This is a genomic window from Trichococcus sp. (genome assembly GCF_055118575.1).
Genome location: NZ_JBSQPW010000003.1, coordinates 1 through 57,671, shown reverse-complemented (window position 1 = coordinate 57,671; position 57,671 = coordinate 1). Strand labels below are relative to the sequence as shown.

At 47.0% G+C, this 57,671-nt stretch carries 42 protein-coding genes, 1 pseudogene and 1 CRISPR repeat array (1 of these 44 running past the window's edge); of the genes and pseudogenes, 29 read left to right on the top strand and 14 right to left on the bottom strand.

Annotation, left to right across the window (positions count from 1 at the left end; translation table 11 throughout):
* The 3 genes in view from cas9 to cas2 are tightly spaced (at most 7 nt apart) and all read left to right on the top strand, a layout consistent with a single transcriptional unit that may run on beyond the window.
* Nucleotides 1–1,097 carry the final stretch of a type II CRISPR RNA-guided endonuclease Cas9 gene (gene cas9 / locus ACTCCX_RS01410; protein ID WP_463274378.1) on the top strand. 2,230 nt of this gene lie to the left of the window's left edge, so only the last 1,097 of its 3,327 coding nucleotides appear in the window; the start codon falls outside the window, past its left edge; its stop codon occupies nt 1,095–1,097.
* Nucleotides 1,098–1,102: 5 nt separating this feature from the next.
* On the top strand, nt 1,103–2,005 hold the full coding sequence (gene cas1, locus ACTCCX_RS01405; RefSeq protein ID WP_463274377.1) for a type II CRISPR-associated endonuclease Cas1: 903 nt from the start codon (nt 1,103–1,105) through the stop codon (nt 2,003–2,005).
* 7 nt (nt 2,006–2,012) lie between these two features.
* Entirely contained in the window at nt 2,013–2,321 is a 309-nt protein-coding gene (gene cas2, locus ACTCCX_RS01400) for a CRISPR-associated endonuclease Cas2 (RefSeq protein WP_463274376.1), read from the top strand.
* A 52-nt stretch (nt 2,322–2,373) separates the two neighbouring features.
* Nucleotides 2,374–6,040: a CRISPR direct-repeat array (repeat unit 36 nt; unit sequence GTTTTAGTTTAGCCGATTTTGTAAGGAAACTATAGC).
* A gap of 65 nt (nt 6,041–6,105) precedes the next feature.
* Here cas2 and ACTCCX_RS01395 read toward each other — a convergent pair.
* Nucleotides 6,106–7,134 (bottom strand): Abi family protein, encoded by a 1,029-nt coding sequence (locus tag ACTCCX_RS01395; RefSeq protein ID WP_463274375.1) that lies wholly within the window; start codon nt 7,132–7,134, stop codon nt 6,106–6,108.
* A gap of 257 nt (nt 7,135–7,391) precedes the next feature.
* A complete protein-coding gene (locus tag ACTCCX_RS01390; protein WP_463274374.1) occupies nt 7,392–7,832 on the bottom strand; it encodes a hypothetical protein in 441 nt (146 codons plus the stop codon).
* A gap of 344 nt (nt 7,833–8,176) precedes the next feature.
* On the opposite strand from ACTCCX_RS01390, the gene ACTCCX_RS01385 reads away from it, so the two are divergent.
* From ACTCCX_RS01385 to ACTCCX_RS01375, 3 genes are read left to right on the top strand one after another with little or no spacing between them, the layout of a single operon-like run.
* The gene (locus ACTCCX_RS01385; protein ID WP_463274373.1) at nt 8,177–10,006 is read left to right on the top strand and encodes a tellurite resistance TerB C-terminal domain-containing protein; all 1,830 of its coding nucleotides are present in this window, start codon (nt 8,177–8,179) and stop codon (nt 10,004–10,006) included.
* Nucleotides 9,999–11,327 (top strand): BREX system ATP-binding domain-containing protein, encoded by a 1,329-nt coding sequence (locus ACTCCX_RS01380; protein WP_463274372.1) that lies wholly within the window; start codon nt 9,999–10,001, stop codon nt 11,325–11,327. The genes ACTCCX_RS01385 and ACTCCX_RS01380 overlap by 8 nt, the downstream gene beginning before the upstream one ends.
* Nucleotides 11,327–13,402, top strand: coding sequence for a DEAD/DEAH box helicase (locus tag ACTCCX_RS01375; RefSeq protein ID WP_463274371.1), 2,076 nt, complete (start codon nt 11,327–11,329; stop codon nt 13,400–13,402). Before ACTCCX_RS01380 ends, ACTCCX_RS01375 begins: the two co-directional genes overlap by 1 nt.
* Nucleotides 13,403–13,859: 457 nt before the next feature.
* On the opposite strand, the gene ACTCCX_RS01370 is transcribed toward ACTCCX_RS01375, so the two are convergent.
* Nucleotides 13,860–14,795, bottom strand: a complete 936-nt coding sequence (locus ACTCCX_RS01370; protein ID WP_463274370.1) for an acetylxylan esterase — start codon at nt 14,793–14,795, stop codon at nt 13,860–13,862.
* Between the two features lie 280 nt (nt 14,796–15,075).
* Between ACTCCX_RS01370 and ACTCCX_RS01365 the strand changes: the two genes are divergently transcribed.
* The 9 genes from ACTCCX_RS01365 to ACTCCX_RS01325 all read left to right on the top strand — a co-directional run bounded on the left by ACTCCX_RS01365 (nt 15,076) and on the right by ACTCCX_RS01325 (nt 27,763).
* Nucleotides 15,076–18,087, top strand: a complete 3,012-nt coding sequence (locus ACTCCX_RS01365; protein WP_463274369.1) for a glycosyl hydrolase — start codon at nt 15,076–15,078, stop codon at nt 18,085–18,087.
* Between the two features lie 513 nt (nt 18,088–18,600).
* Complete coding sequence (locus tag ACTCCX_RS01360) at nt 18,601–19,320, top strand: carbohydrate ABC transporter permease (RefSeq protein ID WP_463274368.1); 720 nt, start codon at nt 18,601–18,603, stop codon at nt 19,318–19,320.
* A gap of 24 nt (nt 19,321–19,344) precedes the next feature.
* Nucleotides 19,345–20,223, top strand: a complete 879-nt coding sequence (locus ACTCCX_RS01355) for a carbohydrate ABC transporter permease (protein ID WP_463274367.1) — start codon at nt 19,345–19,347, stop codon at nt 20,221–20,223.
* Between the two features lie 20 nt (nt 20,224–20,243).
* Entirely contained in the window at nt 20,244–21,527 is a 1,284-nt protein-coding gene (locus tag ACTCCX_RS01350) for an ABC transporter substrate-binding protein (protein ID WP_463274366.1), read from the top strand.
* A gap of 88 nt (nt 21,528–21,615) precedes the next feature.
* Nucleotides 21,616–22,254, top strand: a complete 639-nt coding sequence (locus ACTCCX_RS01345) for a YesL family protein (RefSeq protein WP_463274365.1) — start codon at nt 21,616–21,618, stop codon at nt 22,252–22,254.
* Between the two features lie 42 nt (nt 22,255–22,296).
* Nucleotides 22,297–24,537 (top strand): alpha-galactosidase, encoded by a 2,241-nt coding sequence (locus tag ACTCCX_RS01340; protein WP_463274364.1) that lies wholly within the window; start codon nt 22,297–22,299, stop codon nt 24,535–24,537.
* A gap of 10 nt (nt 24,538–24,547) precedes the next feature.
* The gene (locus tag ACTCCX_RS01335; RefSeq protein WP_463274363.1) at nt 24,548–26,011 is read left to right on the top strand and encodes a glycoside hydrolase family 1 protein; all 1,464 of its coding nucleotides are present in this window, start codon (nt 24,548–24,550) and stop codon (nt 26,009–26,011) included.
* Nucleotides 26,012–26,138: 127 nt separating this feature from the next.
* Complete coding sequence (locus ACTCCX_RS01330) at nt 26,139–26,852, top strand: GntR family transcriptional regulator (RefSeq protein WP_463274362.1); 714 nt, start codon at nt 26,139–26,141, stop codon at nt 26,850–26,852.
* A gap of 35 nt (nt 26,853–26,887) precedes the next feature.
* The gene (locus ACTCCX_RS01325; protein ID WP_463274361.1) at nt 26,888–27,763 is read left to right on the top strand and encodes an ROK family protein; all 876 of its coding nucleotides are present in this window, start codon (nt 26,888–26,890) and stop codon (nt 27,761–27,763) included.
* 134 nt (nt 27,764–27,897) lie between these two features.
* Here ACTCCX_RS01325 and ACTCCX_RS01320 read toward each other — a convergent pair whose 3' ends face one another.
* Entirely contained in the window at nt 27,898–28,314 is a 417-nt protein-coding gene (locus ACTCCX_RS01320) for a bis(5'-nucleosyl)-tetraphosphatase (protein WP_463274360.1), read from the bottom strand.
* 28 nt (nt 28,315–28,342) lie between these two features.
* Nucleotides 28,343–29,233 (bottom strand): annotated as a pseudogene (locus ACTCCX_RS01315) (DegV family protein).
* Nucleotides 29,234–29,615: 382 nt separating this feature from the next.
* Here ACTCCX_RS01315 and ACTCCX_RS01310 point away from each other — a divergent pair.
* Entirely contained in the window at nt 29,616–30,929 is a 1,314-nt protein-coding gene (locus tag ACTCCX_RS01310; protein ID WP_463274359.1) for a uracil-xanthine permease family protein, read from the top strand.
* 135 nt (nt 30,930–31,064) lie between these two features.
* Here ACTCCX_RS01310 and gloA read toward each other — a convergent pair whose 3' ends face one another.
* Together gloA and guaD are read right to left on the bottom strand one after the other, a co-directional pair.
* Nucleotides 31,065–31,445, bottom strand: coding sequence for a lactoylglutathione lyase (gloA, locus tag ACTCCX_RS01305; RefSeq protein WP_463274358.1), 381 nt, complete (start codon nt 31,443–31,445; stop codon nt 31,065–31,067).
* A gap of 608 nt (nt 31,446–32,053) precedes the next feature.
* A complete protein-coding gene (guaD, locus tag ACTCCX_RS01300) occupies nt 32,054–33,424 on the bottom strand; it encodes a guanine deaminase (protein WP_463274357.1) in 1,371 nt (456 codons plus the stop codon).
* Between the two features lie 130 nt (nt 33,425–33,554).
* Here guaD and ACTCCX_RS01295 point away from each other — a divergent pair, with 130 nt between their 5' ends.
* From ACTCCX_RS01295 to ACTCCX_RS01260, 8 genes are all read left to right on the top strand, one after another.
* Nucleotides 33,555–34,205: a pentapeptide repeat-containing protein gene (locus ACTCCX_RS01295; RefSeq protein WP_463274356.1), complete on the top strand. Its 651-nt coding sequence runs from the start codon at nt 33,555–33,557 to the stop codon at nt 34,203–34,205.
* Between the two features lie 30 nt (nt 34,206–34,235).
* Nucleotides 34,236–34,892, top strand: coding sequence for a DUF6198 family protein (locus ACTCCX_RS01290; protein WP_463274355.1), 657 nt, complete (start codon nt 34,236–34,238; stop codon nt 34,890–34,892).
* Between the two features lie 66 nt (nt 34,893–34,958).
* Entirely contained in the window at nt 34,959–35,210 is a 252-nt protein-coding gene (locus ACTCCX_RS01285; RefSeq protein WP_463274354.1) for a hypothetical protein, read from the top strand.
* A 40-nt stretch (nt 35,211–35,250) separates the two neighbouring features.
* Nucleotides 35,251–36,090 carry a BglG family transcription antiterminator LicT gene (licT, locus tag ACTCCX_RS01280; RefSeq protein ID WP_463274353.1) on the top strand — a complete coding sequence of 280 codons (840 nt, stop codon included), beginning with the start codon at nt 35,251–35,253 and terminating at the stop codon, nt 36,088–36,090.
* A 132-nt stretch (nt 36,091–36,222) separates the two neighbouring features.
* Entirely contained in the window at nt 36,223–38,181 is a 1,959-nt protein-coding gene (locus tag ACTCCX_RS01275) for a beta-glucoside-specific PTS transporter subunit IIABC (RefSeq protein WP_463274352.1), read from the top strand.
* Nucleotides 38,182–38,475: 294 nt separating this feature from the next.
* Nucleotides 38,476–39,894, top strand: coding sequence for a glycoside hydrolase family 1 protein (locus tag ACTCCX_RS01270; RefSeq protein WP_463274351.1), 1,419 nt, complete (start codon nt 38,476–38,478; stop codon nt 39,892–39,894).
* Nucleotides 39,895–39,905: 11 nt separating this feature from the next.
* Nucleotides 39,906–41,315, top strand: coding sequence for a 6-phospho-beta-glucosidase (locus ACTCCX_RS01265; RefSeq protein ID WP_463274350.1), 1,410 nt, complete (start codon nt 39,906–39,908; stop codon nt 41,313–41,315).
* A gap of 218 nt (nt 41,316–41,533) precedes the next feature.
* The gene (locus ACTCCX_RS01260; RefSeq protein WP_463274349.1) at nt 41,534–43,141 is read left to right on the top strand and encodes a DUF1593 domain-containing protein; all 1,608 of its coding nucleotides are present in this window, start codon (nt 41,534–41,536) and stop codon (nt 43,139–43,141) included.
* Between the two features lie 186 nt (nt 43,142–43,327).
* On the opposite strand, the gene pdxT is transcribed toward ACTCCX_RS01260, so the two are convergent.
* Together pdxT and pdxS are read right to left on the bottom strand one after the other, a co-directional pair.
* On the bottom strand, nt 43,328–43,900 hold the full coding sequence (gene pdxT / locus ACTCCX_RS01255; protein ID WP_463274348.1) for a pyridoxal 5'-phosphate synthase glutaminase subunit PdxT: 573 nt from the start codon (nt 43,898–43,900) through the stop codon (nt 43,328–43,330).
* A gap of 2 nt (nt 43,901–43,902) precedes the next feature.
* On the bottom strand, nt 43,903–44,793 hold the full coding sequence (gene pdxS / locus ACTCCX_RS01250) for a pyridoxal 5'-phosphate synthase lyase subunit PdxS (protein ID WP_463274347.1): 891 nt from the start codon (nt 44,791–44,793) through the stop codon (nt 43,903–43,905).
* A gap of 147 nt (nt 44,794–44,940) precedes the next feature.
* Between pdxS and ACTCCX_RS01245 the strand changes: the two genes are divergently transcribed.
* From ACTCCX_RS01245 to ACTCCX_RS01235, 3 genes are all read left to right on the top strand, one after another.
* Complete coding sequence (locus tag ACTCCX_RS01245) at nt 44,941–46,356, top strand: aminotransferase-like domain-containing protein (RefSeq protein WP_463274346.1); 1,416 nt, start codon at nt 44,941–44,943, stop codon at nt 46,354–46,356.
* Nucleotides 46,357–46,694: 338 nt separating this feature from the next.
* A complete protein-coding gene (locus tag ACTCCX_RS01240; RefSeq protein WP_463274345.1) occupies nt 46,695–48,089 on the top strand; it encodes an aspartate aminotransferase family protein in 1,395 nt (464 codons plus the stop codon).
* Between the two features lie 26 nt (nt 48,090–48,115).
* On the top strand, nt 48,116–49,303 hold the full coding sequence (locus ACTCCX_RS01235) for an iron-containing alcohol dehydrogenase (protein ID WP_463274344.1): 1,188 nt from the start codon (nt 48,116–48,118) through the stop codon (nt 49,301–49,303).
* A 278-nt stretch (nt 49,304–49,581) separates the two neighbouring features.
* Here ACTCCX_RS01235 and ACTCCX_RS01230 read toward each other — a convergent pair whose 3' ends face one another.
* The 4 genes from ACTCCX_RS01230 to ACTCCX_RS01215 all read right to left on the bottom strand — a co-directional run bounded on the left by ACTCCX_RS01230 (nt 49,582) and on the right by ACTCCX_RS01215 (nt 53,804).
* On the bottom strand, nt 49,582–50,202 hold the full coding sequence (locus tag ACTCCX_RS01230; protein WP_463274343.1) for an HD domain-containing protein: 621 nt from the start codon (nt 50,200–50,202) through the stop codon (nt 49,582–49,584).
* A 47-nt stretch (nt 50,203–50,249) separates the two neighbouring features.
* Nucleotides 50,250–50,693: a YaiI/YqxD family protein gene (locus ACTCCX_RS01225; protein ID WP_463274342.1), complete on the bottom strand. Its 444-nt coding sequence runs from the start codon at nt 50,691–50,693 to the stop codon at nt 50,250–50,252.
* 331 nt (nt 50,694–51,024) lie between these two features.
* The gene (gene thrC, locus ACTCCX_RS01220) at nt 51,025–52,512 is read right to left on the bottom strand and encodes a threonine synthase (protein WP_463274341.1); all 1,488 of its coding nucleotides are present in this window, start codon (nt 52,510–52,512) and stop codon (nt 51,025–51,027) included.
* 80 nt (nt 52,513–52,592) lie between these two features.
* Nucleotides 52,593–53,804, bottom strand: coding sequence for an acetyl-CoA C-acetyltransferase (locus ACTCCX_RS01215; RefSeq protein WP_463274340.1), 1,212 nt, complete (start codon nt 53,802–53,804; stop codon nt 52,593–52,595).
* Nucleotides 53,805–54,060: 256 nt separating this feature from the next.
* Here ACTCCX_RS01215 and ACTCCX_RS01210 point away from each other — a divergent pair, with 256 nt between their 5' ends.
* The gene (locus ACTCCX_RS01210) at nt 54,061–55,233 is read left to right on the top strand and encodes a hydroxymethylglutaryl-CoA synthase (RefSeq protein ID WP_463274339.1); all 1,173 of its coding nucleotides are present in this window, start codon (nt 54,061–54,063) and stop codon (nt 55,231–55,233) included.
* A gap of 235 nt (nt 55,234–55,468) precedes the next feature.
* On the opposite strand, the gene ACTCCX_RS01205 is transcribed toward ACTCCX_RS01210, so the two are convergent.
* Complete coding sequence (locus ACTCCX_RS01205) at nt 55,469–56,809, bottom strand: hydroxymethylglutaryl-CoA reductase, degradative (protein ID WP_463274421.1); 1,341 nt, start codon at nt 56,807–56,809, stop codon at nt 55,469–55,471.
* A 120-nt stretch (nt 56,810–56,929) separates the two neighbouring features.
* Here ACTCCX_RS01205 and ACTCCX_RS01200 point away from each other — a divergent pair, with 120 nt between their 5' ends.
* The gene (locus ACTCCX_RS01200) at nt 56,930–57,466 is read left to right on the top strand and encodes an AI-2E family transporter (protein WP_463274338.1); all 537 of its coding nucleotides are present in this window, start codon (nt 56,930–56,932) and stop codon (nt 57,464–57,466) included.
* The last annotated feature ends 205 nt before the right edge of the window (nt 57,467–57,671 follow it).

Below are 57,671 nucleotides of genomic sequence, written 5' to 3'. Positions count from 1 at the left end.
CGGTCTACAGCAAACGACAAGAAGTGCGTTTCAACAAATCTTTGTGGAATGAGGGTACCTTGGAATCCGACCTTGCACATATGAGCTTGGAGAAGCGTGAAGAATACGAAAAAATGTTCAGCAAAGCATTTCCGCAACCATGGGAAGGCTTTAGGGATGAGCTGAATGCCCGCCTATCAGATAATCCTAAGGAACTGATTAAGAACATCAAGAACACATTGGGTACCTACACCGATGCAGAAATCGAGAAACTGAAACCGATGTTTGTGGTGAGAAGACCGAATAAGAAAATTACCGGGCCGGCGCATCTGGATACGATCCGTAGCGGGAAATTACTGCATGAAGGTAAAGCAATCAGCCGCGTCAGCATTAGCAAACTCAAATTGAACAAGAACGGAGAAATAGGAACCGGAAATGCGGAATTCTATAAATCCGATGATAACGGTTGGATGCCAGCGTACACTGCGCTGAAGGCTGAGCTTGAGAAGAATGGCGGCAGCGGCGAAAAAGCCTTTCCGGAGGGTGTATTTACCTACACGCAAGAAAACGGACAGATGCATACCGTTCGTAAAGTAAAAGTCGTTCAAAAATCAACTCTTCAAGCTGTGCTGAATAATGGAAAAGCGATGGCAGGTAATGGGCCGTCCATGATTCGCATTGATGTGTTTCGGACATCGAAGAAATATGTTTTCGTTCCTGTGTATGTCAAAGATACCGTTTCTAGAGAATTGCCCAATAAGGGCTGCGTTGCTCATAAAAATTATGAAGATTGGTATGAATTGTCAGAAGAGGATGAGTTTATGTTCTCACTGTATCAAAATGATGTTGTTCGTGTTGAACATAAAAAGGGAATTCCTTTAACATATTATGAAGGAAATGTGGGACAAGAAAAGGTGACCGAATTCATTGGTTACTATAATAGTGCAGATATAGCCAGTGGGAATATTTATATTTTAGGAAATGATAATTCATTTTTTGCCAGGGGTGTTGGAATTGCTACTCTACTAAATATTGAAAAAATGCAAGTAGATTATTTAGGCAATCTTAGCAAAGTAAAAGAAAGAAGTAGACAAACATTTTCTAATATGAAGAGGTGATCGCGATGGGGTTTCGGAATATCTATATTGAAAATCCAGCTCGATTGAGCATTAAAAATCGTCAACTGATTATTTCGCAGGATCAGGATATTTCGATTCCCGTTGACGATATCGATAGCATCGTTATCGATTGTCTACAGTGCACGTTGACGGCTCCGACCATTTCTTTTTTGGCGGAGAACCAAGTCGCTCTTTATACCTGCAATAAGCAACATATGCCCTGTGCCGTATTGACTCCTTTGGGGAACCATTCGCGTAAATTGATTATTTTGCAAAATCAATTGGGCGTTACGAAACGTTTCAAAGATCGGGCATGGCAAAAAATCATCCGGCAAAAAGTGCTGAATCAAGCCAGATGCTTGGAATTGACTTCATCACCCAATGTGGCTGAATTGAATAAATTCGCTGCTGAAGTGCAGGAAGGGGATAAGAGTTTCAAAGAGTCCAGTGCAGCAGCATTGTACTTCAGATCCTTGTTTGATCTCGGCTTTAACCGCAGACATGAAACAATCCATAATGCCGCATTGAATTATGGATATGCTATTGTGCGAGGTGCGATTTCCAGAGATCTTTGTGCATACGGCTTTGAACCAGCATTCGGAATCCACCACCACAACGAATTGAACGCATTCAATCTGGCGGATGACTTGATAGAACCATTCAGGCCCTATGTGGATTTATGGGTTGCGCAAAATATCAATCCGGAAGAGAAAGCTTTGACATCGAATCATAAGCGCGAGTTGGTGTCTTTATTATTCACAGAAGTCAAGATAGACAATGAATTGCATTCCCTCACCAATGCAATCAGAAAAACGGTATCTTCCTATACCAACTGTTGCAGAAATAACTCAACGGCAAATCTGAAACTGCCAGAATTGATTCCGTTGCGACCGCACGAATATGAGTAGCCGATTTATGAGAATGGTGGTTATGTTCGATTTGCCTGTAGAAACGAGAGAACAAAGAAAAATTGCGACCAAATTTAGGAAGTATCTGTTAGATGAGGGATATGTGATGATGCAGTTTTCGGTTTATTACCGAATTTGTAACGGAAAAGACATGGTGAATAAATATCTGCTTCGGCTAGAGGATAATGTTCCGGAAAAAGGATCTGTTCGATTAATTACCTTGACAGAAAAACAATTCAGTGAAATGAAAGTTTTAGTAGGAGGCGTTTCACCTATCGAAGACAAGCTGGATTCCAGTAGTTTGACCGTATTTTAGACACGCCAAAAAGCCCTTCATAGCTGGTATGAAGGGCTTTTTCGCGCGAGACGTTTTAGTTTAGCCGATTTTGTAAGGAAACTATAGCAAGTGGTTGAGCTTATGCTATTGAAGATGCGTTTTAGTTTAGCCGATTTTGTAAGGAAACTATAGCTACCTATCAGCCAACAGAAGAGGAGAAACAGTTTTAGTTTAGCCGATTTTGTAAGGAAACTATAGCTCTGGGCCGATTGTTCTGATTCCCTTGTAAGTTTTAGTTTAGCCGATTTTGTAAGGAAACTATAGCCCCCAAGCAGACATGTTAGCCGAAATAGTAGTTTTAGTTTAGCCGATTTTGTAAGGAAACTATAGCTTGGATGGATTCCATGCTAGTCCCCATCTTGTTTTAGTTTAGCCGATTTTGTAAGGAAACTATAGCAAAGCCTAGGACTTGCGTTTTTTTCGTAAGGTTTTAGTTTAGCCGATTTTGTAAGGAAACTATAGCAAGGGGCAAACGAATTGTACCTACTTACGCGTTTTAGTTTAGCCGATTTTGTAAGGAAACTATAGCACTGTGGGCTACCATTCAAAAAGTTGAAAGGTTTTAGTTTAGCCGATTTTGTAAGGAAACTATAGCATTGCGTGACAACAAAGCGGATGTTGCTGAGTTTTAGTTTAGCCGATTTTGTAAGGAAACTATAGCCATAAACGAAGCGAATCCGTCAATTCTGCGGTTTTAGTTTAGCCGATTTTGTAAGGAAACTATAGCTTACGGGGTATCCAATCTAGTTGTAGCCAAGTTTTAGTTTAGCCGATTTTGTAAGGAAACTATAGCGACCGGAACGGCATGGACACCAATCGGCAAGTTTTAGTTTAGCCGATTTTGTAAGGAAACTATAGCTCAATGATGACGATCTGCCATTCTAGGAGGGTTTTAGTTTAGCCGATTTTGTAAGGAAACTATAGCGATGCGTGTGGCTGCCAATGCCAATTACAAGTTTTAGTTTAGCCGATTTTGTAAGGAAACTATAGCCCTTCAGATATCCAATTTTTGCGCCTAAAGGTTTTAGTTTAGCCGATTTTGTAAGGAAACTATAGCTGTTGCTTTGATACGTTCCATAAAAATAGAGTTTTAGTTTAGCCGATTTTGTAAGGAAACTATAGCCAGTTGGATCTGCAAAATCTGGATATTGCGGTTTTAGTTTAGCCGATTTTGTAAGGAAACTATAGCAAGTCAAGTATTTACGCGTGTTTCCAAGCCGTTTTAGTTTAGCCGATTTTGTAAGGAAACTATAGCCATCTATAGATTTAGTATAATTTCCTACACGTTTTAGTTTAGCCGATTTTGTAAGGAAACTATAGCTGATCGCAACGTGCCTTTTGACCTTTATTGGTTTTAGTTTAGCCGATTTTGTAAGGAAACTATAGCACCAGTTGTAAATGACATTGTTAAATCTGTGTTTTAGTTTAGCCGATTTTGTAAGGAAACTATAGCTATATAAAGATAATTGTACCCACAACCGCAGTTTTAGTTTAGCCGATTTTGTAAGGAAACTATAGCCATCGCCATCGACAATCTATCGACCTTTCAGTTTTAGTTTAGCCGATTTTGTAAGGAAACTATAGCAAACCGGATGGGCAATAGTCAATCGGAAAGGTTTTAGTTTAGCCGATTTTGTAAGGAAACTATAGCAGGCTTGGTAAGCGGACTTAGTCAACGCGAGTTTTAGTTTAGCCGATTTTGTAAGGAAACTATAGCTAGTATATCATATCTCTTCACTTTACAAGCGTTTTAGTTTAGCCGATTTTGTAAGGAAACTATAGCCAAGCCTGCTGTCTGGACAGCCAAGAGCAAGTTTTAGTTTAGCCGATTTTGTAAGGAAACTATAGCCCCTGTATCGCCATCAAAAGATCGCGCTCTGTTTTAGTTTAGCCGATTTTGTAAGGAAACTATAGCGGAAATACAAGCCTTTATCCGTTGGTGCTAGTTTTAGTTTAGCCGATTTTGTAAGGAAACTATAGCCTTACAACGTTGCTGTGTGATGGCAGGCTCGTTTTAGTTTAGCCGATTTTGTAAGGAAACTATAGCGTTAGTCAAAAAGGAGGTGCATAGGTGGCAGTTTTAGTTTAGCCGATTTTGTAAGGAAACTATAGCCAAGAAGATGATGATTTCGTCAGAACGCATGTTTTAGTTTAGCCGATTTTGTAAGGAAACTATAGCTGGTAGCCTGATGTAGTGATGCGAGGAACCGTTTTAGTTTAGCCGATTTTGTAAGGAAACTATAGCGGACAATGTCATAGATTATTCACCCACCCAGTTTTAGTTTAGCCGATTTTGTAAGGAAACTATAGCCAGATATGAGATTGATAATGGGCATTAAATGTTTTAGTTTAGCCGATTTTGTAAGGAAACTATAGCTGTCGATTTCCAGTTCATCGGGATAAATTAGTTTTAGTTTAGCCGATTTTGTAAGGAAACTATAGCCAAGGAAATTCCAAATTCTTTCGCCATATCGTTTTAGTTTAGCCGATTTTGTAAGGAAACTATAGCACAAGTGCAATGATGAAAGAGCGAGAACAAGTTTTAGTTTAGCCGATTTTGTAAGGAAACTATAGCCGCTTACGCTAGTCTTTTTGTAATCGGACGGTTTTAGTTTAGCCGATTTTGTAAGGAAACTATAGCGCCTTGTTTGATATATTTGCCTTCCGTTCCGTTTTAGTTTAGCCGATTTTGTAAGGAAACTATAGCTAAAGTGTATGACGATTTAATCGGAAAAGGGTTTTAGTTTAGCCGATTTTGTAAGGAAACTATAGCTGATAGGCTGGGTTCCTGAGCTTCCGATAGGTTTTAGTTTAGCCGATTTTGTAAGGAAACTATAGCCATGTTCCAATTCTTTTCTGACATCGTGACGTTTTAGTTTAGCCGATTTTGTAAGGAAACTATAGCTTATACTCGCTCTACTAGTGGTGGCGTTTAGTTTTAGTTTAGCCGATTTTGTAAGGAAACTATAGCAATTATTGACACAAGTTGATTATTTGTCCAGTTTTAGTTTAGCCGATTTTGTAAGGAAACTATAGCCTTCCATCGCTTATCTGATCCGAGCGACAGGTTTTAGTTTAGCCGATTTTGTAAGGAAACTATAGCGTCAGGTGCAGCTTGGTCATGCGACACTGTGTTTTAGTTTAGCCGATTTTGTAAGGAAACTATAGCTAGAAGGCCAGAGCGAATTGACGCTTGTCGGTTTTAGTTTAGCCGATTTTGTAAGGAAACTATAGCTCTGGTTGTAATAATCAATTACCCCTTGAAGTTTTAGTTTAGCCGATTTTGTAAGGAAACTATAGCATCACAGCAATTACCTCGTCGATCGCTTGGGTTTTAGTTTAGCCGATTTTGTAAGGAAACTATAGCAAATTACTGCAGCTGCTCCTACTGTTTTGGGTTTTAGTTTAGCCGATTTTGTAAGGAAACTATAGCCCATAAAGCCATCTGTCTTTCTCCGGTACTGTTTTAGTTTAGCCGATTTTGTAAGGAAACTATAGCCAAGGATGCTATCAACCTTACAACGGGTGAGTTTTAGTTTAGCCGATTTTGTAAGGAAACTATAGCCTTGTACTTTACGATTCCATCCTGAATCTGTGTTTTAGTTTAGCCGATTTTGTAAGGAAACTATAGCTCAAACGCGGAAACCTGCCGCCAACACATCGTTTTAGTTTAGCCGATTTTGTAAGGAAACTATAGCGCCTTGTTCTATTGCTCTATAAAATAAAGACTAGCAATATTCCTTCACAGAGAGAATTGCTAGTCTTAATTTACAGCGCTTGTTTCAATCACAAGGGCACTTTTCCAATTTTCGCTTAGTCCATTTAAGGGGTAGTTTACAATCCCTGTGTTGTCATTCAAAATCTCTTCTAAATTATCCATGAACAGATTCCATTCAGACTTTACTTGAAGGGAATGGAATGAGAGAAGGGATTTTAGAACAAGTAAAGCCACGAAGAGAGTGTTTTTCTCTCCATTAGTAACACCATAATACTTCATGTCTTCCTTTTTTAATTTCGGAAGAACAATATATTTCTTCCCATAAAAACGGCTATGGTGTGCGGATATATTCCGAAGGTAACGAGATACTGAGACCCAGCTAAGGACAAATTTTCGATTTTCCCGCCCGAAAACCCTGTCCGACCATTCATTTCGATAATCAGTGTTCAATACAGAGAGGAATGTATCGACTTGGCCGAAGGTGAGCTCTTCCACTAAGACCCAAATAGGAATGCAGCCATTCCGCTGCTTGAAATGGTGCTCAATGAACGGTTCCTTGCTCTTATAGAGTGCCACAGCAAAGCTTTCCATTGTTTCAAGATAGGTTTTGTGGGAGTTATAGAGGGCAGGATCGAGATAGCATTCCGCCTTTGCATATTCAGCACTTTCATATATGTGACTGAGGTGATAGGCGACACTTGTTTTGATCCATTTCTCAATTCGAGAGGTAAAATAGTGGATTTCTCTGCGCAGGAATTCATCAATTTGGTAAATTCGCAGAGCATCCGTGAAGGTATGCTTCTCTTCTTGACAAGGGAGAAGTTTCGGAAAGATGGAAAAGTTGTAATAGTTATTGTACTGGAAGAATTCTTGAGCCATCTGCTTTTCTTCTTCTGTGAAGGACAAGTTATGACCTTCATCCTCTCCATATAGGATTGTTATAAAATTTTCCAACGTGGAGGGGACCTTCATCCATTCTCCTACATCCTTGCTTTTTTTGAAGTATCTTGGGCGGTTCTGGTATTTTTCGATTGCCGATACGACTTGTTGGTAGGTTTCAAAAAAATAAGTCAAGCTAATCCACATCCTATTCGCTCAAAAAAAAAGACCTACCCTGGTCCGCTATTGGCCTTTCGATCAAGGAAGCGTGGTAAGTTCTAGTGGAATTATATTAACATGTCAGGCTAAAAATAGCAACCTTTTAGGCTCGTAAAACCTACTAACCGAGAGGGATGAGAAGGAAGGTTTCCCGTATCAGAAAGAGGCCTGCTGAGGAAATACGAAAAGGAACAGGCTACTCGTCCTGCTCCTTAGGTAAAAAGTTCCATTGTTTAGCCGTGTTTCTGGCGATTCATGAAGTCCCTGATATAATCAGTCGGAAAGAGCCTTTCCTTAAACATTAGGGCTAGGGAGAGTGCAATCTGGATGCAGGCAATCACAGCGGTCACGATATGCAGCACCTCAATGGTCCGGATCATCAACACCTGAATGAGCAGCCAAATCACCAACACCCCACCGGTGAAAAAGCTGATATAGGCTTGATAATGCGAGCGGAACAGAATAGAGGCGGCAGCGACCAATTGCCCAAGGCCAATGACAATGAAAAGCAGCAGTCCGGGAATCAGAAAAGTATCGAAAGGGGAATTGACCAGCATATCGGTAGAGATGCCAAATGGGTCCAAAGGTCGCGAGATGGCAGCCCAACCGCCAAAAAAGGCGAAGATAGCCACTAACAGATGGAGTAGAAACAAGGATATTTTAATTATTATCATGGTACTCCATCCTTCAGGGAAGCGTACTGTCAAAAATCCCTGACAGACGTGAACTGTTGCCTTATTTTCTCATTTGATTGGGACAACGAAAAAAATGAAGGGCATAGCGTTGGGAACGGGAGACATTTGACAAAGAAGAGGGCGCTTTTATCCGGTTTCTTTCCTGCTTCAGTTTACCATAAACAGTCTTTTCCATAAATTATCAAGCAAGCCCAAAGTGAGTTGAAGGCTTCATAGCTTGCATACCCGTACTTCATAGAACACGCGTTCTTGAATATGCGCGCAAATAGACGTATACTAAGAGCGTATATTGCACAGTGACTTGGAAAGGGGGAACGTCCAAGATGTTTGAATTCGTAAATAAAATATTCAAAAATAAGCAAATGACCGAAGAGAAAAAATTATCGATCATCGAGTTGGTGAAGAACGAGGAGTCCTTCATCAATCCAAGAGATCTCATCAAAGAGCAGAGCGCTCTAAAAAAAGCTGAAACGAAAGCTGTAAAGGAATCATGGATCAGCTACGTTTCGCCTCAAGTAAGACTGAATGAAAATTTGACAGGACAAGTGGAGGCTGTGGTAGGTGCCTTATTTGAAATCTTGTGTACTGTCGTTGACGTCGAATTCAAGAAGAAGCGCAAAAATATCAAACATGTGAAATATGAACGCTACTATTACCGCGTCACTATCTTTGACGAAATTCATCGGTTGGCCAGAGAAGTGGTATTTTCATTTTATAGACAGGACAATATGCACCCAGATGCCTATTTTTCCTATGATCTGCAAGCCATGTTGTCCAGGGATATCCAAAAAATCCTTGCCCGCGAGGTTGAGGAGTACCGCAAATATTTGCCTGCTCCGGATGAAGAGACAAGAACGCGATTTGGCTTGACGCAGTTCGGAACCAAAATCGTCTGGTGGGACCCATCAGGGGTGCTTCGGGATAAACAAATTTTTGATGGGATTGAAATGGCGTATTTCGATCACCTAAGGAAAAGGGCGACGCGGTTTACGGAAATACCGGCTGTCATGAGCCTGTGCTTGTCGAAATACGTGGAACTTTTGCAGCTCGTATTGCATGATCTGGAGGAGGATTCCATCAAATGGAAGGTCAAACCCAATAATTATTTCCGGAAATATTTCCGTTTGCCGCTGGATGATGGTCGTGTCTGGGCGGAAACGTTCCGGTTGCCAACGGATCTGTACATCCTGGCAGAGAACGCTGTCCGCCGCGAAGTGGAAGGGCTGCGCGTACTGCCTGATGAAGAAAGTCTGCAGACTTTGGCGCAGTATCTTCCGGATGAGACGTTTCGGAAACTGCAAGACTGTCTGAAGCAGAAAGTTGAGATCGAGCTGGATTATCCGACCATTGCAGCCTTGCGCAACGTAAACAAGACCGTTTGGCATGAGGCTGCAAACTTGTTTATCCGCCAATCGGTCGAGCAAGTGGGCAGTGTTCTTTGTGAAGTGGCAGAGGATCCGGACTTGAAAAAGATAGCCGCGAAGGTGATCAAACAGAGTGAGGATCCGGAAAAGCGCATCCTGTTTATTTGCCTGATGGAACGCATGGAGTTGTCGATTTCAAGAGCGTTGCAAAAAGAACGGGATGGCTTCATTCATCCGACCAGACAGGCCGATTATCAGCAGTTATTGCTTAATGCCGATCTTACTATCGAAAATTTGCCCGAGCTTTTGAGGGAATGCACGCAACCGCCGCGCAGAGAAATCAAACTGGACACAGCCTTGATCAGCGCCTCGCACTCGGCCCTGGATACAATCATTGATATGGTTGACACTTATTTGGGGGAAGAGGCAGCCATCGAGCCGGGTTTTGTTGGCGAGATCGATCTGTCGTCGGACGTAGAGGTAAAAGAATCGCAAAGTGCCGCCGCTATTATGGAAGAATCCGAAGAAACAGCAATCACTGAGCCTGACAATGACCAGGATTCTGAGCAAATGGCATTCCTGAGACACTTGGTGGCAAATGATGGAATCTCTCTGGATGATTTCAAGGAACAGGCAAAAAATAATGGCAAGCTCCATCACGCATACCTCACGGAATTGAATGAGGTGTTGTATGAAGTGTTTGATGATCAAGTGCTGGTAATCAGCCAGCAGCAAGTTATCATCGAGGAGGATTTTATGGAAGAAATGAGGGAATGGCTATATGGCTGAAAGCAAGTTGAGAAAGAAAGATGCCCAGACAATTATCGCCTCGCTTGAGGCAGGGGTTGTGCCGGTAAAAGGGGTCCAGCACGTGTTGGTCGGCAGAAGCAACGAAGTCAAGGAGATCATCGATACCTTACAAAACTTGGAAGACGGCAATAGTGATCTGCGGTTTTGGGTAGGCGATTTCGGATCGGGCAAAAGTTTTGTTTTGCGGACGATTGAATCATTGGCGCTGCAAAAGAACTTTGTTGTCTCCACAATCGACTTGACTCCGACGCGCCGTTTTTATGATTCCTCCGGGAAAGCTTTGGCGCTCTATAACGAAGTCGTCAACAAGATCGTCATCAAGAATAACCGCGACGGAAATGCCATCGAAACGATCGTCCAGCAATGGATCCAGGTGCTGCTCGAGCAACTTGCCGCGGAAAACGCCCTCACCGTTCCTGAATTGATGGAAAAGACCCATTGGAAATTGGTGGAGAACGCCATCCTGAAGACGACCAATTCCTTCTATTCATCGGGGCTGTCTTATGAATTCGGGCAAGCGTTGATGAAATATTTTGAAGGAATCGCAGGCGATAATATGTCTTTGCAGATCGAGGCGATTCGTTGGATCCGCGGAGATATCACGACAAAAACGGAAGCCTCTAAGGAATTGGGCATCAAGAATGTCATCAACGACTCAAACTACCTCATCGCCTTGAAAAATCTGGCAGAATTGTTTTTGAAAATCGGCTACAAGGGATTCGTCATCAATTTTGATGAATCCGTCAATCTGTACAAATTGCCGCGTGCACTGACCCGTGAAAAAAATTATGAAATGATCCTCAATCTGTACAACGAAACCAAAACAAACGAAGCAAAAGGGCTGTTCGTCAACTTCGGCGCCACCAAGAACACGGTTTACGATGAACGTCGAGGACTGGCCAGCTATGGGGCTTTGAAGACGCGCTTCGGGAACGAATTGATGAAAAATAAAGACTATGTCAATGTCAACAGCACTGTCATCGATCTGAAGCCGCTGACGCCGGAAGAAATTTTTATCCTTTTGACCAAGTTATTGGAAATATACAATACGGCTTACCAAACGAAGCTGTCTGTTAAGGACAGCGAAATTCAGCAATACATGGAAGACCAGCTGAACCGGCCCGGAGCTGCGGCGTTCTTGACGCCACGTTCCGTCATCAAGGACTATATCGAAATTCTGTCCTTGCAACGCCAGAATCCGGATCATGCTTTTTCCGATATCCTTGCTGATCGATTCGGCAGAAAAGCTCCTGCTGTTGTGAAGGATGCAGATGATCACGATGAAATAGAGGTTTACTGATGCAGGCATTTGACAGTCTCAGCCGAGATATCCAACAGTATATTTATGATAAAGGCTGGCCAAGCTTAACAAATATTCAAAGTGCGGCCATCAAACAAGTTACCAATACCGATCATAACCTGATTTTGTCCGCTCCAACGGCATCCGGGAAAACGGAAGCAGCATTCATTCCGGCATTGAACAGTGTCGAAGATTGGGAAACGGGGCTGAAGGTGTTGTACGTTTCGCCTTTGAAAGCTCTGATCAATGATCAGTTTCAGCGCATCAGCGAGCTCAGTGAATATTTAGATATTCCGATCACACGCTGGCATGGAGAAGTTTCCCAAGCACAGAAAAAAAAGGTTGTGAATCAACCGAAAGGCATTCTATTGATTACGCCGGAATCGATCGAAGGGATGCTGGTGAATCGGCCGGGTGAGGCGGAGCACCTCTTTAAAGGGGTGGAATGGATCATCATCGATGAACTCCATAGTTTTCTGGGGACGGAACGGGGCATTCATCTGCAGTCGCTGCTGCAGCGGATCAGCCGATTCATGCAAGCACCGCGCTTCATTGCGATGAGCGCGACCCTGAATAAAACAGATTTTAGCTATGCGAAAGCCTTCTTCGGCAGTCCACGCCATACGGATATCCTCGCGGACCGCGTCAAAAACGACCTGCTTATCACAATTGATTATACGAGCGGCGAGTCTGGGCCACTCGTCGCCAGGGAATCTTTGGCAGCCATCTACCAGTATTCCAAAACCGAAACGATGCTGATTTTTCCGAATTCCCGCAATCGGGTGGAAGAAATCACCCATAAGTTGGATAAGATGGCAAAAAAAGAGAACGCACCGATCCGCTATTTTGCCCATCATTCATCGGTGGACAAACTGTTGCGTGAAGAAGTGGAATTTTTTGCGAAAAACAATGAGGATCAGCTGTTCACGATTACCTGTACCTCCACCTTGGAACTGGGAATCGACATCGGCTCCGTGGACAGCGTCGTGCAGTACGGCTCCCCTCCATCTACCTCTTCGCTCAGCCAAAGACTGGGACGCAGCGGACGGAGAACCCATCAAAGCATCCTGCACATTGTAGAAGATGACTCATGGGAAATGCTGCAGACCTATGCTGCACTGGATTTGCTCGAGCGGGGCGAACTGGATGCCACAGAAATGATTGAAACACCTTATAATGCATTGGCGCACCAGGTTATGGCGATACTCTTCCAAAAAGTCAGCATTCCGCTGGAACAACTTTTGCAGTTGAATAAACATTTTCCGGTTTGGTCAGTAATTTCGGATCCGGACCTGGCGCTGTTGATTGACTATATGATTGAAAAAGATTTCATTGAAATCATGGATGATGAGGCAATCGTCGGTCTGGAGGGAGAGCGTCTGCTGCGTTCCCGGGATTTCTACGCGCTGTTTTTCACGACCAGTGATTTTTCTGTGCATTATCAACACGAGCGCATCGGTAGTTTGCCGTTCACACCGGAAATCCAAATCGAAAGCAAAATTCTGTTGGCGGGCCGGGTGTGGATTGTGAAAGATATCGATGTCAAGGCAAAACGCATCCAGGTGGAAAGGACGAAAGAGGGAAAACCTCCGAAATTCATCAGCGACGAAGGGTTCGTTTCCAATGAAGTGCGGGAAAATATGGAAAAGTTACTGCGGACGGGCGAGTACCTGAATCTGAACAACGATAAGATTACGCGCGACTTTGACTTTCTGAAAAGTGCACTCTACTTTGATGCAGGCAATTATTGGTTAGAGGATAATCAGACCAATATCGGCATCGTGACGTTCAAAGGGACCAAGTTCAATATCGCCTTGTTGCTGCTCATCAAGAGCATCGTCGGTGAGGGGGAGAAGTATCAATTGCACGATAAGCATTCCCTGATCACCGGTCCAGACTTGAAAAGAATCATGCAAAGGCTGACGGATGAGGATGTTTCTTTGGACACCGTTGCGGCCTATCTGGATAGAAACGAGAAGGCCATTGAAGAATTGACGGTCCATCAAAAATTCATGCATTTGGTTCCCAAAAGCTTGAGAATCAAGTGGATCCTGAATAACTTCTTTTCGGTTTGAATGCGGACGCGCTCCGCATGGGCTGTGCTCCGGCGAACGGAGGATTCGCCGGAGTTGGGCAGTCGTTTGAGGGTGCCTTCTCCGATGACCAAGGCTTCGTCGGAGGTGTGGCTGAAAGTTACCGATGAACCCCTGTGAGCGTGGCTTCACCGGAGCATGGGGTATGTTTGGAATTGTTAGGATCCAGTCACACCAAATAAATCAACAAAAATCCGCCGATCTGATAGCTCAGTCTGGCGGATTTTTTTGTCTTGCTCCGGCGAACGGAAGCTTCGCCGGAGTTGAGCAGTCGTTTGAGGGTGCGTTCTCCGATGATCAAGGCTTCGTCGGAGGTGCGGTCGAAGGTTACCGATGAACTCCGGCGAGCCGGGCTTCACCGGAGGAGGGGACCCAATCCCCCAATCCCAAAAGCTCTTCTCCGGTGGGCGGTCATCATTGCCCAATTCTTATCAATTCCTTACTCCACAAAATACCCGCGCAGCTCATCGCTGACTTTCGGCAAGTACTCGTGTCCGTACTCCGGTAGTGTGATCAGCTGTTTCTTTGCGGTGATGTTGTTGTAGGTGGCCATCTGCGTGATCGGCGGAACGACCGTATCCTGCAGCCCGATGACCCAGCAGACTTCGGCTTGGATGCGCGGTGCGAAATGTTGGATGTCGATATATTCCAATGTATCGAAGATTTCTTTTTCGCGCTTATGCAGCGGATCGCGGAACTGGAACCAGTACGGAATCTCTTCGAAGGCGGAAGTCTGGGCGCCGAGCGCATAGGCTTTGCGGTAGTCGGATAGGAAAGGGTAGGTGACGTAAACACGGTAAAGATCCGGAACCAAGCCGGCACAAGCAATCGTCAGGCCTCCGCCTTGGGAAGCGCCTTGCGCATAGATCCGCTTCTCATCAACAAAATCCAACGATTTGAGGATGCGCGCTGCATGGGCAGTATCCAGAAAAACTTGCCGATAGTAGAGGTTTTCTTTGCCTTCTTCCATGCCGCGGATGATCAATCCTTTCAGGACGCCGCCTTTCGTCTGCGTGCGGTCCTCGGAAAGCCCACCTTGCCCCCTGGCGTCCATCGCCAATACGACGAAACCTTCCGCCACCCAACCGACTTTATCCTGGAAATCACCGGAATCACCATGGTAGCCGTGGAATTGCAGCATCCCTTTCAGTTTCATGCCGGCTGTAAATTTGGGCGTCACGAGTTGGCAATGCACTTCCGCGCCACCGACGCCGATGAACGTCAGATGATAGAAAGTTGCGACTTGTGAGGGGACAGCCGCTATCTCCAATTTGTACTCGAGCGGAAGTCTCTCCATTTCACGCAAACCTTCTTCCCAAAAAACATCGAAATCATGCGGGCGTATCCCGCTGCCTTGATAATCCTTATAATCCATCTTCCATCCTCCAACTATTTTTTTGAAACAAGTTTAAAATTTTACAAAAACATCATGTACCCAAAAATTAGACACATCAGTTCTTTACAAAACTATCTTAATGATGAATAATGATGATACCGCATACATTAATAAATATATACTTTTGTAACGGTATGTCAATACGTAAAGGAGAAGATCATGGATTTTATCAAAGGGGTTACGTTCGGATTTATGTAGAAACGGGTTAGCAAGTGTCAGGTGTGATCAGTGAACTTTTTTAGAGGAGGTCATTTTATTGATGAAGAAAATTATCCGGCGAGTAGGCGCAGTATTTTTAGGTGTTTCTTTGTGTGTAAGTTATTTGGATACGGTTGTTCCCTTGGTTGCGGCAGAAGAAACTACTTCACAAGATCGGCTATGGGATTTTTCTGAAGGGACACAAGGGTGGGTCTTTGATGGTAGTTGGGCTGGAGATGGTTACCATGGCACAAGTGGGTATAGTCATGATCTGCTCAATGGCAGACTGCAAGTCGATATCGATTTTTCGCAAGATAGCTCCAATGGGTGGAGTCAGCCAGGCATCAGTTTTTCAAACGGAACAGGGATTGATTATTCAAAGTTCAGCACTCTTACTTTCGATTTTTTTTATGATTCAACAGCGTACACAACGGGGCAGATCACGCTTAAGGCCAATTCCGGTAGTATTTTTCAGGAACAGATGGTAGGACTGAATAATCTATCCACTGAAGACATCGGTGAAAACATTAAAAAGGCTACCGTAACGTTTAAAATCGATCCTACCTATGCGAAAGTAGAAACTCCTGAAAAACTGATGCTATTGATTGTAGGGAACAATACAGATTACAAAGGGAGCTTATGGTTCGATAATATCCGACTGTCGTCTCCTGTAGTCGAAGATAGCTACGTAGATGCAACAGTGACGGCAGAAAGTCAAACGAATCTTTTAGGACAAAGTGAGATGCTTACTATAAATAACCAAATCATTCCGTATGCTGAAAGTATTCAACTTACAGATTCTAAAGCCAATGATGCCACCAAGGCGCTTTATCAATATCTCAAAGCAGTTGGTGAATCAAATGCAGTCATTTATGGACACATGGAGGATACCGTATTAAAAGCTGGAACAAATGAGTTGACTTATTCGGACACTAAAGATCTGACTGGTTCTATTTCCGGAATAAACGGTCTGGACTGTGGCAATTTGTTTGAAGGATTTGCAGAGAAATATAATAATCGTCACCCGCAAAATCCGCAAATCCCAGAAAACACAGAAGGAAATATCAGAGCTGCGGCGCTGTTCACAAATGAGACCATTGAAGAAGGTGGTGTGATGACACTTTCTGCACATATGCCAAATTTTGCTTTTGCAACTACGGAAAACGCTTCAGCAGAGAAAACCTATGATCGATATGATTATACTCCGGCAGATTCATATAATCTTAAAGGGAATACTATGAATCAAATCCTGCCAGGTGGTCAATACCATGAACAATTCACTGCTTACCTAGATATGATTGCAGAGTATGCGAAGCAAGTGGATGGGCCCATTCTTTTTCGGCCTTTTCATGAAAATACTGGAAGCTGGTTTTGGTGGGGGAAGGCATTCAGTGATACTGAAACATATAAGAGTGTGTTCAAGTATACTGTAGAATACCTACGTGATATCCAAAATGTACACAACTTGCTGTATGTATATGGTCCAGGGTCTGAAGCTGCTACGCTAGATGAATATGGTGAAAGATACCCAGGAGATGACTATGTCGACATGATCGGATTTGATACATACGATTCCAATCCTGTTCCGGATGAAGAAGGCTATTCTTTTCAGACTAATTTCGAAAATTCGGTCAAACTTACCGACACGTTTGCAAAACAGCATGGAAAACTATTTGCGGTGACGGAAATCGGTATTTTAGGCATGCAAGATTCAGGAAACAGGCGCCCTTACTGGTTCACTGAAATTCTTGATATCCTTTCAAAGGATGCATATGACTGCAGTTTTTTTATGACCTGGACGAATTATTCTGATAAAAGTTTTTACACGCCCTATGTTGCATCGGTAAATGAGGATGGAACACTGCATGGGCATGAATTGATGGATCCTTTTATTGAATTCTACAATAATAAGAAGAGCATCTTTGCCTCCGATCAAAAAGCTGCTCTTTCCTTACAGCCAATCCAACCAATAGTAATGGAAAATGGCCAAATAAGTGGATATTTCACACAACCGATTGCTGGAACCCGAATTCTCGAAGAAACCCTCGTGAACGCACGTTTGACTATGGAAAATACAATGGCTACCATAAGCGTATCCAATGGGACGCTGGAAATACCCCTCGATACACATGTTGATGGTAAAGTTGCTGGAGCTGTAATAACAAATGAAATTCTTGCGCAACTGGGTGAATCCGTTAATGGTAAAATAATATTGTATGCTGACAATGCAGTGATGCAAGAAATTCCGATTTTGTTCAATATTCCTGAGAAAGAGAAGGATGCGTTGTTGGTTGACGACTTTGAATCCTATTTCGGTGAGTCCACATTGCTGAATAGTAGCTGGGCTGTGAATAAGGACAGCGGGAGTAATTTGGTTATCTCGTTATCAACAGACAACGTTTTGGAAGGTGATTACTCTCTGGAGTTCTCTTATGATGAGACCGTGACAGGTTGGGCTGGCATTACTATGGCAAAAGAGGCTGATTGGTCCACGTCTGATGCCTTGCAATTCTGGGTAGTTCCAGATGGGAAAAATCAAAAAACAGTCATTCAGATCAATACGGCAGATGGAGGATCGTACGAAGCGTATCTTAACAATTATAAAGCATATGCTTCTGTTACCGAAGCGCTACTTGTAACCCTTCCGTTTTCAGAATTTCTGGATAAAAGGACTCAAGCTCCACTCACAAGTGAAGCAGCAAGCCAAGTGACGAATATTGGACTTTGGATGAATGCTATTGGAGATTCTGCAGCCATCAAGGACGGCCGAGTCAGTGGGACAATTTATTATGACAAAATTATGGCAGTATCTTCCGAGAGTATAGAAGCTTCATTTCAGACAAGGGAAGCTGTTTCAATCGACGAGATGACTATCGAAGCGCTTGAGAACGCAGTCGATGATGCCAATGGATTAGTAAAAAAAGAATATACAAAGGAAAGTTGGAAAGCTTTCAAGGTAGCTTTAAAAAATGCTGAAAAACTAATAAAAAATGAATCAGCAGAAAAAGAAGCGCTTTGGCATACGTTGGAATCATTACAGGACACTATAGAAGATCTGGTTAAAATTAACTAAGGTAAACAGCCTAAGAAATGCTATTGCTTCTATCAAATAAATAGAAATATACCTTTACTTTTAAAAGTATATATGTTATATTATTGGTGTGGTTGAGAGAAATTAAAAGGTAATAATCGTTTCAGTTTGTCGATTCATCAGAAAAGGGGGAACAAAAAAAGGGTAGTTTTGATCATCAGTGCTGAAAAAGAAGACACAGAGGATTTCATTTTTCGCGAACAATTGACTTTGGCAACATATCAAAATGTAAAGGGTATCATTTAAGTATGACAACCACTTTGTTTTACAAAAAACAGCAAATGAGTTAATTATAGCAATTGTCTGTGATGGAGAAAGGAGTACAGAATGTTAAGCAAAAACAGAACAAAATTATTTTATATGTTTACTTTTCCGTGGATCGCAGGATTTCTTCTGCTGACTGCAGGGCCAATGCTTTATTCACTTTATCTTTCTTTTACCGACTCTACGGGATTCGGTTCGCCTCAATGGATAGGGCTTGAAAATTATCGGAAAATGTTTGCAGAAGATCCGCTTTTTTGGAAATCGATGGGAAACACTTTATTCTACACGCTACTGAGTGTGCCATTGAGTTTGGTGACAGGCTACCTTCTGGCGGTCTTACTGAACGCAAAAGTGAGGTTTATCGGAATTTTCCGGACAATCTTTTATTTACCCTCGATTGTGCCTACCGTAGCAACATCGCTATTGTGGACACTGATCTTCCAACCTAATTTCGGTATTGCTAACGCTATCTTAGATTTCTTTGGATTACCGACATCCATGTGGTTGTTGAGCGAACAGATGGTCAAACCGACATTGATCATCATGAGTCTATGGGGTATCGGTGGAGGGATGGTCATTTACTTGGCCAGCCTGCAGGAAGTGCCTGTTTCACTTTATGAAGCTGCTGAGCTGGATGGTGCAAGCACTTGGCATAAATTCTGGAATATTACAGTTCCGATTACATCGCCTGTTATCTTTTTCCAATTGATCATGGGATTGATCGGATCCCTTCAAGTCTTCACGCAAGCATATGTTGCCAGCAGCGGGACTGGCGGACCGAATTATCAATCGATGTTCTACGTGTTCTATTTGTATCAACAGGGCTTCCGATTCTTCAATCAAGGGTACGGATCGGCGTTGGCATGGGTATTGTTCCTAATTGTGCTCGTACTGACGGTATTTATTTTCAAATTTGTTGGTAAACAAGTGTATTACGAATCGGGAGACTAGTTTATAAAGAAAGGAGTTAAGGACATGGAAATACCGCAAGAAGCTTTAAGTGTAAAAAAGAAATTGAAAAGTAGAAAACAAACCAATATGATGAACCGATTCATGATATATACGGCACTGATCCTGCTGTCGGTGCTCTTTATCTTTCCGTTCTTATGGATGATTTTTACCGCATTCAAGCCGGAAAATGAAGCGATGGCATTTCCGCCTAGTTTGATGCCAAGAGTATGGGACTGGGACAATTATAAGGAAGTATTCGAAATAGTCCCATTTGCGACTTTCTATAAAAATTCGCTACTGGTCGCTGGATTGGGGACCTTCGGGACGGTTGTGTCAAGCTCGCTTGTTGCTTACGGTTTTGCGCGCATCAAAGCGAAAGGAAGAGGCGTTTGGTTCGCTCTGCTTTTGTCGACGTTGATGTTGCCTCCGCAAGTAACGATGATTCCTGTTTACGTAATCTGGTCTAAATTAGGATTTGTGGATACATTGGTGCCGCTTATTTTGCCCGCATTCTTGGGTAATTCCTACTATATTTTCTTATTGCGACAGTTTTTCCGTACTATCCCCAAAGAGGTTGAGGAGTCAGCTTATCTTGATGGAGCGAACACATTCCAAATTTATTGGAGGCTTATTTTGCCGATGTCGCGCGCGTCAATCATCACCGTTACGCTGTTGAGTTTCATGGGATTTTGGAATGACTTCATGACGCCGTTGATCTATCTGCATAGCATGGAAAAATACACATTGGCGATCGGTGTCATGCAATTCCAGGGAGCATTGACCGTGTATTGGGGGCCGATGATGGCTGCAAGTACATTGATGTTGCTGCCGTTGATTCTCATCTTCTTCACGGGTCAGAAATATTTTGTACAAGGTATTGCTACACAAGGAAACAAAGGATAACTAACTGGAGGGATATACTGATGAAATTCGGAAAAAAAGCGTTATATTCGTTAGCTGTGATTGGTGCAACTTTACTGGCTGCATGTGGTAATGGATCTGCGGGGGACTCTTCGGCTCAAAATGCCAACGGAGAAGATACCGTCACTTTGAAGATTATGACTTGGAACAACAACCCGGAAGGAACGAAGAAAGAGCAAGAAATCCTTGATGCTTTTACAAAAGAACATCCGAATGTCAAAATTGAACAAGTATCTGCCACATATGCCGAATACAACGAGCGCGTCCTTACAATGGCTGCGGGCGGTAATCTCCCTGACTTGCTGTGGGTGCAGCCAGCCGGATTTGGTGGATTTGTGGAAAATGAATTAGTAATGGATTTGACTGAACATGTTCAAGATCTGGATCTGGAAGAATTCCAACCGGGTGTTTTGGAGCTTGGACAAGTCGATGGGAAGCAATACGCGATGACGCGTGACCGTTCAACTGTACAGATTGGTTACAACAAAGATATGTTCGATGAAGCCGGAATTGCTTATCCGGAAGATGATTGGACGATGGAAGAATTTTTGGACATCGCGAAAAAATTGACGGTAAAGGATGGCGAACGGACTGTCCAATTCGGTATCGAGAGTTTCTATTTGAAAGAGTTGTTGACAGCATACGGAACAAGCATGCTGGATCCTGTAACGGCCGCAGTGAAATTGGATGATCCGCAAACTATTGAAGCGATCGCATTCAGCCAATCCTTGGTCAACGAATTTAATGTTCAACCTACCGGCGCGCAGCAAGAAGGACTTTCGAATCTCTTCTTGTCAGGCGTAGCTGCGATGCGCATGACTGGACCTTGGGATTGGATTGAATATGAAAAAAATGCGGATTTCGAGTTTGATGTGGTTCCATTGCCTGTCGGTAGCGACAAAGGAACACAATCTTCTGCAGCTTATCTGCCAATCAGCATCAATGCAGATACAGAATATCCTGAAGAAGCATGGGAACTGCTCGAATTCTTGACTTACGGTGGCGGACAAGATATCCAAGCGGAAATCGCTTCGGCTGTACCTGTCGTAAATAGAGCTGCTGATGATGTCTTGTCCCTTGCAGGTGCTCCTGAGAATGCTCAATCACTAGTGAATCAATTGAATGATGGCAGCATTGTATTGAACACGCCATACCATCCTGCTGTTTCGGAAGTGGAGTCCAAAATTACGGCTTTGATCGAAACACTTAATTTGAACAATACACCTGTGGAACAACCATTGAAGAAACTTGCTGAGGATTTGCGCAAAGAATTTAAATTAGATTAAGCTCGGATTCATCCGGCAGCTATTTGAGACTGAGGGCGCCTGGGTGCTTTCAGTCTTTTATCATAAACCATACAAATGAGGGATCAGCATGCAAAACAGCGTGGATAAACTGGATATTTTCGTGAATGGGCTATACCTTCTGACTGACTTTATATATGAGTTAATCAAAAATAGTTTTTTCTTTTGGTTATACCTGATGAAAGGCTTTGGAATCTTTACGCTTTACGCATCCATCGAAGCCTTGCTTGCGGTCAGTTCCGATGTATTGGACAAAAAGCGAAAAAATACCTTCAACAATTTTAAAACTAATTACACCAACAGCGACAAAAGAAGGTTCCTTTCCGTTTTCATCTTTTTCCTTGTCCTTTATTTATTCATTATTCCCTTTCTTCCTGCTCCAAGCGTAGTTGGGGAAACACTGTGGAGCGCAATCAAATACCTGGCTATTTTCAGTGAAGCGTTTGTGTGCCTGATGTTGGTTACCCGCACTGTTTTTGAACGGGAATTTCTGGATATGAAATGGACTGTTCCTTTGCAGATCTATATGTTGGTGCGCGTGGCGGGCTGGTCTCTAGTATTGTTGTTCGTCCTGGTGGCAACTTTGTGGTTCAGCCTGCGCAATGGCATTTTTCTTATTGGGTTTGCGCCGGGGGTAGTAGGTATATCGAGCGTTTGGGTTGTTGCAAAAATAAAGAAACGTTTTGATAAAATGCTGCTAAAAAAGTAAGCGTAAGGTAAGGCAGTTTGAATATGCAAATGGGGGTACAATGTGAAAAAAACGGTCCATATCAATGAAACCAACCAAGAATTCCATCTGACGAACGGGAAAATCAGCTATATTTTCCGCGTGATGGAAAAGACGCATACGCTGGAACAACTGTATGCCGGGAAGGCGATCCGCCACCGCGATTCTTTCGATCATCTGATCGAAAGGGAGATCCGTCCTTCCAACAACCAAGTGACAGGCGACCACACGACGTCGCTTGAGCACGTGAAACAGGAGCTGCCGGTGTTCGGGACGACCGATTTCCGCTATCCGGCTCTGGAAATCCGCTATCCGGACGGGGATCGGATCAGCCAATTTGAATACTTAGACTATCAAGTCATTGAAGGGAAAAAGAAATTGCCGGGGATGCCGGCGACCTTTGCGGAAGCAGAAGAGGCGACTACCCTAGAAATCCGCCTGCATGACCGCTATTCTGCCTTGGTGCTGAAACTATCGTATACGATTTTCCACCAATTCAGCGCTTTGACGCGTCATGTCGAAATCAGCAACAGCGGCAACGAGACGTATCAGTTGGAGCGTCTGATGAGCTTCAGCCTGGACTTGCCGACGGACGACTTTGATTTCATCCACCTGCACGGTGCCTGGGCACGCGAAGCGCAATTGGAGCGGCATCCGCTTTTGACCGGGGTGCAGCATATTTCCAGCACGCGCGGCGCCAGCAGCCATGTACACAACCCCTTCTTTGCCCTGGCGAAAAAAACAGCGACCGAGCGGCAAGGGGAAGTTTTCGGCTTCAGCTTTGTCTACAGCGGCAATTTTTTGGCACAGGTGGAAGTCGATCCGTACCATGTCACACGGGCGATGCTGGGGATCAATCCTCATCAATTTGGCTGGGCGTTATCGCCGGGTGCGGTGTTCACGGCTCCCGAAGCCGTCATGGTTTACAGTGATGCCGGCCTGAACGGAATGAGCCAGACTTTTCATTCGCTTTACCGCAACCATCTGATCAGTCCGAAATGGTCAGGCAGGAAGCGGCCTATCCTGATCAACAATTGGGAAGCCACTTACTTCCAGTTTGACGAAGCCAAAATTTTGGAGTTGGCAACGGACGCGCAGGCCTTGGGCATCGATCTGTTCGTCCTGGACGACGGCTGGTTCGGCAAACGCGATGATGACGCAAGTTCCTTGGGGGACTGGTCGGTCGATCGCGCCAAACTTCCGACCGGCATCGCGGGATTGGCGGACAAAATCCACGCGTTGGGTCTCCAATTCGGCCTGTGGTTCGAACCCGAGATGGTATCGGTCGGAACGCCGATCCATGATGCCCATCCCGACTGGGAAATCGGCCATCCTCACAAAAATATTTCTCACGGACGCAATCAGTATGTGCTCGATTTTTCGCGGCCCGAAGTTGTGGACAACATCTTCGCCCAGATGGATGCCATCCTCAAAAGCTGTAAGATCGATTATGTCAAATGGGACATGAATCGCTACATTTCCGAAGCGTTTTCGCAGGCTTTGTCCTCGGAGCGCCAAGGAGAAATTTTGCACCGTTACATTTTAGGCGTTTATGCGCTCTACGAAAAGATACTGGCTGGTTATCCGGAGTTGCTGATTGAATCCTGTGCCGGCGGCGGCGGTCGTTTTGATGCCGGCTTGCTGTATTATGCGCCGCAGACTTGGGCCAGCGATGACACCGATGCAGTGGAGCGTCTGAAAATCCAGTACGGCACTTCGTTGGTTTATCCGTTGTCCGCTATCGGCAGCCATGTTTCCGAAGTGCCGAACCACCAAGTCGCTCGCATCACATCATTGAAGATGCGTGGGGATGTCGCGGCATTCGGGACGTTTGGCTACGAACTCGACAGTACGAAGCTGTCGGAGGACGAGAAGGCAATCATCCGCGAGCAGATTACGCAAGTGAAAGGTTGGCAGGCGCTGATCCATCAAGGCGATTTTTATCGCTTGCTGAGCCCATTCGAAGGCAATACGACGGCCTGGATGGTCGTTGCGGCTGACAAGTCGGAAGCTTTGGTCGGGGTCTATCACGTTTTGGCAAAACCGAATCCTGCTTATGAGCGGATTTTGCTGGCCGGACTCGACGCTGCTGCTCTTTACCGGATCGACGGAAATGAAGCAGTCCGCTACGGCGACGATCTGATGCAAGCGGGACTGTTGCTGGGCGGCAACTACATCGGCCGTGCCCAGGATTACTGGAGCCGCAAGATGCCCGGCGATTTCTCAAGTCAACTTTATCATTTACAAAAAATAGACAACAGTTAGGATGAAAAATATGAAAATCGATTTTCCGAAGGATTTTTGGTGGGGTGCAGCGACTTCCGGTCCCCAGAGCGAAGGGCGTTTCAATAAACGGCACGCCAATGTATTCGATTATTGGTACGAAATCGAGCCGGCTGCTTTTTATGATCAGGTCGGTCCGGATACTGCCTCCAATTTCTACAACAGCTTCAAAGAAGATATCGCGATGATGAAGGAGATCGGCCTGAATTCATTCCGGACCTCAATCCAATGGACGCGCCTGATTGATGATCTGGAGGAAGGAACGGTCAACGAGGATGCGGTGCGTTTCTACAATGCCGTGATCGATGAGTGCTTGGCGCAGGAAATGCGTCCGGTGATGAACTTGTTCCATTTCGACATGCCGATCGAATTGCAGCACAAATACGGCGGCTGGGAATCGAAACATGTCGTGGACCTGTATGCGAAGTTTGCCGCGCAATGTTTCCGTCTGTTCGGTGACCGAGTGACGGATTGGTTCACGTTCAATGAACCGTTAGTGGTTGTTGATGGAGCCTATTTGTACCAGTTCCACTATCCGAACATCGTGGATGGCAAAAAAGCAGTTCAGGTCGCTTTCAATATCGCATTGGCCTCGGCTAAAGCAATAGCGGCTTTCCGGGATACGAACCCGAATCCTGCCGGCCGTATCGGTATCATCCTGAACTTGACACCTTCCTACCCCGCAACAGAAAAGCAGGATGATCTTGTTGCAGCACGTTTCGCCGATCTCTGGATGAACGAGATGTTCCTTGATGCTGCAGTCAAAGGAAAATTCCCGCAAGAGCTGACTGATACACTCATGCAGGATGGCGTCCTCTGGCAAGCGACTGAGGGTGAGCTGGAATTGATTGCGAAAAACACGATTGATGTGCTGGGGGTTAATTTCTACCATCCGAACCGGGTGCAACGGCCGGATGTCTCTTCTGACAGTCTGGCTGTTGATTGGCTACCGACTAAATATTTCGATGGTTTTGCAATGCCGGGCCGTCGAATGAACGTGGACAAAGGCTGGGAAATTTACCCACAGGCGATGTATGATATTGCCTTGAATATCCGCGACAATTATGGAAATATTCCGTGGTTTGTTTCCGAAAACGGCATGGGTGTTTCCAATGAGGAACGTTACTTGAACGAAGAAGGTGTCATCGAGGATGATTACCGGATCCAATTCATTCAGGAACATCTATATTGGATATCAAAAGGCATAGCAGAAGGCTCGAACTGCTTTGGTTATCACCTTTGGACACCAATAGATTGTTGGTCTTGGGGGAATGCCTACCGCAATCGCTATGGTTTTATCTCAAATAATATCCATACCCAAGTGAAGACAATCAAAAAGTCAGGACACTGGTTCAAAGGGCTGGCGGAAACCAGTATATTGGAAATGCCGGATTGGCTTGCCACCAAATGGGACACTATTGGGTTGGAATTAGAAACAGCGCAAACCATGATTTGAGGCGGGAAGGATTGTCAGAACAGCGTATTTTCGTTATACTAAAAATATAGACTTTTTGTGCGGAAGGTTACTGATTTCAGTGTTTCTCACGGAAGCTACATGGGTTGACGAGAGGGGCAAAAATAGTATGCAAAAATATGTCATCATTTCAAATGATATCCGGAACAGGATTCTGAATGGGGAGTATGTCGCGAATCAGCAGATTCCTTTCGAAAAAGATCTTTGCGTTCTCTATGACGCAAGCAAAATGACTGTTAAAAAAGCGCTGGATATGCTGGTTGCTGAAGGTTTGATAATCAAAAGACGCGGGTCCGGAACGTTTGTGAAGGATCTGAGTCCAGAAGCAATCGAGCGTATCGCCTTGGCGAATCAATTCCGCGGTACGACTGCGCTATATGCGGACAAAAAAGTCTATAGTAAAGTCCTTAATTTTTCAGTGGAACGGGTGCCTGAATTGGCGGCCAACAAATTGAACATCGCGGGGGACAGCTTTGTCTACAATATCTGTCGAGTCCGGTTTGTGGACGATAAGCCGACCGTTATGGAGAAGATCTATATGCCTATCGAACTGATTCCGAACATTAAAGAGAAAAATATCAAAGGTTCCATTTACGGATATATCAAAGATGATCTCCATCTGAACATCCAGAGCGCCCACCGCACCATCATTGTGCGAAAGGCCACAGATTTTGAGGCAGAAGAGCTCGGACTAGAAAAAGGCGATCCGGTTGCAGTGGCCGAACAAGTAGGATACTTGGATACAGGTGCTGCGTTTGAATTCTCTACCTCGGTTCACCGCTACGATAATTTCTCTGCTGAATTCGTCTTGACCAGGAATTGAACGGAAAGTAAAACAATATAATGGAGAGTGCAATTATGAGTACGGTTGTATTTGATATCGGTGGATCTGCCGTTAAGTACGGATTTTGGCGGGAGGATATTTTGGAAGGGAAAGGTTCCTTTCCTACGCCCGACACTTGGGAAGCCATGAAGTTGGAAATGCGCCGCATATTTGATCAGTTCTCTGAAAGTGCTGTTGTTACCGGTGTGGCGATCAGCTCACCTGGCGCTGTCGACAGCGTTGCCGGAATTATTGGAGGCATCAGTGCGGTCCCATATATCCATCATTTCCCGATCAAAACTGAATGGGAGGCGTTGTTCGGTGTGCCAGTTTCAGTAGAGAATGACGCCAACTGTGCCGCTTTAGCCGAAGTCTGGCAGGGTGTTGCGAAAAACGTGCAGCATGCGTTATTCTTTGTGATCGGTTCGGGCATCGGCGGCTCTGTGATTTTGGACCGGAAGCTGTTTAAAGGCAAGCATCTCTTCGGAGGAGAATTTGGTTTTATGCTGTTGGATTCCGGGCAAACTTTGAGCGATCTCGGCAGCCCTGTAAAAGTCGCTGCCCGTTATGGTCAAGCGATGGGGTTGAAGGAGGAAGCCGATGGGAAATTCCTGTTTGAGCGAGCCGAGCAAGGGGAGCCGCTTGCAGTGCAATATGTGGACGCTATGGTAGATGCTTTGGCCCGCGGAATCTATAATCTCGCTGTCAGTTTTGATCCTGAAATGGTCATCATCGGCGGTGGTATCTCAGTCCGTGACGATCTGATTGCCCGCATCCGGGAACGGGTGAACTATCACTTGACGGCACATGGTGCTGAGGCCGTCGCACCGGATATCCAAGTCTGCGCTTTCCATAATGACGCAAATCTGATCGGCGCCGTTGCGCATTTCGGGGAGACGATAGGATTTTAGAATCTGTAACGATTCGGATGCGCGGTGGTTTGAACTCCGGCGAAAGCGCAGTTTACCGGAGGAACGTACGTTGATAGCATTTTTAGCACAGAAGGTCCGCCTCATCTTTTGAGGCGGACCTTCTGTGCTTACTGTTACGATTTCATGCCTTCGATAAAATCGATTGCGGATTGGAGGATGCTTTTGTCGTTTTCATACGTTATGGCCTGCAGCGCTTGGTTGAACGGCATCCAGGCAAAGTCGGTGACCTCGGCATCCTGTTTTTCGATCGTTTCGGTGTGGGCGAAGGCGATGAAATAGACGACTTCTTTGATCACGCCGGGAGCCGGGGAGTAGCTGACGGATTTCCGGAAGGCGGTGCTGAGGTCGGCGCTCAAGCCAGTTTCTTCCTTGATTTCCCGCAACGCCGTTTCGACTTCCGTTTCGTCGTTTTCGACATGGCCTTTCGGGAATGCCCAATGGCCACCGTTTTCATGTTTGATCAACAACACTTTTCGGTTCGTATTATCTGTGGAGAGCACGATGGCCCCGCATGATTTTTCTGATTTCATAGTTGATGCTCCATTCTTTTCTTTTATTTTACTTTTCCAAAAACGCAGGGCGTCTGTCATAGCTTTCCGGCAATTGGGATAGGGCGAAGACACCGACACCACCGATACCGAGATGAACGCCGAGAACCGCGCTTACCCTAAGAACGACAAAGGAAGCTTCCGGCAAGGCTGCGCTCAGCATTTTTTCGAGCGTTTGTGCGATTTCCGGATCGCCCACATGGCTTATGACAACGAGTTGATCTTGATAGGGACCGATATGGTCGACCGTTTTTTTGATGATACGTTTGTAGACACGGTTATGTCCGCGCAGAAGTTGGTCCATCACGATTTTACCTGCCTCGACGGTCAACAATGGCTTGATGTTCAGATTGTCTCCGATGAAGCTGGTTGCTTTATTGATGCGTCCGCCTTTCTGGAGCCAGTCCAGGTTGGCGATTGTGAAGGAATAGGAAGTATGCGCGATGATTTCTTGGATGGTTTGGGCAACTTCAGCATGGGGATGGCCTTTATCCAACAAGTTCAGGGCTTGGATGGCAGCCAGACTAGCCCCGCCGCAACCACCTTGTGAGTCGATCAAGGTTAGTTTCATCTCCGGGTACTCTTCCCGTTACATCTCAAATACTTGGTGGGCTACCGCATGTGTTCCAGACATTGCGCTTGAGAAAGACAAATAAATCAAATCTTCATTGGCTTTGCGGTTGCGGTCCAATATGTCCAATAGGCTAGCGATGTCAATCTGCGAAGTCTGCGGCATCTCACCTTTGCGCATCACTTCGTAGACGCGTTCCAAATCGATTTCGATGCCGTCCTTGTAGCTTTCGCCATCGATGATGATGTTCAACGGCAGATACTCCAGTTTGGGATGCTTACGCATCGCTTCATTTAGGTCACATGTTGAATCTATTATTAATTTCGTCAAAATTTCACTCCTTATTTTTTAGCAATGGCTCCGCATGATTTCTCTGATTGCATAGTTCATGCTCCGTTCATTTGTTCCATTGATTTTGTAATTTCGTATGGATATAGTATAACAAAAAATGGTCCAACCCACAGACAAATCAGATAAGGCTTTTTCTGCCATCATTCGTAATTTCAGTACGAAATTAAAAAATACGTCAAAAATGTTCGTTTTTCGATTGAAATAACCAGGTAAATGTGAAGATTCTCATAATGTAAGCCCTTATAATTCGTTATTTACACTTTACAATTGTATGTGATATCGATATAATTTTATTTGTCGTTGAATATGCGAATTATATTATGTTTTGCAATCATTAATGTTCGTTATCAGGAGGAGAAACATGGAAGAGAAAGTACATACAGGTCTGACTTACGGTGTGGAAGACAAACCGGATTTAGGCACGACAGTCGTTTTAGGATTTCAGAACGTCATCACCGCTTTTGGTGGTTTAGTGGCGGTACCGCTCATCATTGCCGGAATCGCAGGTTTCGGGGTAGAAGATACTGCCTATATGGTCAGCGCGGCGCTTTTGGCTTCAGGTATCGTTTCAATCATTCAATCAAAAGGTTTCGGGCCGAAATGGTTCCGAGTCGGAGCAGGCTTGCCGACGATCATGGGAACGGACTTCGCTTTTGTGGCACCGGCTGCATCCGTCATCGGCGCGGGCGGCATCACTGCCTATTTCGGTGGTACGATGTTGGGTGCTCTGCTTGAAGTAGGTTTAAGTTATTTCGTAAAACCGTTATTGAAATTTTTCCCGCCGGTTGTTACCGGATCGGTAATCTCTTTGATGGGGATGACGCTGATGTCCGTAGCGATGGGCTGGGCAGGCGGCGGTTTTGGATCCGAGGATTTCGGTAGTCCGATAAACATCGGTATCGCAGTGCTTGTGTTCCTGATTATCGCTTTGATCAATCATTATGGACCAAGCAGAATTGCGCCCGCCGCAGTTTTGATCGGTGCAGCAATCGGATATGTTGTCTGCATTCCGTTGGGTATGGTCGACTTCGGCCAAGTCGTTGCTGCTGACTGGTTTGCATTCCCGCAATTCTTCAAGTTCGGCGTACCTGATTTCAAGCTTGAATACGCGATTCCTTTCGTATCCGGCTATCTTGTAACAGTCATTGAAACAGTTGGAGTAATGCAGACATTGGGTGCTGTTACGGAAACGAAACTGACGGATGAAAGAATCGCTGCCGGTGTCCGTGCGGATGGGTTCGGCTCGTTCATCGCACCTTTCGTGGGTTCCGGTCCTGCCGCAACCTTCAGCCAAAATGCCGGATTGATTCCGTTGACCCGCAATGCTTCCCGTAAAGTAGCCATCATGGGTGGTATCATCATGATCGTCATGAGCTTATTCCCTAAATTTGCTACGTTGATCTCCATCATGCCACAACCTGTATTGGGTGGTGCCGGCATCTTGATGTTCGGTACGGTTGCTGCTGCCGGTGTGCAATCACTGTCACGCGTTGAATTCAACAACCGCAATATGATCATTGTTGCTTCTGCATTGGGTGTCGGTCTGGGTGTTTCCTTTGTGCCGGATACCGTAGCGCAATTGCCAGGTATCTTGAGCGGATTGTTCTCATCCGGTATCTCCGCAGGAACAATCGTTGCGTTGGTATTGAACATCATTTTGAAAGAAAAAGCTTAAGAATACGCTGCTTGAGCAGCTTGAATGAAAAGAAACACGCAAGCATCCACTTGGCTGCTTACGTGTTTCTTTTTGAACAAATGAAAGCATATTGAAAAAACGATATGCTCTCATTTGGTGAAATTTTCGGAAAAATTATTTTGCGCGCTTTACTTCAATTCGATAGCCATCAGGATCGGTCACAAAGAAATAGGTCGGTGTGCCGCCTGAAAGGCCTTTTAACTCACCTGTCTCGTAAGCAGAAGCTTTACAAATTTCATGCATTTTTTCTAAATCACTGACAGTCACACCTAAATGACTGAAGCCATTTCCGACATTATAGGGCTCGGCATCATAATTATAGGTGAGTTCAATTTGCACAGAAGAACCGGGAGAATTCAGATAAATTAAATCAAACTTATTTTCAGGGAATTTTCTGTGGCTGGCAACTTCAAAATCAAATAGATCAGTATAGAAGTCTAAAGTAGCGTCAATATCTCTGACACGCAGGCAAATCTCAACGAGTTTTTGGTTCATATATATCATCCTCCAATAGTTACTTATTTTCATTCTAACATGGATAGGTTAGATAGGCATTTTATTCGCCTGAGGCCGAGCTTACTTAAGGAGTTGAGGGACCCGTATCATAGCTACTGATTTAAAAACCGCAGCGATAAACGATACGGAGCTTGTCGGATAACCCGAAAGAATCCGACAACCGGATCACAAATGATGGGGCAGTTGTCGGATAACCCGAAAGAATCCGACAACCGGATCACAAATGATGGGGCAGTTGTCGGATAACCCGAAAGAATCCGACAACCGGGTCACAAATGATGGGGCAGTTGTCGGATAACCCGAAAGAATCCGACAACCGGATCACAAATGATGGGGCAGTTGTCGGATAACCCGCAAGAATCCGACAACCAGATCACAAACGACGAGGCAGTTGTCGGATAACCCGAAAGAATCCGACAACCCGCTCGCAAAAGATGGGAAGTTGTCGGATAACCCGAAAGAATCCGACAACCGGATCACAAATGATGGGGCAGTTGTCGGATAATCCGAAAGAATCCGACAACCGGAGTAACCGAGCACAAATAAACCCGGATAATCATCAAATCCGGGTTTTCATACAGCTTTGCCTATGTCCGTTTATGGACGCATACGCCCTGGACCCAGACCTCGCGGATGTTCTCCGGACGGCTCAAATAGAGAATCTTGTGCAACAGATCTTCCTTCGAGATCCCGTCATCGAACAGCGGTAGTTTGGCGGTCGGTGTGTTGACGTCGATTACTTGGACGTCCCACACATAGTTTTCTTGCAAGCGCCCAATCGGAAGGCTCAAGCTCTGCCCTCCGCCGGCAGTCGCATAGTAGAAGGCTTCATTGGCGGAAATGCGCGAATGCGGAAGGCCGCGTTCCGCAGCCGGAAGTGAAGGATCAACGCCTTCCTCCAGCATGCGCGAAGATATGACGGCTTGTCTGATGTTATCGAACAGGCTTGGCGAGAAGCCACCGGAAATGTCCGTTCCCAGCCCGATATCGATTCCCAGTGCAGTGAAACGTGCAGCCGGCAGGACACCGTTCGAGAAAAAGACATTCGAAATCGGACAATGCGCAATCGCGGTTCCGGTTTCGGCGAACAAATCAGCATCCTCGTCCGAAAGGAAGACGGCATGCGCCATGACCGATTTGTCGCTCAACAAACCTTTTTCGTGCAGAGCGGATGTGTCGCTGTTGTGCATCCGTTCATGGACATAGTTGTGCTCCCAATCACTTTCGCTACAGTGGGATTGGATGTATGTATCGTATTTTTTCGCCAACTCGCCAAGACCCTTCAACGCCGCGTCGGTGCAACTTGGAATGAAGCGGGGCGTCACGACCGGATAAACGCCTTGTTTCGTCGTTTTGCTCAATTTCTGGACCAGCTGGATGAAACTTTCCGTATCCGCCAAGGCAGCTTCCGTGCTTTCGTCCCGGTAATATGCCGGATTTTGTTCCCTATCGTCCATAACAACTTTCCCGACCAGTCCGCGTTGGCCTTTTTCGGCGCAAATCTGCGCCAACAGGTAGCTGGCTTCCTTATGGATGGTCGCAAAATAAAGACCGGTTGTCGTTCCGTTAGCCAGCAGCGTCACGACAAGATTTTCGTATACCTTGCGCGCGAAAGCCAGATCGGAGAATTTCGATTCCAGCGGAAAAGTATACGTATCCAGCCAATCATGCAAAGGGATGTCCATCGCAGTGCCGGCCTGTGCCCATTGCGGTGCATGGATATGCAGATCGATGAACCCCGGCAGGAAATACTGTCCTTCAGCAAGCGCAAGGAAGGAGTCCGTTCCGCTGTAGGACTCCAAGACCTTTGCGTAATCAGGATCCTGCGGCTTCAGGATGCGCCGGATCAAGCCTTCTTCATCGAGGCAAAACAGACAATCTTCCCAGACACTCACTTCCTGCGGCGACCTGCTGGTGAAGGCCGTCCCCCGAAACACTTTAGCATACGCATGATCCATATCAATTCCCCCTTAACCTGTTTCCTTGCTTCCATTATAACACTCCGGACGAAAGCGCAGATTATCAAAGCAAGCATATCTAAGCGAAGTGTATTGCTGTATACTAAAAGAAAGAAAAACATCGGAAGGAATGAAGCAAGTGCCCGCTAAAATCATGGAACCCGCAATACCAAAAGATTTGCCTGAAAAAAATTTCGGAGACTGTTTCGATCCGGATGAACCGTACATAGAACATGCTCTCTTCAAAAACACCACCATCGACATTGGCGACAGACGGGGAGTGGAGTTTGCCGAAGTCAGATTCCAGAACGTGACTTTCAGCGAAGCGGCAGTGACGCAAATGTACTTGCGGGATGTCACTTTCGAAAGTTGTGATTTCGCCAATGTGCAGCTGGATGAAGTAACCATGAAGCGGGTCCGTTTCATTAATTGCCGGCTCATCGGCACTTCGATGACCGAAGGCGTATTTGAGGATGTTCGCTTCAGTGAGTGCAACCTGCAGATGGCCGCGCTGGGCTTCAGCAAGCAGAAGAATGTCCGTTACGAAAACTGCCGTCTGGATGAAGCTGATTTTTACACATGCAAACTGAAAAAAGTCGATTTTTTGGAGTGCGAGCTGTCCGGAATCAATTTCACGGGCACGCCTTTGAAGGCAATCGACATCAGCAGTTGCCGATTCGAGCGCATCAGCATCACGCTAGAGGATCTGAAGGGTGCGATCGTCAGCGAGGAACAGGCGCTGGCCTTTGTTGTGATGCTTGGGCTTGTCATCAAGAAGTAAAAAATGTAAAAGATAGATAAGGAGGAAGATATGGAGAAGAAAGTGTTGGCAAGTGAACTTGCTTTGGCAATGGGCGTGCTGTGCAATGCCATTGCCGTATCGTTGATGATCAAGAGTGAATTGGGGGTGTCGACTATTACTTCCGTGCCGGTGGTGTTGAACGAACTGTTTGCGCGTGTCACAATCGGCAGCTGGAATTTTCTCTTCCAAGTAGTGCTTGTGTTGATTATGGCTCTATTTACGCGAAAGTTTTTGGGATATGTTTTTTCGATTCTGCTGGCGTTGCTGTTCGGCTATCTGCTGGATTTCTTTGAATTGCTTTTTTCGGGCATCGCCACAAACATACCGCTGCGGATCGTTTTCTTTTTCACTGGTTTTTTCATGTTATCGCTCGGGATCAGTCTCATGCTGAATTGCCGTTTGCCGGCGCTTCCGTTCGATCTTTTCGTCCGTGAAATAGCCGAACATTTCGGACTGAGCGTGAAGCAGATGAAAACAGGTTTCGATGTCACCTGTGTTGTGTTGAGTCTTGTCGTCTCCGTGTTGTTCCTGGAAGGCATCGCCGGAGTCGGCATCGGCACCGTGTTTGCCATGCTCTTCACCGGTACGGTGACCCAGCATTTTGTGAACCGATTGAATGAACGCTTCGTTTTCCAAAAAATGATGACAATCAAAGAACGTGCGTAAAGCAGAGGCTGCCTTCTAATGAGGTAGCCTCTTTTGTCATCGAAAGTCAGAATGTCGAAAGGAAATATGAATAAAGCTAAACAATCCATCTTTACACCGCAGAATGATGCTCCACAACACACTGTTCATAAAGCTAATGACATCCGTTTTCAAAAATCCTCCCTTGCATCAACGGATAAAAATGAAAATAATTTTTTTTCTGGAAAGGGCTTGCATCTTTTTATTGGAAGTGCTAACATGTTGTTCATAGGATTGTTACTGGTTGTGCAGGCAAAACCTAAATTGATACGAGATGATGTGCACATCATTTGGTGTTAGTTTAGGTTTTTTTTAATGGAAGGGGGAATCGGGAGAATCAATGAAAATCGGAAAAGTCTACAACAACAACGTGGTCTTGGCAGAGGCCGAAGATGCATCCGAAATCATTGTGATGGGCAAAGGGATCGGGTTTCAGAAAAGAACAGGCGATGCGATCGATAAGTCGTTGATCGAGAAAACATTCGTCATCCAGGAAAATGATTCGGCAGATCAATTAAAGGCCATTTATCAAGATTTACCGCAAGAAGAATCAGATGCCATTTTTAAGATTATCCAAGAAGCCGAAACGCGGCTGAATCATAGCTTTCAGGCAAATGTCTACCTGACGCTTGCCGACCATATCCATTATGCCATCCAGCGGACAAAGGAAGGGATCAGCTTGACCAATCCTTTGGCCTTCGAAGTGAAGAAGTTCTATCGACGGGAGTACGAGCTCGGTAAAATCGGGCTGGAACTCATCGCGGAACATACCGGAGTCCTGATGGCCCCGGATGAAGCGACTTCCATCGCGCTGCATTTCGTGAATGCACAAAAAGAAGGGCAAATGATCGAAGAGACGATGAAAGTGACCCGGATCGTTCAGGATATCCTGAACATTGTCCGCTTACATTTTGGTGTCGCCTTCGATGAAGAATCGATATCCTATAACCGTTTCTACACCCATCTGCAGTATTTTGCACAACGGGTCGTCATGGGAGAAGTTTTCCAGACGGCTCCGGACACCTTCTTGTTGGAACAGGTGAAAGCAAACTATCCGAATGCATACACTTGTGCGAACAAAATTGCAACCTATGTCGGAAGTGCCCATCATTTTCAGGTCGGCACCGACGAAATTGTTTACCTCACGATCCATATCCATCGGGTCGTGCAACCAAAGTGAATACCTATGATGCTCTCAAGAGGATTGTTACTGGTAAAGCAGGCAAAACCTAAGTAGACAGCAGGGAATAAATTCCCGTGCTATCTATTTAGGTTTTTTTTATAAAAAATTATGGAAAAAGAGGGATATAACATGAAGTATGAAGAATTAGCAAAAGACATTTTGGCTCATGTGGGCGGCAAAGAAAACGTCCGCAGCCTGGCGCATTGCATCACGCGTCTACGTTTCAAATTGGTTGACGAAAGCAAAGCGGACACGGAGTACCTGAAAAAACGCGAAGGTATCGTAACGGTCATCAAAAGCGGCGGCCAATACCAAGTCGTCATCGGTAACCACGTACCGGATGTCTACGCAGCTGTAAACGCGGTCGGCGGATTGAACGGTGGCGGTGAAGTCGCTGCTGAAGACGAGGGACCGAAAGGCAGCTTGTTCAACCAGTTCATTGATATGATTTCGAAGATCTTCCAACCAATCCTGGGACCGTTGGCAGCGACAGGGATGCTGAAAGGTGTGGCAGCGCTTTTGGTGGCCGCGGGTATGTCGACTACTGATGGGGCCTATGTCCTGATTCAAGCAGCAGGTGACGGCTTCTTCAACTTCCTGCCGATTTTCTTGGCTTATACTGCCAGCAAACACTTCAAAATGAACAGTTTTACGGCGATGGCAGTCGCAGCTGCAATGGTCTATCCGGGCATGGTCAATCCTGCAGGAATTGATCCATTGTACACATTGTTCGCCGGCAGCATTTTTGAATCGCCGATTTATATGACCTTCTTGGGTTTACCGGTCATCATGATGAGCTACGCTTCATCGGTTGTGCCGATCCTGTTGGCTGTTTTCCTTGGTTCCAAAGTTGAAAATGTCTTGAAGAAAGTCATTCCGGATGTTGTGAAATTGTTCATGGTGCCTTTCACAACTTTGTTGATCGTTGTTCCATTGACTATCTTGTTTGTCGGACCGCTTTCCACATGGGCTGCAACATTGCTTGGAGCTGGTGTATCATGGGTTTACAATTTGAGCCCGATTGTCGCAGGTGCTGTATTGGGTGGCGGTTGGCAAGTATTCGTCATGTTCGGTTTGCATTGGGGCTTGGTTCCGATCGCAATCAACAACTTGGCGACGCAAGGCTATGATCAGTTACTGGCTACGGTATTAGGGGTTTCGTTCGCACAGACAGGTGCAGTATTGGCTATTATGTTGAAAACAAAAGAAGCAAAAGTGAAACAGTTAGCCATCCCGGCTTTCATTTCCGGTTTGTTCGGGGTAACTGAGCCTGCTATCTACGGGATCACTTTACCGATGAAACGTCCGTTCCAATTGAGCTGTGTAGCCGGTGCCATCTCCGGTATAGTGGCAGGTATCTTCAAACTGACAAGCTACCGTATGGGCGGCTTGGGAGTCTTCTCATTCCCTAGCTACTTGGATGCTGATGGAGCAATGAGTTTCAACTTCTGGGCTTCACTCATCGTCTGCGGTGTAGGGCTTGCTGCAGGATTCCTGCTTGTCTTCTTCTCAAAAATCCCAGTTCTTTACGGAGAAACTGAAACTGTAGCAACTGAAACAAATGAAGCAACAACTTTGAACACAAACGCTGTAGTTATTGAAGCAATGAAAAAAGACTTGAGCGCAGCTGCTGAAAAAGATTTGGTCGCTAGCCCAATGATCGGCGAAATGGTTGTCCTGTCAGATGTACCGGATGAAGCTTTCGCAACGGGTGCACTTGGTAAAGGAATCGCAATCCGTCCGACTGTCGGTGAGATTTATGCTCCCGCAAATGCAACTGTAACGCTTTTGTTCCCGACACAACATGCGATCGGTTTGACGACTGAAAATGGAACGGAAATCCTGATCCACGTTGGAATGGACACAGTTCAACTGAATGGAGAAGGCTTCACGAGCCATGTGCAACAAGGTGATAAAGTTGTCGCCGGCCAATTGCTATTGGAATTCGACATCGATTTCATCCAAAAAGCAGGCTACGAAATCATCACACCAATCATCGTCACAAACAGCAATGATTATCTAGATGTCATCACGACGAAAGAAGCGACCTTGACTGAGGGAGATTACCTGATGACGGTCATCGCGTAAACGTAATCTATCCGTGAAATCGGAATCGATCACAAACAATTGTAGTGAATGAGCCCAAGTATTCGGGAAATCAATCTTAACCGCAAGAAATATTCTCGGATAAAAACCAGATATCCGGGGAAAAAAACTAGATCGCAAGCCAGCCTCCCGAATAATAACCAGATATTCGGGAATTTGGTTTGTGGTCTCAGGCGCCCGAACCCATTTGGGATAAGTTTTCATCATTCAGGGCTGTCCCACAATGAACCAGCCTGATTCATAAAAAAGTTACAGAAAAAGAATAGGAGCGATTACATGCAAACAGTATTTCCAAAAGGTTTTTTATGGGGTGGCGCAACAGCTGCCAACCAATACGAAGGTGCTTATAATGTTGATGGGAAAGGTTTATCCGTTCAGGATGTAACCCCTCAAGGCGGCTTCGGACCGATCACTGATGGTCCGACACCGGATAACATGAAATTGGAAGGGATCGACTTCTACCACCGTTATAAAGAAGATATCGCCTTGTTTGCGGAAATGGGCTTCAAAACCTACCGTACTTCTATTGCATGGACACGCATCTTCCCGAATGGCGACGAAGCGGAGCCGAACGAAGCTGGCTTGCAGTTCTATGATGACTTGTTCGACGAATTGGCAAAATACGGCATCGAGCCTCTGATTACTTTGTCCCACTACGAAACGCCGCTACACCTATCCCGTGAATATGACGGTTGGGTAAACCGCAAAATGATCGGCTTCTACGAAAACTACGTGCGCACGGTCTTCACGCGCTACAAAGACAAAGTCAAGTACTGGTTGACGTTCAATGAAATCAACTCGATCATCCATGCGCCATTCATGAGCGGCGGGATCGCGACGGCTCCTGAAAAATTGTCGAAGAAAGATCTGTATCAAGCAGTCCATCATGAATTGGTGGCCAGCGCTTTGGCGACAAAAATCGGCCACGAAATCAATCCGGCCTTCCAAATCGGCTGCATGGTCTTGGCGATGCCGACCTATCCGTTGACTGCGCATCCAGACGATGTCATCGCCGCGATGGAAGCGGAACGCCAAAACTATTTCTTCTCGGATGTACACGTTCGCGGCGCATACCCTGGTTACATGAAACGCTATTTCCGTGAAAACGGCATTGAGTTGGACATCACGCCGGAAGATGAAGAAATCCTGAAGAACACAGTCGATTTCATCTCCTTCAGCTACTATATGAGTTCCACACAAACAGCAGACGAGTCCAAGAAAGTAAAAGGGACAGGAAATATCCTCGGAGGGGTGATGAATCCATACCTTGAGGCTTCTGAATGGGGCTGGCAGATCGATCCGAAGGGCTTGCGCATCGTCTTGAATGACTTCTGGGATCGATATCAAAAACCATTGTTCATCGTAGAAAACGGCTTGGGAGCAGTCGATGAATTAGTGACCGGTGAAGACGGACAACCGACCGTCAACGACGACTACCGCATCAACTACCTGAACGATCACTTGGTGCAGGTTGCTGAAGCGATCGCGGATGGCGTGGACCTGATGGGCTACACAACATGGGGCTGCATCGACTTGGTCAGCGCTTCGACTGCCGAGTTGAAAAAACGCTATGGCTTTATCTATGTCGACCGCCACGATGACGGATCCGGCACATTGAACCGTTACAAGAAAAAATCATTCAACTGGTACAAAGAAGTCATCGCAACAAACGGCGCATCTTTGGTAAAGAAATAGGAGGAATTGTCATGTCAGCAGGTAAAGGATTTCCGGAAGGTTTCTTCTGGGGCGGTGCCACAGCCGCCAACCAATTTGAAGGAGGTTGGGACGCTGATGGGAAAGGTCCATCGGTCATCGACCAGCTGACCTGCTCACGCGATTTTGCTGAACGCTTCGCCGGAGTAGGCGATTATTACCCTTCGCACATCGGCATCGATTTCTATCACCGCTACAAGGAAGATATCGCTTTGTTCGCAGAAATGGGCTTCCGGATGTTCCGGATGTCGATCGCTTGGACGCGTATTTTTCCGAACGGCGATGAACTGGAACCGAATGAAGCCGGTTTGGCCTTTTACGATGACGTCTTCGATGAGTTGGCGAAATACGGCATCGAGCCATTGGTGACGATCTCCCATTTCGAAATGCCGCAATATCTGGTCGACCACTACGGCGGCTGGAAAAACCGCAAGCTGATCGGCTTTTTTGAAAGATATGCTACTACATTATTTGAGCGCTATCAAGGGAAAGTCAACTATTGGCTGACTTTCAATGAAATCAATATGGCGACTTTCCTGCCGCAGATCTCGATCGGTTCAAAAGCTGAAGCGGGCGAAAACCAGGAAGAAATCATGTACCAAGCTTTGCATCATCAGTTCGTCGCCAGCGCTTTGGCAACGAAGGCCGCGCGGGCAATCGATCCCGAGAACCGCATCGGCTGCATGATCGCTTATGCGCCGGTCTATCCGTTGTCGGCCAAACCGGAGGACGTCTGGGCAGCGCAACGAAAAGAAGAAGAAAAATTGTTCTTCTCGGATGTCCATGCCCGCGGATATTATCCGCCGAGCAAACTGGCTTACTTCGCCACCAAAGGCATCAACGTCACCTTCGAGCAGGGCGATGAGGAAATCTTGGCTGCACATACGGTAGATTTCATTTCCTTCAGCTACTATGCATCCAGCGCCGCCAGCTTTGCGCAATCCGGCGTGCCGGGTGAAGGCAATGCCTTGATGGGCGAAAAGAATCCGTATTTGGCAGAATCGGAGTGGGGCTGGCAAGTCGATCCGTTGGGTCTGCGTGTTGCCCTGAATACGTTCCATGCCCGTTACCAGTTGCCGCTGATGGTGGTTGAAAATGGGTTGGGCGCTGTGGATGAAATTGTCGACGGCCAAATCCATGATGATTACCGCATCTCCTACCTCCGCGATCACGTCAAAGCCATGCGCGATGCGATCGTTCTGGACGGAGTGGATCTGGTCGCCTATACGTCTTGGGGCTGCATCGATTTGGTTTCGGCCGGGACCGGCGAGATGGCGAAACGTTACGGCTACATCCATGTGGACCGCCACAATGACGGATCAGGCAGCTTGGATCGTCTGAAGAAGGATTCCTTCTACTGGTACCAAAAAGCCATCGCCAGCAATGGTGAAGATTTGGACTAGTTAGAATAACACTACAATAAAATACAGTAGAACGCTCGAATGTCATGTTATGGCATCAGAGCGTTTTACTGCTATATGTTGTGTATATGCATGAAAATTTATTTTTGCACAGTAATGAAAACGTATTCTGACTTGTATTATCGTTAAAAAACCGGAATAGGCTTTTAATGCTATTTCGAGTGAGAAAGTAACAGTCAACTACTAGGAGGAGTAATTAGATGAAAAATAAGACAGCAGTTTCGATAACAGCATCATTGATTGGTGCACTCTTATTGGCAGGATGCAGCAGCGGTTCACAGTCAGCTGTTTCCGAAGAGAGTGAAAATATTGTGGCACAGGAACAATCAACGGAAAAGGTAAAGGCCCGTACGGTTATCACGACAGATGGGGAAGTTGATGACATGAATTCCATGTTGAGATATTTCCTGTATGCGAACGAGATGGAATTGGAAGGAGTTGTTCTTACAAGCTCTATGTACCATTATGCCGGTGATGAAGAAGCCGGAATTGAGCCTTTCCGATGGACCGGAACAGAGTGGCTCAGCAACATGACCGATGCGTACGAAGAAGCTTATCCGAATTTGATTACGCACGCGGAAGGTTATCCCGAACCGGATTATATTCGTGATGTGACCAAAATTGGTAATATAACTAATGCAGGAGAAATGGAAAAAGTTACGGAAGGTTCCGAATTTTTAAAAGAATTGTTCTTGGATGATGACGAGAGTGACTTATACGTGCAAACATGGGGAGGTACCAATACCACAGCACGCGCACTGAAATCCATTCAGGAAGAGTATGAAAATACCGAAGAGTGGGAAACGATAAAACAGGCCGTTAGTGATAAACTAGTACTTTATATCATTCTGGATCAGGATGAAAGTTACAGTTCCTATATCGCGACAAACTGGCCTGATATCCGTATCATCAACGATCAGTCCAATTTCTGGCACTTCGCTTATGCTTGGAAATTCCACACGGATGAAGTGAATAGCAAGTTGCAGGGAGAATGGAATTATGAAAACATTAAAAATGGCCATGGATCCCTACTGGATATGTATGCACTGATGGGGGACGGAAACATGCTGGAAGGCGAATTGCCTGAAGAACAACGTGGGTCTGAAGAATATCTCGAAAACAATCCGCAATATAACCAGTACGATTTTATCTCGGAGGGTGATTCTCCGTCCTTCTTCTATCTGATCGACAATGGGCTTAGAAGTATGGAAGACCCATCATTTGGTGGTTGGGGAGGAAGATTCGGCGCTGAAAACGAACAGTTGTACCGCAATACAGTTCTGGACTTTGACCCGTACACTGAAAGATACGAGGCTGAATATTCATTGATGCGTTGGTTTGATGATATTCAAAGCGACTTTGCGGCTCGTGCGGATTGGGCCATTACTGCTGATTATGAAGATGCTAACCACAATCCTGTTCTGACAGTGGATGAAGGGATAGATTTGGAAGTCGAAAAAGGTGAAGAGGTGACCTTGCACGCTAATGCGACTGATCCGGATGGGGATAACTTGACTTACAGCTGGTGGAGATACTTTGAAGCGGATACTTATGAAGATTCCACGGTTGAACCTCTTGAGGCAGTAGCAGATGTAACCAGCGGATTACAATTAGGTCTTCATCGTGACTTGGCTGAAGGTGAAGCAACGGATACGATTGCTTTATCCGGAAATGACACCGACACTGTGACCTTTACTGTTCCTGAAGATGCTCAATCAGGTGACACTATTCATATTATTGCAGAGGTACAAGACGATGGTGTTCACGGATTGAAACATTACCAAAGAGTTATCTTATCAGTGAAATAGAAAGACAAACAGAAAGACAAACAGAAAGACAAACAGAAAGACAAACAGAAAGACAAACAGGTTGATGTAACTTGTTTGCCTTTCTGTTTTTTTTGGTAGTAGATTACGGAGAACTGTTTTTAGAATAATCAGCATTGATTCGATTTTATAGAACCATTAAGGATGTGGAAACTGAATAACAATTCCTCAGCTTATCTTCTTCAAAAAGTACTCAAACACCGTAAGATCGTCCGTCAATTCCGGATGGAAAGCCGTGACCAGTACGCGGTCGTTTTCGGCTGCCACGATCTTGCCGTCGATGCTTGCCAGCACGCGGACATCATCGCCAATGGAGCGGATATAGGGTGCGCGGATGAAGACGGCTTCCACCGGTTCCGCGAGGCCCACAAATGCCAGCAAGGCTTCAAAGCTGTCGACTTGGCGTCCGAAGCCGTTCCGTTCGACTGCGATGTCGATGAAGCCGAGCCGCAATTCATCAGGTGCATGACTGCTGTCGGTACTGCAGAGAATCAGTCCGGCGCAGGTTCCGAAAATCGCTTTGCCAGCATCAAAAAATTTCCGCAAAGGTTCCTCCAGTCCCTGTTCGCGAATCAGACGACCGATGGCAGTCGATTCGCCGCCTGGGATGATCAGCCCGTCCACTCCTTCAAGATCGGCGGGCGATTTCACGGCTGTTGCGGTGACGCCCAATTTAGTCAGTGCCTGCAAGTGCTCCGTTACGGCACCCTGCAAGGCCAATACGCCGATTTTTTTCGTCATGCTTACCAGCCTCTTTCCTGCATGCGTTCGGAGGCGCGGAGCGTGCTGATATCGATACCTTTCATCGGTTCGCCCAAACCTTTGGACAGTTCCGCCAACAAAGCATAATCTTCGTAATTCGTTGTCGCGCGGACGATGGCGCGGGCGAATTTTTCCGGATTTTCGGCTTTGAAGATGCCGGATCCGACGAAGACGCCATCCGCACCCAAACTCATCATCAGGGCTGCGTCAGCCGGTGTTGCGACACCGCCGGCAGCGAAGTTCACGACCGGCAGTTTGCCGAGCAGTTTGATTTCTTTGACCAATTCGTATGGCGCGCCGATTTCTTTGGCGAAGGTCATCAGTTCATCATCCGACTTCGTGATCAACTGGCGGATTTGGCCGTTGACTTTGCGCATATGGCGGACGGCTTCCACGATATTGCCGGTCCCCGGTTCTCCCTTCGTACGCAGCATCGAAGCTCCTTCACCGATGCGGCGCAAGGCTTCTCCCAGATCGCGGCAACCGCAGACAAAAGGAACGGTATAGTTGGATTTCAATAAGTGGAATTCCTCATCGGCAGGGGTCAGCACTTCGCTCTCGTCGATATAGTCGACGCCCATCGCTTCCAGGATGCGCGCTTCGGTGATATGTCCGATGCGGGCTTTCGCCATGACGGGAATGCTGACCGCGTTCATCACTGCCTCGACGATGGTAGGGTCCGCCATCCGGGCAACCCCGCCGGCTGCGCGGATGTCCGAAGGCACGCGTTCCAAAGCCATGACCGCTACGGCACCAGCCGCTTCAGCAATCCTTGCCTGCTCCGCGTTCACGACATCCATGATGACGCCACCTTTCTGCATTTGGGCCATCCCGCGTTTCACTTTTTCCGAACCGATGATTTTTGTTGTCATAAATGATCCTCCTAGGTTTGAATGATAAAATGGTTAAAGAATGGTTAAATCATAATCCCTATTTGCAGAAACGCCTACATCCAATTGGACTGTTTCCAGACCAACCAATTTGGTGTATAATGAATGAAAACTAGGGAGAGTGAAGGAATGGCGGAATGGAGACTGGATCAGGATAGGGGCATGCCGCTCTATCAACAGCTGATGCAACTGATCGAAGAAAAAATCAAAGCCGGCGATTTGATCCCAGGCCGGGCCTTGCCGGCGGAACGCAAGCTGGCGGAGGAACTGCAGGTCAACCGGTCGACCGTCATCCGGGCACTGGAAGAACTGACGACGCAGGGGATACTCATCCGCAAAAGGGGCAGCGGGACGTTCGTGAATCCGAATAAATGGGGGATGCAGACAAGACCAACCATCAATTGGCGTACTTCCTTGACGCCGGATAATCTTTCGGTGGATACCCCATATCAAAGGAACGTCAGGCAGCTGTTGGCGCAGCACCGTTCGCGCGAAATCCTGGATTTGGGGAATGGGGATTTGCCGAAGGACCTCTTGCCGGAACTGAAGATCCCGGATATTTCGCTGGGTGAAATGCTTCATGGCGAAGCGACCTTCATCAAGGAGAACCGAGGAATCAAAGCGACGAGGGAAAGTGTCCAAAAACACCTCGAGACCGCGTACGGAATGACAGTCCCGCTGGAGGAAATCTTCATCACTTCGGGAACCCAGCAATCATTGTTTTTGATTACGCAAGGGCTGTTGAAGCCGGGCGATGCGATCGGCATCGAAGCCCCTTCCTATTTCTATTCTTTGCGGCTTTTTCAGGCTGCCGGTCTGCGGATCATTCCGATTCCGATGGATGGTGAGGGAATGACTGTCAATGGACTTCAGGAAGCCTCTCTACAGTACCCGCTGAAGATGATTTTTCTGAATCCGATTTTCCAGAATCCGACAGGCACGGTCATGAGCCCCGAGCGGAAACAGGCCATCCTTGATTATTGTTTGCTGAAACGCATCCCGATCGTGGAGGATGATGCATACGGCAGCTTTGTTTTTGATGAAACGGTTGATAACCGTCCGTTGAAAAGCCTGGATAAACGGCAACAAGTGCTGTATCTGGGTTCCTTATCCAAGTTCGCCGGTCAGCATATCCGGATTGGCTGGATGATTGGGCCTGCCGCCATTATCCGGGAATTGGCCGACATCCGCGATCAGATCGACTCCGGAGTGAGTTTTTTGCCGCAACTGCTAGCGGAGCATTATTTGGCGAGCGAGATTACTGAGCATCTTCCGACCATCGTTTCGGCTTTGAAAGAGCGCGCCGAAACGTTGCAGACCTGGCTCAGAAACAAATACGGCTCGGAAATAAGTTTTGAACCGGCTAAAGGCGGATACCATCTTTATTGTCGTTTCGTCAATAAAACCGATGCCGAGATGGATAAATTGCTTCAGAAATTGCTGGAAGAAAAAGTGGTCGTGAAGGAAGGCATCCAATTCGGTGATCAAAAAAATGCGGTCCGTTTCAGTTTCGGACATTTTGTGGAGCGGGAAACAAAAAGTTGAGGCCGGTACGCTTCTGAATTCCTTACATTTGCGCTCCAGTCCGCTGGACAATATCCTTCAAATGGAATGAAAACGAAAAATAAATCGAGATGCATGTCAGGAAACCTTCCGTGAAGATAACAGAAGGTTTTTTTGAATGGAATCCCACAGCAGTCAAGAATAATGGCTGTTGTTGCAACCTTGTTCTCAAATCGATGTGAATGAAGCTGACATCGCATAACAGAAAAAGTCCTATCCGGTGTCATGAAATGTTTTCTGTTTGATTGCTAAATCTATATAATCAAACCATCGAAGTTACAAAAGATAGTACAAGAATGCATGAAAAGGGAGCGAGCGCCATGACAGGAACAACATCACTAACAGAAACAGAATTGAGATATCAACTGCCGGAAATCATCACGGAAACATTGCCGGGGGAAAAGGCAGCAGCCATCCTGGCCCGTCGATCGGAAGCGATCCCTTCTTCTTTGACATGCGTTTATCCGATTGCGATCGGGAAGGCTGAGGGCGCCATCATCGAGGACGTTGACGGCAATCGTTTCTTGGATTGGGTCGGCGGCGTGGGTGTTTTGAATATCGGCCATCGCCACCCGAAAGTCGTGGAAGCCGTGAAAATGCAGGAGAACGATTATACCCATGCGATGATCAATATCCTTACGAGCGAAAAGTATATCACCTTGGCCGAAAAAATGAACGATATCGTGCCGGTGAAGGGATTCAAAAAGCGGACGTTCTTTGCGAACAGCGGAGCGGAAGCAATCGAAAACGGCGTAAAGGTAGCGAGAGCCTACACGAAACGGCCGAATGTGATTGTATTCTCCGGGGCCTTCCATGGACGGACACTGTTGACGACGCATATGACCGCGAAAAAGGCCAACTCGATCGGCTTGGGGCCATTCCCGGATGGGATATTCCGCGTGGATTATCCAAATCTTTACCGCAAACCGGCCTACAGCACGGATGAAGAGGCAGTGGCCTATTACATCGACCGCATCAAACGCGCCTTTGACGAGTTGACGCCGGCCAGCCAAGTCGCGGCCATCGTTTTCGAGCCGGTGCAGGGCGAGGGCGGCTTTATCCCGGCCCCGATTGAATGGGTCAAAGCTGTCCGCCAAATCTGCGATGAAAATGGCATCATGATGATGACGGATGAAGTGCAGACCGGGTTCGGGCGCACGGGCAAGCTGTTCGCCTCTTCCTACTACGAAGAAGCCGGCTGCGCACCGGATATCCTGTGTACGGCAAAATCGATCGCAGGCGGCTTCCCTCTCAGCGCCATCGTTGCCCGTGATGAGATCTTCAAAGGGATGGCAGGCGGTCTGATCGGTGGCACTTTCGGCGGCAATTCGGTATCCTGTGCTGCGGCGCTGGCGACAATCCAAGTCATCGAAGACGAAAAACTCTGCGAACGTTCCTTGAAATTGGGTGCGGCATACACTGCCCGCGTTGAGGAATGGCAACAGCAATACAAAGAAATCGGCGATGTGCGCGGTTTGGGCGGCATGATCGGCGTTGAGTTCATCAAAGATCGACTGACGAAGGAACCTGCTCCGGAATTGGTGAACGCGCTGATCCAACATTGTGTGCAGAACGGCCTGATCATCGAAAATGCCGGCACCTACGGGAATGTGGTCCGTTTCCTGGCGCCGTTGGTCACGACGGATGAACAGTTGGAAGCCGGCCTTGCCATCTTTGAAAATGCGATCGACGCTTTGTGCACGAAGTTAGCGTAACTAATTGAAACCAATGGGGGAGTACTATGTCACTGTCAGCTGAAATCATGGATTTTGAGTTTTATAATCCTGTCCGGGTTGCCTTCGGACGGGATCAGGTCAAAAAAATCGACAGGTTTGTGCCTAAAGACGCGAAGGTGCTGATCACCTACGGAGGCGGCAGCGCCAAACGTTCCGGCACCTTCGACCGTGTCGTGCAGGCTCTGGGCAACAGGGAATGGGGGGAGTTCGGCGGCATTCCGGCGAACCCGGTCTTTGAATACCTGATGGACGCCGTGGCGAAGATCAAAACGGAAGGGTACACCTTTCTGATTGCGGTGGGCGGTGGATCGGTCATCGACGGCACGAAATTCATCGCAGCCGCCAGCTTGTTTGAAGGCGATCCGATCGACATCTTCGCAAGCGGCGTCGGCAAAGGCTTGCCGGTCGAAAAAGCCATGCCTTTCGGGACGGTGTTGACGATCCCGGCGACTTCCTCGGAAATGAACCCGATCACCGTCGTCAGCTTCGAGGAATTGCAGGCAAAGGTGAGCATCAAAAACGAGAATCTTTTCCCGACCTTTTCGATTCTGGAGCCCGAGTTGACATACACGTTGCCGAAAAGGCAGTTGGCGAATGGCCTCTCAGATTCCTTTGTCCATGTCATGGAGAACTACCTGACTTATCCGGTAGGCGCGAAACTGCAGGATCGCTGGTCCGAAGGCATCCTGCATACTTTCATCGAAATCGGACAGGAAGTGCTGATGGATGAGGAAATAGATTACAACACGCGCGCGAACTTCATGTGGACGGTGACGAACGGTTTTAATGGTTTCACGGCTTCCGGGGTGCCGGGCGATTGGTCCAGCCATGCCTTGGGCTACGAAATCACCGCCCTGAATGGGACTGATCATGCCCGTACACTTTCGGTCATCCTGCCGGCTACCATGAAGGTGCGCAAAAAGGAAAAATGGGAGAAGCTGCTGCAATATGCAGAGCGTGTATGGGGCGCCACGGAAGGCGACGAAGAGGCGCGGATCGATTTTGGCATCCGCAAAACCGAGGAATTCTTCCGTTCGCTGGAAATGCCGACGCGGTTCAGCGAAATCGGCATCGCAGCAACGGACATCGACTATATGGTCGAGCAGCTGGAAGTCCACAAGCGCGACCGCCTGTCGGAACGCGCTGACCAGACACTTGATGTCAGCCGGAAAATCTACGAAATGGCGCTCTGATTTTTTTGGAAACGGTGCTCTGATCAGAAATAACCCGCCAAAAGCGTTTTGACGGGGAAAAATAGTTCAAATCACAGGCAGAAAACCCGCCAAAAGCATTTTGGCGGGGAAAAACGTACGCGGACAACGCGAGATTCCCCGTCGAATCCGCTTTTGCGGGGAAACTCGCAACGAACGAACCCGAACCCTGGAACATTCAAACAGAAACCAATTCGACAAAACCAGAAAAAGACTGGATTGACTCACATTGAGAGTCAGCCCAGTCTTTTCACATTCTTTCAGTGGCCTTCCCACTCGGAATGGAAGTCCTTCAGGAACTGTTCCATCCGCTCGTGGCGGGCCAGCGCTTTTTGTTTGCCGGCTTCCGTGTGCATGCCGTCCTTCAGCAGGAGCAATTTTTCATGGAAGTGGCCGATCGTGTCGCTGTCCGTATCCCCGCTGTGCTCGGGATCGTAAAGCGGCCGGTCTTTGTGCCCGCCATAAGCGAAGGCGCGGGCGATGCCGATAGCACCGATCGCATCCAAACGGTCGGCGTCCTGGACGATCCGGCCTTCGATCGTTTCCAGGACATGCTTGTTTTTCCCTTGTTTGAAGGACATATTGTTTACGATGTAGACGACTTGTTCGATGACGGTATCGTTCAGTTCGAACGGCGTGAGGATGTCGGTGATGATGGCTTCGCGGTCGTCGTCGGTGTAGCCGAATTTGTGGTCGGCGACGTCATGCAGCAAGGCCGCCAAGCCGATCACGAGACGGTCGCCATTTCCTTCGGCCTCCGCGATGTCCATGGACGTGTTGTAGACCCGCAGCGTATGCCACCAATCATGGCCGGTCGCTTCGTTCCTCAGCTTGTCCGCGACGATGTGTTTGACGTCTTCGATGATGATTTCATTGCGCATTCCGATGCACCTCTTTCTTGGTTCTATTAGACTCTATTAGGGATCAATTAGTTCTCCTGCAGCTTGGAAATGAGCAGCTTCCTGAATTTATGCCGATCAGCGTCCGTGAAAGGCTTCGGTCCTTTCGTGCGTTTGCCGCTTTTGCGGACCATCGCGCTCATGTAGCGGTCCTCAAGCAGACGCTCCATATTGCTGTTGTCGTAGGCGAAGCCTTTGTGATGGAGAACAGTCAGTCCCTTCGGCAAGGCGAGGGAGGCCAAACCGTAGTCCTGCGTGACCAGCAGATCACCCCGGTGAGCGAGCTGGATGATCTTGAAATCAGCTGCATCCGCACCGGAATCGACGTATACCGTCTTCACTCCGGGCGGGAGCAGCGCGTTGGAGAAGTGGGCAAAGCTTGTGACGATTGTGACCGGTATGTCGCGCTTGACGGCTTCTTCGATGATGATGTCCTTTACGGGGCAAGCATCCCCGTCGATCAGTATGTTCATTTGGCGCCTCGATTCTGTTTCTTTCTGACTCCATTTTACCAAAAAACGGCGCGGATTTCTCTATGCTGTGTGTGCTCGGGGAGAGAAAGCACGGGAATATTACCGTAAACTCCGGCCAACGGTGTTTGGCCGGAGTTCGGGGTGAAATTCCGATCCCACCTCCGACCAGAATCGGCTGGCCGGAGGTGGGCATATCTGTGCAATCGCTGCTCCGGCGAAGCCAATCTTCACCGGAGGACAGAACAAAACTTAGCCCAAGCGAAACACATCAAAAAAGCCGGCGCTCCGGAAACCTTCCGGAGCGCCGGCTTGGCGTTTAAGCATTCAAAAATCAATTCAATCCTAAAATAGTTTCGACGCTCTGCTGCATTTCATCGGAAGCGACAACGGTGTTGTGGCGCACTTCTGCATGCAATAATTCGTCGATTGCTGGAGGGAAAGCGACGCCGCTCAATTCTTTCAGGCGATCTAACATTTCTTCCATGGAAGCGTCAGAGAACTCAGGATCGATGGCGTCCAAAACAGCCTGCGGGAATTTATAAGGGCTGGCAGTCGATGCGATGACGATTGGTGTGTGATCGTCAGTTTCGGCTACATAAGTGTTGGCAACATGCGCTGCCACAGCTGTATGCGGATCGATAACATAACCGTCAGCATGGTACAATGCTGCAATCTGTGCTGTTACTTCTTCTTCTTTCGCGTAGTCTGCGTAGAAGTCCTTCGCTTTTTCCTGCATCGCTTCCGTCACTTCATAGCGACCGATCTCCTTCAAGTCGTTCATGAAAGTTTGGACTGCTTCCGCGCTCTCATCGGCCATCAGGTACAACAAGCGTTCCAGGTTGCTGGAAACCAGGATATCCATGGATGGAGATGTCGTCAAAATGAAGTCGCGGTTGCGGTCGTACGCGCCGGTCTCGAAGAAGTCGACCAGGACTTTGTTTTCGTTTGAAGCGATGATCAGTTTTTGGATCGGTAAGCCCATCTGTTTCGCGAAGTAGGCAGCCAGGATGTTCCCGAAGTTACCGGTAGGAACTACGACGTTCATCGGTTCGCCGGCAGCGATGGCGCCTTGTTTCACCATTTGGCCGTAAGCGTAGACGTAATAGACCACTTGCGGGATCAGGCGTCCGATGTTGATGGAGTTGGCTGAGGAAAACTGGAAGCCAGCTGCATCCAAGCGTGCAGCCAAATCTGCATTACCAAACATGTTTTTGACGTTCGTTTGTGCATCATCGAAGTTTCCGTCGATGGCAACGACAGAAGTATTGGCGCCTTTTTGCGTCACCATCTGTTTTTCCTGAATGGCGCTGACGCCGTTCTTAGGGTAGAAAACGATGATGCGTGTGTTCGGCACGTCCGCAAAACCGTCAAGCGCCGCTTTGCCGGTATCGCCGGAAGTTGCTGTCAGGATCACGATTTCTTTTGTGCTGCCGTTCTTTTTGGCGGAAGTCGTCATCAGGTGCGGCAGGATGGAAAGGGCCATGTCTTTGAAAGCGATGGTCGGGCCGTGGAAAAGTTCCAGGTAGTGGTGTCCGCCGGCTTTCACCAGTGGGACAATGCTGGTGTCGTCAAACTTGTCATCATAAGCTGCGTTGACGCAATGTTTCAATTCTTCTTCAGTGAAGTCGTCAAAAAACTTTTTCATTACTTCATGGGCTAATTCTTGGTAAGTCATGTCAGCCAGGCGATCCAATGGGATTTCCAAAGCCGGAATGTGATCGGGTACATACAATCCGCCGTCTGGCGCTATCCCTTGTAATATTGCTTGTGAAGCCGTCAATGTTTTTTCTGCATTTCGTGTGCTATGATAGGTCGTCACGGATTCCGTCTCCTCTACATTATTCTCATTTTTAAATTAAAAATTTCTCATAAAGAGTATGCCACATTTTTACTGAAAACTCAATAACCTATGCGAAAAGCTTCACGTTTATAAGCTCTCTCGACAATCATGGCGATGCCCATGCCGCCCCCGATGCAAAGGGATGCCAGGCCGATTTTTGCATCGGTCCGCCCCAAGGCATGCAGCAAGGTCACCAAAATCCTTGATCCGGACGCGCCGATTGGATGCCCCAAGGCGATGGCGCCACCGCTGATGTTGATTTTTTCCTCAGGCAAGCCCAAATCCCTGATTACGGCGATGCTCTGGGAGGCGAAAGCTTCATTCAATTCGAAGAGGTCGATGTCTTCCGCATGCATCCCGGTTTTTTCCAATACTTGCTTGATGGCGTAGTAGGGTGCATAGCCCATGATGGCCGGGTCGATGCCGGTTTCGGCATAGCCTTTGATTGTGGCCAGATAAGGGATGCCTTTCGCTTCGGCCTCCGACTTCGCCATCAGCACCAAAGCGGCCGCTCCATCATTGATTCCGGATGCGTTTCCGGCGGTCACAGTGCCGTTCTTTTGGAAGGCTGGCCTTAATTTGCTCAAGCTCTCCAACGTGGCATCTTTACGGATATATTCATCTTCGGCCACGACCGTCTGCTGGTTCTTGCGGTCGGTTAGGATGACGGGCGCGATTTCTTCCTTAAAGGAACCCGCTGCTTGCGCACTGGCTGCTTTCTGTTGCGAATGCAGCGCGAAAGCGTCCTGCTCTTCGCGACTCACTTGGAATCTTTCTGCCACCGTTTCGGCCGTGATGCCCATATGCTGTTGATCAAAAGCATCCGTAAGGCCGTCGTGCACAAGGCTGTCGACGGCGTTAATGTCACCGAGTTTGCTGCCCCAACGCTGATTCGGCAAAAGATAGGGAGCCTGCGACATGCTTTCGGTGCCTCCGACGACAACTGCGCTGGCATCGCCGAGACGGATGGCTTGGCTCGCCAGGATGATTGCTTTCAATCCGGACCCGCAGACTTCGTTGATTGTCATGGCTGTTTTTTCATAAGGAATCCCGGCAGCGACTGCAATTTGTCGCGCTGTGTTCTGGCCGACGCCTGCCTGAAGGACGTTTCCGAAAATGACGGAATCCACTTGTTCAGGCGATAAGCCGGCCCGATTCAACGCAGCTTCAGTTGCCGTTCTTCCCAAATCCACTGCAGTACAATTTTTGAGGCTGCCTCCGAATGAACCGATGGGGGTTCTGGCAGCACTGACAATTACGACTTCTTCCATTTAATGTCTCCTTCTGATGTTTACTTGTATAGGTCTGTTCATACAGACGGGGGTATTCTCTATTTTACGATACTCAGTGCACTTTATCATATAAGAATTACTAAAGAAATACAATCGGAACGCAATCTTTGGATAAGGGTTTTGTAAGATATCTTTAATTTGGTTGGTCCAAGGTTGTTTTTTTGAGCGGTCTGGTCTATCATTTGGGATGTGAGGCATCAAATATGTTATATATAAACAGTAAGGGGTAGTTGTCGTGAAGATTGGGATAGATAAGATTGGCTTTTATGCGCCGCACTTCTTTGTGGATATGGAAAAATTGGCGGAGGCCAGAGGAGTGGAGCCGGCTAAGTACACTATCGGCATCGGGCAAGAAAAAATGGCTGTCGCGCCGATCACGCAGGATGCCGTTACGCTCGCCGCGAATGCCGCTTTACGGATCGTCGATGAAGAAGATTTGGAAAAAATCGATTTGGTCATTTTCGGAACGGAATCTGGGATCGACAATTCAAAATCAGGAGCCGTCTACGTACATGATCTTTTGGGCATCCAGGAACATGCCCGTTGCATTGAATTGAAACAGGCGTGCTACGGGGCGACTGCCGGCATCCAATTGGCGAAAGGCCATGTCGCTTTGAATCCGGCAAGCCGCGTATTGGTGCTCGGTTCGGACATTTCCCGCTACGGAATCGGTACGGCCGGTGAAGTGACGCAAGGAGCCGGTGCAGTGGCCATGATCATCAGTGCGGAACCGCGCATCCTCGCGCTGGAGAATGAAAGCAGCTATTTGACGGCCGATGTGATGGATTTTTGGAGACCCATCTATTCGGAAACGGCTTTTGTTGATGGAAAATATTCAAATGAGCAGTACATCTCTTTCTTTGTGAATGCCTGGGAAGAATTCAAGGCGAAATACGGCGCTACTTTGGCGGATTTCGAAGCAATCTGTTTCCATCTGCCGTACACGAAGATGGGCATGAAAGCTCTGCGCGAAGTTCTCGATCAAGGTACCGAAGCGGACCGCGAACGACTGTCGGCGCATTACCAAACCAGCACTGTTTACAACAAAATAGTCGGAAATATTTATACGGGTTCTCTGTATCTGAGTCTGTTGTCCTTGTTGGAGCTTTCCGATGACCTAAAGACAGGCGACAAAATCGGTCTCTTCAGTTACGGATCCGGAGCGGTCGGAGAATTTTTTTCGGCCACGCTGCAAGAAGGTTTCAAAGAAGCCTTGGCAGCCGCGGAGCATGGAAAAATGTTCGCGGCACGGACAGAAGTGAGCGTCTCAGAATATGAAGAGATTTTTTCGAATGTTTTGCCGGTCGATGGTTCAAGCATCGAACTGGATGTGGACGCAGATCCTGCAACCATCTGTGTCGAAGGAATGGACTACAACAAACGAATCTATCTGAACAAAAACAGATAATGAATGCGATGAAAAAACAGCACGCCGTCAGCCAGGTAACTGGTGGACGGCGTGCCGTTTTTCTAATTGGAAGGTACCGGGTTCGTAATCTCCGGCGAGGGCGTTTTCGTCGGATAAAAAAGAGGTTTTGTATCGTCAACTCCGGTGAGCACGCGCTCCCCGGAGGAAACAACTAAATCGGTTTCGCCAACTCCGGGGAAGCACGACTTCCCCGGAGTTGGCGTCTGGAGAGCTGTCAGACGTGCGGTTCATCCAGACGGATTTGCGCCAAAAGTGCCTGTGCCGTCGCGAGATTCATATTTTTTTCGCTCTTCAAACGTTCCGACAGCTGTTCGATTTCATCGCCGGTAGCACCCGCGCTGATTGCCAGTGAACGCGAATGCAGGCCCATATGCCCCTTTTGAATTCCTTCCGTCACCAAAGCTTTGATGGCGGAAAAATTTTGGGCTAGGCCTACTGAAACGATGATGGATTCCAGTTCGGAGGCTGAGCGGTAGCCGAGGATTTCTTTCGTCATTTTAGCGGCAGGGTGGAAGTTGATCGATCCACCCACAGCTCCTACCGGCAACGGTAGAGTCAGACTTCCGAGCAGATCTCCGTTTTCCGCTTTTTTCCAGGTTGTCAGCGAACGGTACTGTCCGTTGCGGGAGGCATAGGCGTGGGCCCCGGCGGAAATGGCACGCCAATCGTTTCCGGATGCCAGCACGATGGCATCGATGCCGTTCATGATGCCCTTGTTGTTGGTGACGGCGCGATAAGGATCGATGTAGGCAAACTGGTAGGCTTCGATCAGCCGGTCACGCACTTCATCACCAGAAAGGGTCCCTCTTCCCAACAGACTTGAAGGTATCCGGCATTCGGCGGTCGCCAGGCAATCGGTCGCGTAATTGGTCAGGATGCCCATCAAAGCTTCGCCGCCGGTCAAACGCTCCAAGTAAGGGATGACCCCTTCCATCATTGTATTGATGATGTTGGCCCCCATCGCCTCTAGCGTCTCGACATGGAGATGGACGACAAGAAATGCAGGGATCCCTTCAACATCATCGGCAGGCAGAATCCTGACGCTGACGCGGCGGGCTCCACCGCCGCGCTTCACGATGGAAGGGTGGGCAGCATTGGCCGCCTGCAGGATCTCTTGCTGATGAGACTCGATCAGTTGTTGTGCAACACTGCTGTCGGGGACATTTTTTAAGGCAACCTGGCCGATCATGATCCGTTTCTCGATCGTCGTACGGAATCCGCCCGCCATGGCGATGATTTTCGCGCCGGCGCTGGCCGCAGCGATGACAGAAGGCTCTTCAATGGCCATCGGGACGGCATAGTCTTTTCCGTCAATCAAAAAGTTCAAGGCGACACCGTAGGGCAAGTCGTACGTACTCAGTTGGTTTTCGATCATGTTGTCGGCTATTTCCTGGGGCAACGTTAACCCTTTCTGCAAAGTTGCAGCAGCCTCTGCATCCAGGATGCCGGCCGACTGCAAAGCAGCGATCCTTTCCGTTGGGCTTTTATCGTAAAATTTTTGAAGATATTTGGATTCCATTTTCTGCTCCTTTTCCCAAGTGTTTTCACGTGTAATCAGTGTCTGTTTCCTATATCATTTTAGCATAGAACATTCCTGATGGCATCCGCCTTAAAGCCTCTTGCCTGCAACGGGAAAGAATCCGTCCAATGGCCGATGCCGGGCAGGTGCACAGGCGTGTATACTGAATACATCAAGAGAAAGCGAGGGATCGCATTGGAGACGATCAGCTATTATATCAAGGAAATCATCAACGCAACCGGAAAGGGCTTGAAGGGCTATCTCATATCGGCAGTCAAGCTTGCCGCCATCAGCTTTGTCCTTTTATGCGCCGGGTTTCTGTACTTCGGTATCGATTTCTGGTTCCTGAAGGCACTTGGGATTGCAGTATTCGACCTGATTCCGATTCTGGGGAGTGGTATGGTGATGATTCCTTGGGCGGTTATCCATCTGTTGCTTGGGAACACAACCTTGGCTTGGCAAATCGGACTGCTGTACATCATTTTGGTGGTCGTCCGACAGATCGCCGAACCGTTCATCACCGGAAAGGAGCTCGGAATCCGTCCACTGTACACATTTCTGGCGACTGTCGTCTGTATCCTATTGTTCGGGCCGATTGGAGCCGTTCTCGGTGCAGTGGTTGCCGTCGTGATCAAAGCTATTTTGGAAGTTTCGAGTGTCAGCCGCAACGATTATGATAAATATCGTCGCTGAAAACAGACAGTATTTCACAAGCGCGGGAGAAGTGACTTCTTCCGTGCCTTTTCATGTTGAAGCACTATGCCTGCAGAATCCAACCGCCCATTCCCGATATATAAAAATGCTTAATTGCAATATCAAATGCATAAAAAATTTTAAAAACCTTTATAGACAGCGAATTACTCAATAATCCAGTATTACCAATGCTTTGAAGCCATTG

Coding starts and splice junctions, on each gene's coding strand:
- ACTCCX_RS01390 (WP_463274374.1), bottom strand. CDS start 7,832: ATGATAATAATTAAAATATCCTTGTTTCTACTCCATCTGTTAGTGGCT.
- ACTCCX_RS01275 (WP_463274352.1), top strand. CDS start 36,223: ATGAAGTATGAAGAATTAGCAAAAGACATTTTGGCTCATGTGGGCGGC.
- ACTCCX_RS01350 (WP_463274366.1), top strand. CDS start 20,244: ATGAAATTCGGAAAAAAAGCGTTATATTCGTTAGCTGTGATTGGTGCA.
- licT (WP_463274353.1), top strand. CDS start 35,251: ATGAAAATCGGAAAAGTCTACAACAACAACGTGGTCTTGGCAGAGGCC.
- ACTCCX_RS01345 (WP_463274365.1), top strand. CDS start 21,616: ATGCAAAACAGCGTGGATAAACTGGATATTTTCGTGAATGGGCTATAC.
- ACTCCX_RS01380 (WP_463274372.1), top strand. CDS start 9,999: ATGGCTGAAAGCAAGTTGAGAAAGAAAGATGCCCAGACAATTATCGCC.
- ACTCCX_RS01310 (WP_463274359.1), top strand. CDS start 29,616: ATGGAAGAGAAAGTACATACAGGTCTGACTTACGGTGTGGAAGACAAA.
- ACTCCX_RS01245 (WP_463274346.1), top strand. CDS start 44,941: ATGGCGGAATGGAGACTGGATCAGGATAGGGGCATGCCGCTCTATCAA.
- ACTCCX_RS01370 (WP_463274370.1), bottom strand. CDS start 14,795: ATGGATTATAAGGATTATCAAGGCAGCGGGATACGCCCGCATGATTTC.
- ACTCCX_RS01215 (WP_463274340.1), bottom strand. CDS start 53,804: ATGGAAGAAGTCGTAATTGTCAGTGCTGCCAGAACCCCCATCGGTTCA.
- ACTCCX_RS01325 (WP_463274361.1), top strand. CDS start 26,888: ATGAGTACGGTTGTATTTGATATCGGTGGATCTGCCGTTAAGTACGGA.
- ACTCCX_RS01355 (WP_463274367.1), top strand. CDS start 19,345: ATGGAAATACCGCAAGAAGCTTTAAGTGTAAAAAAGAAATTGAAAAGT.
- ACTCCX_RS01230 (WP_463274343.1), bottom strand. CDS start 50,202: ATGCGCAATGAAATCATCATCGAAGACGTCAAACACATCGTCGCGGAC.
- ACTCCX_RS01285 (WP_463274354.1), top strand. CDS start 34,959: ATGAATAAAGCTAAACAATCCATCTTTACACCGCAGAATGATGCTCCA.
- guaD (WP_463274357.1), bottom strand. CDS start 33,424: ATGGATCATGCGTATGCTAAAGTGTTTCGGGGGACGGCCTTCACCAGC.
- pdxT (WP_463274348.1), bottom strand. CDS start 43,900: ATGACGAAAAAAATCGGCGTATTGGCCTTGCAGGGTGCCGTAACGGAG.
- cas1 (WP_463274377.1), top strand. CDS start 1,103: ATGGGGTTTCGGAATATCTATATTGAAAATCCAGCTCGATTGAGCATT.
- ACTCCX_RS01365 (WP_463274369.1), top strand. CDS start 15,076: ATGAAGAAAATTATCCGGCGAGTAGGCGCAGTATTTTTAGGTGTTTCT.
- ACTCCX_RS01375 (WP_463274371.1), top strand. CDS start 11,327: ATGCAGGCATTTGACAGTCTCAGCCGAGATATCCAACAGTATATTTAT.
- ACTCCX_RS01385 (WP_463274373.1), top strand. CDS start 8,177: ATGTTTGAATTCGTAAATAAAATATTCAAAAATAAGCAAATGACCGAA.
- ACTCCX_RS01295 (WP_463274356.1), top strand. CDS start 33,555: ATGAAGCAAGTGCCCGCTAAAATCATGGAACCCGCAATACCAAAAGAT.
- ACTCCX_RS01240 (WP_463274345.1), top strand. CDS start 46,695: ATGACAGGAACAACATCACTAACAGAAACAGAATTGAGATATCAACTG.
- ACTCCX_RS01235 (WP_463274344.1), top strand. CDS start 48,116: ATGTCACTGTCAGCTGAAATCATGGATTTTGAGTTTTATAATCCTGTC.
- gloA (WP_463274358.1), bottom strand. CDS start 31,445: ATGAACCAAAAACTCGTTGAGATTTGCCTGCGTGTCAGAGATATTGAC.
- ACTCCX_RS01335 (WP_463274363.1), top strand. CDS start 24,548: ATGAAAATCGATTTTCCGAAGGATTTTTGGTGGGGTGCAGCGACTTCC.
- ACTCCX_RS01320 (WP_463274360.1), bottom strand. CDS start 28,314: ATGAAATCAGAAAAATCATGCGGGGCCATCGTGCTCTCCACAGATAAT.
- ACTCCX_RS01260 (WP_463274349.1), top strand. CDS start 41,534: ATGAAAAATAAGACAGCAGTTTCGATAACAGCATCATTGATTGGTGCA.
- ACTCCX_RS01225 (WP_463274342.1), bottom strand. CDS start 50,693: ATGAACATACTGATCGACGGGGATGCTTGCCCCGTAAAGGACATCATC.
- ACTCCX_RS01265 (WP_463274350.1), top strand. CDS start 39,906: ATGTCAGCAGGTAAAGGATTTCCGGAAGGTTTCTTCTGGGGCGGTGCC.
- cas2 (WP_463274376.1), top strand. CDS start 2,013: ATGAGAATGGTGGTTATGTTCGATTTGCCTGTAGAAACGAGAGAACAA.
- ACTCCX_RS01290 (WP_463274355.1), top strand. CDS start 34,236: ATGGAGAAGAAAGTGTTGGCAAGTGAACTTGCTTTGGCAATGGGCGTG.
- ACTCCX_RS01330 (WP_463274362.1), top strand. CDS start 26,139: ATGCAAAAATATGTCATCATTTCAAATGATATCCGGAACAGGATTCTG.
- ACTCCX_RS01360 (WP_463274368.1), top strand. CDS start 18,601: ATGTTTGCAGAAGATCCGCTTTTTTGGAAATCGATGGGAAACACTTTA.
- ACTCCX_RS01270 (WP_463274351.1), top strand. CDS start 38,476: ATGCAAACAGTATTTCCAAAAGGTTTTTTATGGGGTGGCGCAACAGCT.
- pdxS (WP_463274347.1), bottom strand. CDS start 44,793: ATGACAACAAAAATCATCGGTTCGGAAAAAGTGAAACGCGGGATGGCC.